The sequence below is a fragment of the Polaromonas sp. genome (assembly GCF_039932935.1).
Lineage (GTDB): Bacteria > Pseudomonadota > Gammaproteobacteria > Burkholderiales > Burkholderiaceae_C > Polaromonas.
In genome coordinates this window covers 1-57,498 of sequence record NZ_JBDTPB010000143.1, presented here as the reverse complement: position 1 = coordinate 57,498, position 57,498 = coordinate 1, and the positions used below count along the sequence as shown (strand labels likewise).

Annotated in this window: 49 protein-coding genes and 1 tRNA gene (1 of these 50 only partly in view); 25 read left to right on the top strand and 25 right to left on the bottom strand. The window is 60.7% G+C overall.

What is annotated here, in order from left to right; translation table 11 throughout:
* From ABI546_RS21560 to pip, 3 genes are all read right to left on the bottom strand, one after another.
* A protein-coding gene (locus ABI546_RS21560) for an SPOR domain-containing protein (protein WP_348050090.1) crosses the window boundary here: on the bottom strand, positions 1 to 76 show its 5' end (the start). 737 nt of this gene lie to the left of the window's left edge; only the first 76 of its 813 coding nucleotides appear in the window; it begins with the start codon at positions 74 to 76; its stop codon lies beyond the left edge, outside the window.
* 91 nt (positions 77 to 167) lie between these two features.
* Entirely contained in the window at positions 168 to 1,484 is a 1,317-nt protein-coding gene (gene folC, locus ABI546_RS21555; protein WP_348050088.1) for a bifunctional tetrahydrofolate synthase/dihydrofolate synthase, read from the bottom strand.
* Positions 1,485 to 1,620: 136 nt separating this feature from the next.
* Positions 1,621 to 2,553, bottom strand: coding sequence for a prolyl aminopeptidase (gene pip, locus ABI546_RS21550; RefSeq protein WP_348050104.1), 933 nt, complete (start codon positions 2,551 to 2,553; stop codon positions 1,621 to 1,623).
* A gap of 244 nt (positions 2,554 to 2,797) precedes the next feature.
* On the opposite strand from pip, the gene ABI546_RS21545 reads away from it, so the two are divergent.
* Positions 2,798 to 3,142 (top strand): arsenate reductase, encoded by a 345-nt coding sequence (locus ABI546_RS21545; protein WP_348050086.1) that lies wholly within the window; start codon positions 2,798 to 2,800, stop codon positions 3,140 to 3,142.
* Positions 3,143 to 3,328: 186 nt separating this feature from the next.
* Complete coding sequence (locus ABI546_RS21540) at positions 3,329 to 4,039, top strand: hypothetical protein (protein ID WP_348050084.1); 711 nt, start codon at positions 3,329 to 3,331, stop codon at positions 4,037 to 4,039.
* A gap of 90 nt (positions 4,040 to 4,129) precedes the next feature.
* Here ABI546_RS21540 and ABI546_RS21535 read toward each other — a convergent pair whose 3' ends face one another.
* Together ABI546_RS21535 and ABI546_RS21530 are read right to left on the bottom strand one after the other, a co-directional pair.
* On the bottom strand, positions 4,130 to 4,909 hold the full coding sequence (locus ABI546_RS21535; protein WP_348050082.1) for an anti-sigma factor: 780 nt from the start codon (positions 4,907 to 4,909) through the stop codon (positions 4,130 to 4,132).
* A 189-nt stretch (positions 4,910 to 5,098) separates the two neighbouring features.
* Entirely contained in the window at positions 5,099 to 5,674 is a 576-nt protein-coding gene (locus tag ABI546_RS21530) for a sigma-70 family RNA polymerase sigma factor (protein WP_348050080.1), read from the bottom strand.
* Positions 5,675 to 5,890: 216 nt separating this feature from the next.
* On the opposite strand from ABI546_RS21530, the gene ABI546_RS21525 reads away from it, so the two are divergent.
* Positions 5,891 to 6,217, top strand: a complete 327-nt coding sequence (locus ABI546_RS21525; protein WP_348050078.1) for a pyrimidine/purine nucleoside phosphorylase — start codon at positions 5,891 to 5,893, stop codon at positions 6,215 to 6,217.
* Positions 6,218 to 6,307: 90 nt separating this feature from the next.
* Positions 6,308 to 7,639: an argininosuccinate synthase gene (argG, locus tag ABI546_RS21520; protein ID WP_348050076.1), complete on the top strand. Its 1,332-nt coding sequence runs from the start codon at positions 6,308 to 6,310 to the stop codon at positions 7,637 to 7,639.
* A gap of 84 nt (positions 7,640 to 7,723) precedes the next feature.
* Here argG and ABI546_RS21515 read toward each other — a convergent pair whose 3' ends face one another.
* The 6 genes from ABI546_RS21515 to murB all read right to left on the bottom strand — a co-directional run bounded on the left by ABI546_RS21515 (position 7,724) and on the right by murB (position 17,103).
* Positions 7,724 to 8,920 carry a restriction endonuclease subunit S gene (locus ABI546_RS21515; protein WP_348050074.1) on the bottom strand — a complete coding sequence of 399 codons (1,197 nt, stop codon included), beginning with the start codon at positions 8,918 to 8,920 and terminating at the stop codon, positions 7,724 to 7,726.
* Positions 8,913 to 10,547 carry a class I SAM-dependent DNA methyltransferase gene (locus ABI546_RS21510; protein ID WP_348050072.1) on the bottom strand — a complete coding sequence of 545 codons (1,635 nt, stop codon included), beginning with the start codon at positions 10,545 to 10,547 and terminating at the stop codon, positions 8,913 to 8,915. Before ABI546_RS21510 ends, ABI546_RS21515 begins: the two co-directional genes overlap by 8 nt.
* On the bottom strand, positions 10,541 to 13,666 hold the full coding sequence (locus tag ABI546_RS21505) for a type I restriction endonuclease (protein ID WP_348050070.1): 3,126 nt from the start codon (positions 13,664 to 13,666) through the stop codon (positions 10,541 to 10,543). The genes ABI546_RS21510 and ABI546_RS21505 overlap by 7 nt, the downstream gene beginning before the upstream one ends.
* A 27-nt stretch (positions 13,667 to 13,693) precedes the next feature.
* The gene (locus ABI546_RS21500; RefSeq protein ID WP_348050068.1) at positions 13,694 to 14,839 is read right to left on the bottom strand and encodes a Fic family protein; all 1,146 of its coding nucleotides are present in this window, start codon (positions 14,837 to 14,839) and stop codon (positions 13,694 to 13,696) included.
* Positions 14,840 to 15,171: 332 nt separating this feature from the next.
* Entirely contained in the window at positions 15,172 to 15,948 is a 777-nt protein-coding gene (locus ABI546_RS21495; protein ID WP_348050066.1) for a hypothetical protein, read from the bottom strand.
* Between the two features lie 90 nt (positions 15,949 to 16,038).
* Positions 16,039 to 17,103 carry a UDP-N-acetylmuramate dehydrogenase gene (gene murB, locus ABI546_RS21490; protein WP_348050064.1) on the bottom strand — a complete coding sequence of 355 codons (1,065 nt, stop codon included), beginning with the start codon at positions 17,101 to 17,103 and terminating at the stop codon, positions 16,039 to 16,041.
* Between the two features lie 45 nt (positions 17,104 to 17,148).
* Between murB and ABI546_RS21485 the strand changes: the two genes are divergently transcribed.
* Both ABI546_RS21485 and ABI546_RS21480 read left to right on the top strand, forming a co-directional pair.
* Positions 17,149 to 17,634 (top strand): YajQ family cyclic di-GMP-binding protein, encoded by a 486-nt coding sequence (locus ABI546_RS21485; RefSeq protein ID WP_348050062.1) that lies wholly within the window; start codon positions 17,149 to 17,151, stop codon positions 17,632 to 17,634.
* 193 nt (positions 17,635 to 17,827) lie between these two features.
* Positions 17,828 to 18,490, top strand: coding sequence for a retropepsin-like aspartic protease (locus tag ABI546_RS21480; protein WP_348050102.1), 663 nt, complete (start codon positions 17,828 to 17,830; stop codon positions 18,488 to 18,490).
* A 7-nt stretch (positions 18,491 to 18,497) separates the two neighbouring features.
* On the opposite strand, the gene plsY is transcribed toward ABI546_RS21480, so the two are convergent.
* The 3 genes from plsY to ABI546_RS21465 form a co-directional block, all read right to left on the bottom strand.
* Positions 18,498 to 19,136: a glycerol-3-phosphate 1-O-acyltransferase PlsY gene (gene plsY, locus ABI546_RS21475; protein ID WP_348050060.1), complete on the bottom strand. Its 639-nt coding sequence runs from the start codon at positions 19,134 to 19,136 to the stop codon at positions 18,498 to 18,500.
* Between the two features lie 35 nt (positions 19,137 to 19,171).
* The gene (locus ABI546_RS21470) at positions 19,172 to 19,684 is read right to left on the bottom strand and encodes an aminoacyl-tRNA deacylase (protein ID WP_348050058.1); all 513 of its coding nucleotides are present in this window, start codon (positions 19,682 to 19,684) and stop codon (positions 19,172 to 19,174) included.
* 103 nt (positions 19,685 to 19,787) lie between these two features.
* Complete coding sequence (locus ABI546_RS21465) at positions 19,788 to 20,849, bottom strand: aldo/keto reductase (RefSeq protein WP_348050056.1); 1,062 nt, start codon at positions 20,847 to 20,849, stop codon at positions 19,788 to 19,790.
* Positions 20,850 to 21,111: 262 nt separating this feature from the next.
* Here ABI546_RS21465 and ABI546_RS21460 point away from each other — a divergent pair, with 262 nt between their 5' ends.
* Positions 21,112 to 21,777, top strand: coding sequence for an OmpA family protein (locus ABI546_RS21460; RefSeq protein WP_348050054.1), 666 nt, complete (start codon positions 21,112 to 21,114; stop codon positions 21,775 to 21,777).
* 146 nt (positions 21,778 to 21,923) lie between these two features.
* Here the strand turns inward: ABI546_RS21460 and ABI546_RS21455 are convergent, their stop codons facing one another.
* The gene (locus ABI546_RS21455; protein ID WP_348050100.1) at positions 21,924 to 23,738 is read right to left on the bottom strand and encodes an AMP-binding protein; all 1,815 of its coding nucleotides are present in this window, start codon (positions 23,736 to 23,738) and stop codon (positions 21,924 to 21,926) included.
* A 9-nt stretch (positions 23,739 to 23,747) separates the two neighbouring features.
* On the opposite strand from ABI546_RS21455, the gene ABI546_RS21450 reads away from it, so the two are divergent.
* The 8 genes from ABI546_RS21450 to ABI546_RS21415 all read left to right on the top strand — a co-directional run bounded on the left by ABI546_RS21450 (position 23,748) and on the right by ABI546_RS21415 (position 34,250).
* A complete protein-coding gene (locus ABI546_RS21450) occupies positions 23,748 to 24,773 on the top strand; it encodes an alpha/beta hydrolase (RefSeq protein ID WP_348050052.1) in 1,026 nt (341 codons plus the stop codon).
* A gap of 74 nt (positions 24,774 to 24,847) precedes the next feature.
* A protein-coding gene (prfB, locus tag ABI546_RS21445) for a peptide chain release factor 2 (RefSeq protein WP_348050050.1) occupies positions 24,848 to 25,952 on the top strand; the annotation gives its coding sequence in 2 pieces (ribosomal slippage) (positions 24,848 to 24,928 and positions 24,930 to 25,952; 1,104 coding nt in all).
* Between the two features lie 65 nt (positions 25,953 to 26,017).
* A complete protein-coding gene (pepN, locus tag ABI546_RS21440) occupies positions 26,018 to 28,765 on the top strand; it encodes an aminopeptidase N (protein WP_348050048.1) in 2,748 nt (915 codons plus the stop codon).
* Positions 28,734 to 29,618 carry a tetratricopeptide repeat protein gene (locus ABI546_RS21435; protein ID WP_348050046.1) on the top strand — a complete coding sequence of 295 codons (885 nt, stop codon included), beginning with the start codon at positions 28,734 to 28,736 and terminating at the stop codon, positions 29,616 to 29,618. Before pepN ends, ABI546_RS21435 begins: the two co-directional genes overlap by 32 nt.
* Positions 29,619 to 29,651: 33 nt before the next feature.
* Positions 29,652 to 30,659 (top strand): class 1 fructose-bisphosphatase, encoded by a 1,008-nt coding sequence (locus ABI546_RS21430; protein WP_348050044.1) that lies wholly within the window; start codon positions 29,652 to 29,654, stop codon positions 30,657 to 30,659.
* Between the two features lie 23 nt (positions 30,660 to 30,682).
* Positions 30,683 to 30,758, top strand: a tRNA-Thr gene (locus tag ABI546_RS21425).
* Between the two features lie 311 nt (positions 30,759 to 31,069).
* Complete coding sequence (locus ABI546_RS21420; protein ID WP_348050042.1) at positions 31,070 to 33,160, top strand: tetratricopeptide repeat protein; 2,091 nt, start codon at positions 31,070 to 31,072, stop codon at positions 33,158 to 33,160.
* Positions 33,161 to 33,353: 193 nt separating this feature from the next.
* Positions 33,354 to 34,250: a transporter substrate-binding domain-containing protein gene (locus tag ABI546_RS21415; RefSeq protein WP_348050040.1), complete on the top strand. Its 897-nt coding sequence runs from the start codon at positions 33,354 to 33,356 to the stop codon at positions 34,248 to 34,250.
* A 47-nt stretch (positions 34,251 to 34,297) separates the two neighbouring features.
* Here ABI546_RS21415 and ABI546_RS21410 read toward each other — a convergent pair whose 3' ends face one another.
* On the bottom strand, positions 34,298 to 35,137 hold the full coding sequence (locus ABI546_RS21410; protein WP_348050038.1) for a DUF2726 domain-containing protein: 840 nt from the start codon (positions 35,135 to 35,137) through the stop codon (positions 34,298 to 34,300).
* A gap of 174 nt (positions 35,138 to 35,311) precedes the next feature.
* Complete coding sequence (locus ABI546_RS21405; protein ID WP_348050036.1) at positions 35,312 to 36,649, bottom strand: hemolysin family protein; 1,338 nt, start codon at positions 36,647 to 36,649, stop codon at positions 35,312 to 35,314.
* Between the two features lie 23 nt (positions 36,650 to 36,672).
* Here ABI546_RS21405 and ABI546_RS21400 point away from each other — a divergent pair, with 23 nt between their 5' ends.
* The gene (locus ABI546_RS21400) at positions 36,673 to 37,530 is read left to right on the top strand and encodes a symmetrical bis(5'-nucleosyl)-tetraphosphatase (RefSeq protein ID WP_348050034.1); all 858 of its coding nucleotides are present in this window, start codon (positions 36,673 to 36,675) and stop codon (positions 37,528 to 37,530) included.
* A gap of 47 nt (positions 37,531 to 37,577) precedes the next feature.
* Here ABI546_RS21400 and ABI546_RS21395 read toward each other — a convergent pair whose 3' ends face one another.
* The 3 genes from ABI546_RS21395 to ABI546_RS21385 form a co-directional block, all read right to left on the bottom strand.
* Entirely contained in the window at positions 37,578 to 38,486 is a 909-nt protein-coding gene (locus tag ABI546_RS21395; RefSeq protein WP_348050099.1) for a YihY/virulence factor BrkB family protein, read from the bottom strand.
* 200 nt (positions 38,487 to 38,686) lie between these two features.
* Positions 38,687 to 40,132, bottom strand: a complete 1,446-nt coding sequence (locus tag ABI546_RS21390; RefSeq protein WP_348050032.1) for a DEAD/DEAH box helicase — start codon at positions 40,130 to 40,132, stop codon at positions 38,687 to 38,689.
* Positions 40,133 to 40,527: 395 nt separating this feature from the next.
* A complete protein-coding gene (locus ABI546_RS21385; protein ID WP_348050030.1) occupies positions 40,528 to 41,403 on the bottom strand; it encodes a neutral zinc metallopeptidase in 876 nt (291 codons plus the stop codon).
* Positions 41,404 to 41,595: 192 nt separating this feature from the next.
* On the opposite strand from ABI546_RS21385, the gene ABI546_RS21380 reads away from it, so the two are divergent.
* A complete protein-coding gene (locus ABI546_RS21380) occupies positions 41,596 to 42,366 on the top strand; it encodes a DUF4136 domain-containing protein (protein WP_348050028.1) in 771 nt (256 codons plus the stop codon).
* Between the two features lie 36 nt (positions 42,367 to 42,402).
* Here the strand turns inward: ABI546_RS21380 and ABI546_RS21375 are convergent, their stop codons facing one another.
* On the bottom strand, positions 42,403 to 43,254 hold the full coding sequence (locus ABI546_RS21375) for a hydratase (protein WP_348050026.1): 852 nt from the start codon (positions 43,252 to 43,254) through the stop codon (positions 42,403 to 42,405).
* Between the two features lie 46 nt (positions 43,255 to 43,300).
* Between ABI546_RS21375 and pcp the strand changes: the two genes are divergently transcribed.
* Entirely contained in the window at positions 43,301 to 43,981 is a 681-nt protein-coding gene (gene pcp, locus ABI546_RS21370) for a pyroglutamyl-peptidase I (protein WP_348050024.1), read from the top strand.
* On the opposite strand, the gene ABI546_RS21365 is transcribed toward pcp, so the two are convergent.
* Positions 43,978 to 44,277 (bottom strand): hypothetical protein, encoded by a 300-nt coding sequence (locus tag ABI546_RS21365; RefSeq protein WP_348050022.1) that lies wholly within the window; start codon positions 44,275 to 44,277, stop codon positions 43,978 to 43,980. The two genes, pcp and ABI546_RS21365, sit on opposite strands and share 4 nt — an antisense overlap.
* A gap of 297 nt (positions 44,278 to 44,574) precedes the next feature.
* Between ABI546_RS21365 and ABI546_RS21360 the strand changes: the two genes are divergently transcribed.
* The 3 genes from ABI546_RS21360 to ABI546_RS21350 all read left to right on the top strand — a co-directional run bounded on the left by ABI546_RS21360 (position 44,575) and on the right by ABI546_RS21350 (position 46,412).
* Positions 44,575 to 44,802 carry a hypothetical protein gene (locus ABI546_RS21360; protein WP_348050020.1) on the top strand — a complete coding sequence of 76 codons (228 nt, stop codon included), beginning with the start codon at positions 44,575 to 44,577 and terminating at the stop codon, positions 44,800 to 44,802.
* Positions 44,803 to 45,004: 202 nt separating this feature from the next.
* Positions 45,005 to 45,952 carry a delta(1)-pyrroline-2-carboxylate reductase family protein gene (locus tag ABI546_RS21355; protein ID WP_348050018.1) on the top strand — a complete coding sequence of 316 codons (948 nt, stop codon included), beginning with the start codon at positions 45,005 to 45,007 and terminating at the stop codon, positions 45,950 to 45,952.
* Positions 45,953 to 45,959: 7 nt separating this feature from the next.
* Positions 45,960 to 46,412 (top strand): alpha/beta hydrolase-fold protein, encoded by a 453-nt coding sequence (locus ABI546_RS21350; protein ID WP_348050016.1) that lies wholly within the window; start codon positions 45,960 to 45,962, stop codon positions 46,410 to 46,412.
* Between the two features lie 72 nt (positions 46,413 to 46,484).
* Here the strand turns inward: ABI546_RS21350 and dcd are convergent, their stop codons facing one another.
* Positions 46,485 to 47,060, bottom strand: coding sequence for a dCTP deaminase (dcd, locus tag ABI546_RS21345; protein ID WP_348050014.1), 576 nt, complete (start codon positions 47,058 to 47,060; stop codon positions 46,485 to 46,487).
* A 235-nt stretch (positions 47,061 to 47,295) separates the two neighbouring features.
* Between dcd and ABI546_RS21340 the strand changes: the two genes are divergently transcribed.
* Positions 47,296 to 49,515, top strand: coding sequence for a PAS domain-containing protein (locus ABI546_RS21340; protein ID WP_348050012.1), 2,220 nt, complete (start codon positions 47,296 to 47,298; stop codon positions 49,513 to 49,515).
* 200 nt (positions 49,516 to 49,715) lie between these two features.
* Here the strand turns inward: ABI546_RS21340 and ABI546_RS21335 are convergent, their stop codons facing one another.
* Both ABI546_RS21335 and ABI546_RS21330 read right to left on the bottom strand, forming a co-directional pair.
* Positions 49,716 to 50,609 carry a response regulator transcription factor gene (locus tag ABI546_RS21335; protein WP_348050010.1) on the bottom strand — a complete coding sequence of 298 codons (894 nt, stop codon included), beginning with the start codon at positions 50,607 to 50,609 and terminating at the stop codon, positions 49,716 to 49,718.
* Positions 50,602 to 53,979: an ATP-binding protein gene (locus ABI546_RS21330; RefSeq protein WP_348050008.1), complete on the bottom strand. Its 3,378-nt coding sequence runs from the start codon at positions 53,977 to 53,979 to the stop codon at positions 50,602 to 50,604. Before ABI546_RS21330 ends, ABI546_RS21335 begins: the two co-directional genes overlap by 8 nt.
* 224 nt (positions 53,980 to 54,203) lie before the next feature.
* Between ABI546_RS21330 and urtA the strand changes: the two genes are divergently transcribed.
* The 3 genes from urtA to urtC all read left to right on the top strand — a co-directional run.
* Positions 54,204 to 55,466, top strand: coding sequence for an urea ABC transporter substrate-binding protein (gene urtA / locus ABI546_RS21325; RefSeq protein WP_348050006.1), 1,263 nt, complete (start codon positions 54,204 to 54,206; stop codon positions 55,464 to 55,466).
* A gap of 134 nt (positions 55,467 to 55,600) precedes the next feature.
* Complete coding sequence (urtB, locus tag ABI546_RS21320; protein ID WP_348050004.1) at positions 55,601 to 56,515, top strand: urea ABC transporter permease subunit UrtB; 915 nt, start codon at positions 55,601 to 55,603, stop codon at positions 56,513 to 56,515.
* Between the two features lie 46 nt (positions 56,516 to 56,561).
* Positions 56,562 to 57,498, top strand: a 937-nt coding sequence (urtC, locus tag ABI546_RS21315; protein ID WP_348050002.1) for an urea ABC transporter permease subunit UrtC, incomplete at its 3' end; no start/stop codon positions are given.

Below are 57,498 nucleotides of genomic sequence, written 5' to 3'. Positions count from 1 at the left end.
CGCTTTCCGGTTGAGCGGCTGGCCCGGCAGTGGAGGCAGCGTTGGAGCCGCCCCGGCGGAAGTTAAAAAACGGCATGGTGTGGCTTGGATCCGATAAGGGGTGACGTTAACGGTGAACGTGGGCTGCCGGCCCCTCTGAATACTTCAACGGACCGGTTTGTCGTGCTTCAGGTAGCCAGGTGCGGGGCCGAAAGACGCGGTACGCCGTCCTTCAAAATGCCGCCCACCGTGTAGAACGAGCCGAACACGACAATTCTATCAGTGGGGGTTGCGGCCTTGACCGCTGCCTGCAGCGCCTCTTCGGGGGATTTGTAAGTGTCGGACGTTGCGTCGGACCGGGTGTTCGTGGCTTTCCAGCGGGCCTGCAAATCTTCAGCGGATGCCGCCCTCGACGTCGGCAAATCAGTGAAATACCATTTGTCGATGAGCGGCGCCACGCGCGCCAACATGGGCGCGAGGTCCTTGTCGGCCATGGCGCCGAACACCGCGTGAGTGCACGGATAAAACGCCATCGCATCGAGATTTGCGGCCAGCGCGGCCACAGAATGGGGGTTGTGCGCCACATCCAGCACCAGCGTGGGCTGGCCTGGCACGATCTGGAAGCGCCCGGGCAGCTCGACCATCGACAGCCCGTTGCGCACCGCCTGCGCTGTGATGGGCAGGCGGTCGCGCAACGCCGTGAGCGCCGCCAGCACGCCCGACGCATTGACCAGCTGGTTGGCGCCGCGCAGCGCCGGGTAGGCCAGCCCCGCATAGCGCCGCCCGCGCCCGGCCCAACCCCACTGCTGCTTGTCGCCCGAGAAATTGAAGTCCGTGCCAAAACGCCACAAGTCAGCACCCACTGCGGCGGCGTGATCAACAATGCTTTGCGGCGGCACCGGGTCGCTCACGATGACCGGCTTGCCCGGCCGCATGATGTGCGCTTTTTCCAGGCCGATCTTCTCGCGGGTATCACCCAGGTATTCCATGTGGTCCAGATCGATGCTGGTGATCACCGCACAGTCGGCGTCCAGCATGTTGACCGCGTCCAGCCGGCCGCCGAGGCCGACCTCAAGGATGACGACATCGAGTTTGGCATCGGCCAGCAGCTGCAGGATGGCCAGGGTGGTGAATTCGAAGTAGGTCAGCGAAACCGCATCGCCGCCCTGCGTGCGCGCAGCCTGTACACGCTCGAACTGGGCCACCAGGTCGGCGGCTTTGACGATGTCGCCGCGAACCCGGCAGCGCTCTTCAAAATGCACCAGATGCGGCGAGGTGAAGACACCGGTGCGGTAGCCGGCTTGCAGCAAGATGGCTTCGAGCATGGCGCAAGTCGAGCCCTTGCCGTTGGTGCCAGCCACCGTGATGATGGGGCAGTCAAAGGCCAGGCCCATGCGTTTGGCCACGACACTGATGCGGGTCAGGCCCATGTCGATGCCGACGGGATGCAACTGCTCGCAATAAGCCAGCCAGTCGTCGAGGGTGTTGAATTGCGGTTGTTCCATACAGACCGCCATTGTCGCAAAGCTGGAATAACCCCCGTTGGCGCTCATTGCATGTAGCGCCCTCCCCCCTTGCAGGGGGCGGCGCCTGCGGCCGGCAAAGCCGGACCGCGGCCCCTGCTGATAAAGAAATGGGATGTCAGGCCGCGAAGCGGTCTGTGGCTGCGATCAGCTGGCGCAGGATGCCGGGCTCATTGAAGGCATGGCCAGCGTTGTCGACCATGTGGAATTCGGCTTCCGGCCAGGCGCGGTGCAGGTCCCAGGCGGTTTTGGCCGGTGTGGCCACGTCGTAGCGGCCCTGCACGATCACGCCGGGAATCCCGGCGAGCTTGTGGGCGTCGCGAATCAGCTGGCCCTCTTCGAGCCAGCCGGCGTGCACGAAATAATGGTTTTCGATGCGGGCGAACGCCAGGGCGAAGGCGTCGTCGCCGTGCTGGGCGGTAAAGGACGGATCGGGCAGCAAGGTAATGGTCTGGCCTTCCCACAGGCTCCAGGCGCGGGCAGCAGCGAGTTGCGCACTGCGGTCAGTGCCGACCAGGCGTTTGCGGTACGCGGCAATCAGGTCGCCGCGCTCTGCCTGGGGAATGGGTTTGACGAACTCTTCCCACAAATCAGGAAACAACCATGACGCTCCCTCCTGGTAGTACCAGAGCAGCTCGGCACGGCGCAGCGCAAAAATGCCGCGGACGATCAGCGCCGAGACCCGCGCCGGGTGGGCCTGCGCATAAGCCAGCGCCAGCGCGCTGCCCCACGAGCCGCCAAACACCAGCCAGCGCTCCACCCCCAACTGCTCGCGCAAACGTTCGATGTCGGCGACAAGATGCCAGGTCGTGTTGTTGTCCAGCGAAGCACTGGGGCGAGACCGGCCACAGCCGCGCTGGTCAAACAGCAGCACGCAATAGCGCTCCGGGTCGAACAGCCGGCGATGCTCGGGCGAGCAGCCTGCCCCCGGGCCGCCATGCAGGAAAACCGCTGGCTTCCCCTTGGGATTGCCGCACAGCTCCCAGTACACCGAGTGGCCGTCTCCGGTGTCAAGCACGCCCTTGCGAAAGGGCTCCAGAGGCGGGTACAGCACAGCGGGGGCGGTGAGCGAGGCAGAAGCAGCAGTCATGGGGTCAGGCATCCATGCAAAATGTTTGAGGGCTTTTTTGAGGGGGCCCGGGTCGGCGTTGCTTCATTATTCCAGCCTTGCCAAGGCCCTGCTCCAGCCCCGAGCCTTTGCCTGCCATTGTCATATGCTATTAATTTAATAGCTGCTCGCGCTCGTCCTGCTTGGGTGAAACGCCTTTTTTGCTTAAATCTGCCAAAATCACCCCATGACCATTCTTTACGGCATTCCCAATTGCGACACCGTCAAAAAGGCCCGCGCCTGGCTTGGCGAGCACGGCGTGGCCTTTGACTTCCACGACTTCAAGAAACAGGGCGTTCCGCCCGAGCAGCTTGCGCGCTGGACGCAGGCTGCCGGCTGGGAGAAAGTGCTCAATCGCCAGGGCACGACCTGGCGCAAGCTGGATCCCGCCGTGCAGGCCGGGGTACACGACAGTGCCAGTGCACAGGCGCTGATGCTGGCCAACCCCAGCGTGATCAAACGCCCGGTAGTGGACTGGGGCACGGACATCACCGTCGGGTTTGACGCCCAGGGCTGGGCGACAAGGGTTTAGGGCGCTCCTCAGGCCAGGTTTTGCCGCCCGTTTTGTGGTGTGAAACAGCTTTACCGTCGATTTACCGAACTCTGCGCCCCAAAATGACTCTGACTTACTAAAATTACGGTAGCCGCCAGAGGTCGCCCCATTGCGGGGTTTCCACCGGCAGCGCAACTTCAGCCACTTGCTGAAAGGGTTTGAATCATGAAAAAAGCACTTGTCCTCTCCACACTTGCCGCTGCCGCCGGTTTTGCGGCCGTGCCCGCCTCCGCCATGGACATCCTGGCGCGGGTGATCTCCAGCACACCGGTGGTCCAGCAAGTCGCCGTACCGCGCCAGGTCTGCAGCAACCAGCCGGTGATCACCCAGACACCGAGCTCGGGCGCAGGTGCGCTGATGGGCGCCATCGCCGGCGGTGCAGCCGGCAACGCCATCGGCAATGGCGGCGGCCGTGCGGTAGCCACCATGATCGGCCTTGTGGGCGGCGCCATTGTGGGCGACCGCATCGAAGGCGGCAACCAGCAGGTGCAGAACATGCAGCAGTGCACCACGCAGACCTATTACGAAAACCGCCCCAGCCACTACAACGTGGTCTACGAATACCAGGGCACGCAATACAACACGCAAATGGCCAACGACCCGGGCCAGTATGTTCGCCTGCAGGTCACACCGGTCGGCGCCATGGCACCGGCTCCGCAGACATTCCAGTCTGCACCGCAGCAGCAGCAACCCCAGGCCTACATGCAGCCGGCGCCCGCACAGCCCGTCTATGTCGAACAACCCGTGACGTACGTGCAGCCTGCGGTGTACCCGGCTTACTATCCACGGCCCTATTACCAGCCTTACTACGCCCCTATCGGCCTGTCACTGAACTTCGGCTATAGCCGGGGCTACGGCCACCATCACTGGCGCTAAAACCAGCTGGTCGGTTGAATTAAAAAAAGGGCGTTATCAACGCCCTTTTTTGTTGCCCGCCCACGCCAAGACGGGCGCCACGATGGGTTCTTACTTCGGTGTCTCGATGAGCGCGCCCTTGAACAGCACCGGCCCGGTGGGGCCGCTGCCAGGCGGCACGCCGCCCCGCGGTTCGAGGGTGATCGCCAGCGTCGGAACCTGGCGCATGTCAGTGCCCGCAGCAGTGAGACGAACCACGGGATCCGCATTGAGCACACCAAGCGACTTGGGCGCCACACCGGGCGGCAGGGCCCAAAGCTCCAGGGACTTGTCGGCCTGCTCCCTGAACGCCCCGACCCGCTTCAGTACCAGCGTTTTATTTTTGGGGTCAAACGTCACCAAAAGAGATGCCGCCGCCTTGTCGTCCGTCAGCACCGACACGTACTGGATCTCGGGTGTTGCCGCCAGTTGAGCCGACAACTCGCCCACCTGCCCGTTCAGCCGCGAGTTCACATTGACCCCGACGACAACGGCCACCACCGCAGCCAAGGCACCGGCCGCGCTGGCGCCGCGCCACAGTCCCAGGCTGGCCCACCAGCCGCCAGCCGAAGCGTTGGCCGGCCGGGTGCGCGCAGCCTGCATGGCCCGTGCCTCTTTATCGGCCCTCACAAGGTTTTCAATGCGCGTCCAGACCACCGGGCTGGGCGCCGCCTGCGGCTGCAGCTCGGCCACGGAGGCCAGCCGGCTCTGCCAGACCAGCGCCGCGGCGCGCAAGGTGGCGTTGTCGCGCGCCAGTGTTTCAAAGCGGCGGCGGGCACCGCCGCGCAGGGTGCCCAGCGCATAGCTGGCCGCCAGCTGCTCCATCAAGCCGGGATTTTTATGAATATTCATGAGGACGTTTCAGAGAATCCGACAAGCAAAGAGCGACAGGCCACACGGCCCCAATTCCCCGTTCGTGCAAGTTCCGGCCGCGGAACCGGCCTTGGCCTGTCCTGAGCTCGACGAAGGGCCGGGCCGCAGGCGGGGCGGCCCCCCTGGGGGGCAGCGCATTACACGAAGTGAAAAGCGTGGGGGCCATATTCACGCGAACCTCGCCATGCAGCCGCGCAGCTGTTCAAGCCCGCGGCGAATCCAGGTTTTGACGGTGCCCAAAGGCAGCTTCAGCTGCTCGGCCAGCTCGCCATGGCTCAGGTCCCGCAAATAGGCCAGGCTCACCACCTCGCGCTGCTTGTGCTCAAGCTGCCCCAGGCACTGGTGCAGGGCCCAGGCCTGCTCACTGGCTTGTGTGGTGTCCATCGGGTTGGGCGAATTTCCGGCCACGGTGTCGGAAATCACGTCGTCCAGTTCCTGCATGAGGTCGGCCCGGTCCGAGGCGCGGCGCCGCAAAAAATCGAGGCCGCGGCTACGCACCACCAGGCCCATCCAGGCCATGGGCGGTGAAAGGGTCGCCTTGTAGTCTCCGGCAATGCGCCAGATGTTCAAAAAGGCCTCCTGCAGCACGTCTTCGGCCCAGGCGCGGTTGGTCACCACACGCACCGCCACACCGTAAAGCTTCGATGAGGTGAGGTCGTACAGCTCACGCAGGGCTGACTCGTCGGCCCGGGCCACGCGGTCAATCAACGCAATCAACTGGGCATCCGGGCTTTCTGGTTTCATGAACAACATTGTGGGGTATTCGCAGGCAGGAAGGTATTGGGACAAATTTGAGGGTATTGATCGGGATACGCAGCCGATGGCCCAACGGATTCAGCGTGGGCCGGTGCCGTGCGCCGGGTGACCTAAAATCAACACTTTTGGCGCCAAGCTGCGATGCAGGGCGCCTCCCGCAGGCCCTCGCCGCCTTCTTCTTTCCATTTTTTTCAGCACCTTCCCATGCCCACCGAAAAAATCGACAACATCAGCGTTACTACCCAGGCCAACGTCTACTTTGACGGCAAGTGCGTCAGCCACGGCATCACGCTGGCCGACGGCACCAAAAAGTCCGTGGGCGTGATCCTGCCGGCAACCCTCACCTTCAACACCGGCGCGCCAGAAATCATGGAATGCGTAGCCGGCGCCTGCGAATACAAGCTGGCTGGGAGCGACGGCTGGGTCAAGTCGTCGGCAGGCGAAAAATTCAGCGTGCCGGGCAACGCCAAGTTCGAGATCCGCGTGGCCGCCGGCGAAACGGCTTACCACTACATCTGCCACTTCGGCTAAAAATTGTCCAAGCCCACCAGAAGTTGCTCCTTTTTTCATAGCTGCTTGCGCACGTTCTGCGCGGCTTACAGCGATATTCAGGCCTAAAACATGTCCAACACCATCCTGCAAAACATCCCCGTCAACCAAAAGGTCGGCATCGCCTTCTCCGGCGGTCTGGACACCAGCGCCGCCCTGCTGTGGATGCAAAAAAAGGGCGCCCTGCCCTATGCCTACACCGCCAACCTCGGCCAGCCCGACGAGGCCGACTACGACGAAATCCCGCGCAAGGCCATGGAATACGGCGCCATCAAGGCCCGCCTGGTTGACTGCCGCCCCCAGCTGGCCGCTGAAGGCCTGGCCGCGCTGCAGGCCGGCGCCTTCCACATCACCACGGCAGGCTCCACCTACTTCAACACCACGCCGCTGGGCCGTGCCGTCACCGGCACCATGCTGGTCAGCGCGATGCAGCAAGACGATGTGAACATCTGGGGCGACGGCTCCACCTTCAAGGGCAATGACATCGAGCGCTTTTACCGCTACGGCCTCTTGGTCAACCCCGCGCTGAAGATCTACAAGCCCTGGTTGGACCAGCAGTTCATCGACGAACTGGGCGGCCGATCAGAGATGAGCGCCTTCATGACCGCCAACGGCTTTGGCTACAAGATGAGCGCCGAGAAGGCCTACAGCACCGACAGCAACATGCTGGGCGCCACGCACGAAGCCAAAGACCTGGAGATGCTCAACAGCGGCATCAAGATCGTCAACCCCATCATGGGCGTGCCCTTCTGGAAAGACGACTGCGTCGTCAAGGCCGAAGAAGTCAGCGTGACCTTTGAAGAAGGCCGCCCCGTGGCCCTGAACGGCGTGCAGTACCCCGACCTGGTCAGCCTGATCCTGAAGGCCAACGAAATCGGCGGCCGCCACGGCCTGGGCATGAGCGACCAGATCGAAAACCGCATCATCGAAGCCAAGAGCCGCGGCATCTATGAAGCCCCCGGCCTGGCCCTGCTGTTCATCGCCTACGAGCGCCTGGTCACCGGCATCCACAACGAAGACACCATCGAGCAATACCGCGACAACGGCCGCAAGCTGGGCCGCCTGCTGTACCAGGGCCGCTGGTTCGACAGCCAGGCCATCATGCTGCGCGAAACCGCCCAACGCTGGGTCGCCAAGGCCATCACCGGCACCGTGACCATGGAACTGCGCCGCGGCAATGACTACAGCCTGCTGAACACCGAGTCACCCAACCTGACCTACGCGCCTGAGCGCCTGAGCATGGAGAAGGTGGAAGACGCGCCGTTCTCGCCGCTGGATCGGATTGGCCAACTGACAATGCGCAATCTGGACATTACGGATACGCGGGCCAAGTTGCAGGTCTATTCCAATGCGGGGTTGCTGGAGTTGGGCAAGGGGGATGATTTCTTGAAGCTGGGTAAGTAAGCCGGTTCAAGCCCCATAGAAAAAAGCCCGTCAGGTGGACGCCTGACGGGCTTTGTTGCTTCAGTTTGTCCATGATTGCGACCTCTAGGTCAACTTCGCCTGACCAGTCATCAACAGAGGAAGCAGCCAATCGCGGAGCTGAATGAGCTGCTTGTTTTCCTTTATGACAATTTCTCGCTGTTTCAATAGTGGGATGCAGTGCGCCTCGTATTCACTCAAAATATTTCTGGACGGCAACACCGTTTTGAACCAATTCACACCATTCAAATCCAAGTGAAGCACCAGTGTTCCAGACGCGAAATACTTAACGTAGTTGTGATAGGCCTTAGAGTTAAATAGTTGTTCCAAATAAAAGCATCCAAATACGCTTGATGACACAGCGGCAACATCGCAAGAAATTAAAGGGGCTTCATTGAATACATCTGCAATCACAAAGGCCTTGCCAATAATGTCAGCGTTTCTGGTCACGTCGGTAATGGCGACAACCAAGTCTCCAACGTTCAATAAGTTTTCATTGCGGAATTTTCCATTGAAATACTTGGTTCCTTCAACTTTAAATTCCCCCGTTAAAGAAAAGGAATTTAAATTAATCAATGGTCTACCTGTCTCTTGAATGTCTGAGGACATGTAAGAGATGCCGCGTTTGAACCCTATATATTCCCCCAGCTCGCACTCATTCCACCCCTTCGGAATTTCCCGTTTCAACGTAGCGTTGTAAACCATCTTGCCGCCGGAGGACTTGTAGGGTTTTCCGGAAGCGTCGGGGAAATCGAACTGCACAAACCAGTAGTCATACAGTGTCTTGGCTATCCCCTCCAGCTCAGCATTAATGCGTTGGTTGCAGTCAATTTTGGCGTCGAGAGCTGAGAGAACAGTAGCAATTTTTTTTTGCTGATCTTTGTCAGTGATGACTGGTACAGCCATCTCATGCAGCTCATTGCGATTAACCCCAGGCACCGCACTTTTATCGGACGTGCGAATTCGGCCTAGACAGCTAAGCAAATAGTAGATGTACTTTGGGTCATTGCCCTTAAACGTCGTGACATAAAGTGCGGTGTTGTGTGGCCAGTATTTTCCATCGACGTAATACATTTCACCGAGCGTTCCATACCTGCCAGTTACAACGCCCGCGCCGTCTACCATGTATTCGTCGTGATAACCAGTTATCCCAGCTGAACTGATCACCGGATAGGGGCCCGAACGGCGCTGGCTTGCGGGAAGATCGTAACCCCGTTTGAAATTTATCAAGTCACCAAGTCGTTTCAGCTTGAGCTTACCCATGCTGCAGTCCAGTCAACTGTTTTTTGATCTTCCTCTCCAATCCTGAAGACTCCTTGAACAGTGCATCCAGTACCGTCGCAAAGCCGTGCAGCTTGGCGGCGAACTGCGCGGGAGTCATGTCGCTGTGTTCAATTTTTACGTCGAAGTACTGCCCAGCGCTCAGAGAGTAATTTTTAGCGGCGATCTGCTCATAACCAACCACGGCCGAGAAATCTTCTACAGTTTTTTTTGCGTTGAAGGTTGCAATGATGCGGTCTTCCTCAGCTTCCGAAAGCAAGGTCTTCTGGTTTTTTCCGTCTTTTATCTTGGTGCCTAGACTGGACGCATCAATAAGCACCACATCAGCCTTATTGCCAGCGTCGATAAACAGGATGGAAACGTTGGTGCCAGTGGTTGCGAAGATGTTGCTGGGCATCGATACCACGCCAGCGAGCATCTTTCTGTCTACCAAATGTTGGCGGATAGCTTTATCGATGGCGCTTTGCGCCGTGATGAAGCCAGTGGGCACCACGACTGCAGCTTTGCCGCCTGGCTTGAGCGAGTGAATTATGTGCTGCAAGAAAAGCAGGTAGATGGCCATCTTGTCGACGGCCTGCTTGGGAATATTGGGCACCCCAGCAAAGAAGCGAGCTTGGTGCTCTTTGGTATCTAGTTCATTCCTGAAGTCGGAGAAATCCATCTTGAACGGTGGATTGCTGACAATGTAATCAAACTTCTTAAGCGCCTTCCCGTCCCGGTGGTAAGGGTGCTGCATCGTGTTGCCCTGGATGACGTTCGGGATGGAATGCACCAGGTTGTTCAAAATCAGGTTTAACCGCAGAAGGCTGGATGACTTTTGCGAAATGTCCTGAGAGTAGATGCTACAGCGCTGCTCGCCAATGGCATGAGCAATATTCATGAGCAGTGTGCCGGAGCCTGCCGAGGGATCGTAACAGCTCACATTTTTGACTTTGCCACGCACTTTTTCTGGCACGAGGATGGCGGCCATGATTTTAGCGACAGCGTGTGGGGTGTAGTACTCGGCATATTTGCCGCCGCTGTCTTTGTTGTAATCCTTGATGAGGTACTCAAACAGAGCGGCGTAGAAGTCGTACTTTTCACTAAAGATGCGCTCAAAGCTAAAGTCGCCCAACTTGTTGATGATGGCTCGGCAAAAGGCATCGCGTTTCGATGGATCACTAATGAATTCGCTCACGCGATCAAACAAGGTGATCTTGGAACCGCCGTCAGTTTTCACGGCGAAAAGCTCATTGTTGGAGATAGAAATGTCGCGCAAGGTGTCATCAAACAGCTTGGCGAATTCCGGCGCGTTTTGACGGCCAAAAAGGTGAGCGATGAAATGCTCAGGCTTCAGACGCGCGGTATCGGGCCCCATCTCCATTTGCAGCATGTCCAGATCATTAGCGCTCAAAGCAGCAATGGCAGACTCCCAGCTTTTCGCCTTCGCCAGTTTGGGCCGGATTCTCTTCGCCTCGAACGCGAATTTATCGTTTAAAAACTTGTAGAGAAATACCTGTGTGATGATTTTGAATTCATTGCCATCATTACCCAAACCATATACGGCGCAAATGGCCTTGAGGCTGTCGATTAACTCGCGGGTACGTTGTTCAAATTGCTGGGTTACCAAGCTTGTGCTCCAAAGTGGCCACCGCCAGTGCGGGTGCCGGCGAAAAATTCATTTATATATTCAGACACCACTAGTTGATTGATGCTGCGTGTGGCGTAGGAGGTAAGTGGGAATTTTTGCCGGGTAGCAAACTCGCCAATCACGATGGGCTGCATCATCCGCTCAAAATAGCTCTCATTATTCAGTAGTTGATTGTTCTGCAGTACTTGTTCGTCAGCCTGCACCTTGACACCTGTCAGCGCCTCAAACAAGCGTCGCTCTATCTGGGTTAGGTTACCTTGCTCTTTCAGTCGTTTGTGAATGCGCGTGAATTTGGGATCGCCCCTGTATTTGGCGCGCAGTTGGCTATTTTGGCGGTTCAATTCTTTGACTTTGTCATGTATAGCATTGAGCGCGCCGATGTTGGCGGTCATGTCCTCTTGGCTTACTTCGTTGAGCTTTTTGTCTTTGAACAGCCGCTTCAGCTCTTCACGCAAGGTTACGAACTTGGGATCTTGCTGGTCAAAATTGTCGGCCAAGGCTTCGCGCGTTTGGCGTAAGGTGTTTTTGAGCTTGTCGGCCAAGACCAGTTCTTCTTCCCTGATTTTGGCGAACTTGAAAATCACATCTTCCAGCGCGGCATTGAGCAAGTTGCTGGTGTCCGTTTCAGATTCGATGGCTTCTTTGAGGTTGAGCAGATCGAGGTGATTACAGGTTTCGCGGTAAAGCTGGCCGAGCTTGTGAAAATCGAGCTGCTGCAATAGACCATATTCACCTTGCAGGCGAATCAGGTTGTAAAGGTTGCGGGCGTCAGCCAGCGCTTTTTTAAGCGCCAACACTGCTTTGCGGTCTTGGATTTGGCTAAGCTGTTTTGAAAACTCCTCAGCGTTTTGAATATCGAAGCTGAAGAGGATGTCTTTGATAGCTTCAATTTCTTGCCTTATCTCTTCGGCTGACTTGAACAGGTTGGAGTAGTGCTCGATCTCATCGCCCAACTCGGACTGCAGCTCGTCAAAGTAGTCTTTGTTGGTTTTGTCGAATTCCTTGCGGATGTCGGCAAAGTCCACCACATAGCCGTAGCGAAAGTCTTTGTATGTTCGGTTTACCCGCGTGAGCGCTTGCAACAGGTTGTGGGCCTTGATGACGCGCCCAAGGTAGAGCTTTTTCAAGCGTTTGGCATCAAAGCCGGTGAGCAGCATGTTGTAGACAAACAGCAGGTCTATCTTGCCTGCCTTAAAGGCTTCCACCCAATCTTTGCGCTCGTCTTTGCTACCCACATCGTGCAAGATCAGCTCTGCACTTTTAACGCGGTTGGTAAGCTGCAAGCGTTCTGCATAGCTGCCCGTTGCGGCGGTGGAAAATATGGCTTGTCCCGAGTCTTGAGCAACTACCGCAGACGATGAGGGCTGGGCATACACCGCGGAGAAGATGCGGAACATTTCGCGGGCCTGATCCGCGCTATCACATATCACCAGGCCGCCAATGGTGGCGTCGCCCAAGGCACTGCGACTTTTTTCAAAGTCACGCACGATGTAGTCGAGCATGGGCTCAACAAATGTCGGGTGGGAGTAGATCAGTTTGCGATCTACATCCCCCTGCTTTAGCCGTACCGTGGCGAGTGCCTCTTGCAACGAGAGCTTGTAATTGGTGGCGATTTCCTCGCGGATGAGCCGAAGGGTGTAGCCGTCGGCAATGGAGGCGTTGTAGTAGTACTTGTGAAAGTAGTCACCAAACAGGGCGCGGGAGTTGTAATCGTCGCCAAGCAGTGGCGTTCCGGTGAGACCGATTTTGATGGCGTTGCGGTCTGATTGACTCAGGTTGGCCAGAAAGCTTCCCTGCGGGTTGTAGCTGCGGTGTACTTCGTCCAGAAAGTAAACGCGCTGGATGTTGAAGTCGTAATCCTCGGCGCGGACCACATCTGGGTCGTCCAAAAATTTCTGGATATTAACCACGGTAATTTCAGGCTTACCACTGTGGTTGTGCAACACCTGAGCGGTTTTTATGTCGCGCGCAAAGTCAGCGCGGCTATCGATGGTGTGGACCACCAGCCCCCGGCACGAGAACTCGTACTGCGCCTGCGTGGCCAGATCTATGCGGTCGACGATGAAGTAGAACTTCGGAATGACGCCCTTATGCTGGAAATAATCCGTGAGGAAACGAGTGTTGTAGTAGGCCAGTGCGGTTTTGCCGCTGCCCTGGGTGTGCCAGATGATGCCTTTCTTGACCCCTTCATTGAGTTTCTTCTCGATTGCCTTGGTGGCAAAAAGCTGGGGGTAGCGCATGACGTGCTTTTGCAAGCCGTCTGTTTCATTGACGTAGGCAAGCGCAAAACGCAGTAAGAAAGCCAGGCGCCCACGACTGAAAAGGGACGTGCAGATGCGATTGGTCGGCGTATCTGGCGACTTGTTGCTCAGAAACTCGGGGCTGTGCTTGATGACATTGAGGTTGTTGTCACGCAGCACGTCATTTTCGAGTGCGTCGTCTTCATCCGCCAAAAGCTGGGCGAGGTCCAGTGCTTCCTCTTCGCGGAAGTAGTTGAAGACGGGCGCGTCATAGGAAGGGCTTGCGTAGAACGCACCTTCAATGGGCTGTGGCGAACCGTCTTCATACTCCATGTTGTTGGAGAAGACCATCAACTGGGTGATGTTGATGAATCGCCGAAACTTTGGGTTACGGCTGCGCGTGATGATGCGGTTGCGCTCGGCCAACACGCCTTCACGGTTATTGGGTTTCTTCACCTCAATAAAGGCCAATGGCATGCCGTTGATCAGCAGAGTGATGTCGGGCCGAAACTCATCGTCGCCGTTTTTACAAGTCAACTCTGTGACGACATGGAAGCTGTTGTTGTCAAAGTTCTCAAAGTCGATCAGCCGAGCACCTGAACGCTCGGTGATTCGGTCATAGAAGGCTTTGCCGAGATCTTCGTTATCCAAGAGAAGCTTGACGTCGGCCTGCAGGCGGGAGATGTCATCTGCACCTAATTCCGGGTTGATGCGGGCGATGGCCGTGCGAAATTGCTCCAGAAAGATATTGGTTTCTTCATCCCAAGTTGAGTCTCTCAGGGAAAGGTAGCCGTAACCAAGCCGCACCAGATGCAGGATGCAGGGAATTTTGACTCTTGAGTCTTCGCTAAAAACCATCGATATCCTCCCGTCGCATCAAAATTTTTATTCACTCAGTAGCGCAATGTACGCGGCGTAACTGTAGCTGCGGTTTTTCTTCTGCCCGGTCAGCTCGATGACGATGCCCAGATCTTCCAGCACCTTGACCGCTGCGGTGGCGGTGGGGAAGCTGGTGGCCAGCTTCTGGCGCACCTGGTCGATGGTGAAGCGCGGCATCATGGGCAGCATTTCAAACAGGCGGTAGCTGCTGGGCCCGGCTTTGGGTGCGGCCAGCAAAGTGCGGCGGTCGCTTGCCAGCAAGGTGGCAATGGCAACGATGTTGCGTTCGGCATCCTGCGCGGCCACAGCCACGCCCTCGAGGAAAAACGCGATCCAGCCTTCCCAGTCGCCCTCAAGGCGCACGTTCGACAGGCGGCGGTAGTACTCCGCCTGGTGTTGCTTCAGGTAGCCGCTGAGGTACATCAGCGGTTCGGGTAACAGGCGCCAATGCTCCAGTAGCGCGGCAATCAACAGGCGCCCGATACGGCCATTGCCATCGAGAAAAGGGTGACTCGTCTCAAACTGCTGGTGGACCAGTGCCGTTTTCACCAGCGGCGGCAAGGACTGCGCTGTGTCGTGGATGAACCGCTCCAGGTCGGCCAGCAAGGCAGGCACCCGCTCAGGCGGTGGCGGCACAAACACCGCATTGCCCGGCCGCGTGCCGCCAATCCAGTTTTGCGAGCGGCGCAGTTCGCCCGGTTGCTTGCCGTTGCCACGGACGCCGTCCATCAGCAGCCGGTGGGCATCGCACAGCAAGCGCACGCTCAGGGGCAGGCCAGCCGGGTCACGCAGTTGCGACTGCACCAGACGGAAAGCGCGCAAGTAATTGGTGACCTCTTCTACATCGTCGGTGTTGCTGACCGCAAAACCCGCTTCTTCGTCAAACAGGTCGTCCAGCGTGGCCTGAGTGCCTTCGATCTGCGAAGTCAGCAGTGCCTCTTTGCGGATGGCGCTGTAGAGCAGCCAGTCCACCGACGGCACCAGCCCGGCAACGCCCGACAACCGGGCCAGCGCCAGTTCGGCCGCACGGTTGGCCGCCTCAAAGGACTCGGGCGCCAGCGCCGGCTTGGCGGGCGGCAGTGCGTGCGGCACAAACGCCTGTACAGACTGGCCTAAGGTGGTGGAGGTGGCGTAGGTTCCGGTGCTGCGCATAGTGCAAAAGAGGTCTTTAATTTGATGAGATCATATTAAATCAATCTTTAATATTAAGCGCAAGTATGAAAGCCGGCTTGAACAGAGCGCAAATGTCCCGAAAAAATTCAGCTTCCCCACCCCACGCGCGACGCCGGCCCAGCCGCTTTGGCTTGATCGGGCATAAAAACGGCCAAAAAAGCCGTTCCGGAGGCTCCGAAAACCATACTTCAGGTATAAAAGTGCCGGGAGCCCGCGTTTGACGTGCGCAAGCAGCTATTAAAAAGATAGCGCAAGCTACCCCCAGGTGGCTGTTTTACTTCTGGACGGCGCCCATACGTGGTGGCAGCCAGCTAATCGCCCCCGCCGCCGCAACCCGAGCCGCAACTGGAGCCGCACCCGCTGCTGCCATCCGAACCTCCGCTGCTGGAGCCGTCGCTGTTCGAGGACGAAGAGTCGCTGCCGCCAAACCCGTCGGCATCGCCGCTGTAACCGCCGTCGGAAAAGCTTTCGCCGCAATAGGTGTGCGCCTGCCCATCGTCACGGCGCACGCCTTTGCAATCGGCCAGGTACACAAACCCGCCTGCAATCGCAAACTTGGCATCCAGCGCGAACAGCAGCGGCAACCGGCTGGGCTTTTTGGGGTTGATCGACTCGTCGCGGCAGGCCCAGAACCAGGCACGGCGCAGGCCGTCATTGGTCGACTTGTTGCGGCCCAGCACCTCGGCCGGCACATGGTCGATAAATCGGCCGATCACCAGGTCGCACCATTGGCGGTAGGCCGAGGTGTGCAGGATGAATTCATGCCACATGCTGTCGACGACCTGCGAGGGCATGGCGACGAAGCGTTTGTTGCTGCGCTGGCAGGCAATGAAGAACTGCCGCAACCCGCGCTCGACCAGCTCGGCATCCCTGAGGCTCAGTTGCGGATAGCTGGCCAGTAATTTCTGCCGCAGGAACTGCGGCAGCGGTGCTTCACGCACCAGACGGCTGCGCTCCCAGCCAGCCCATTTGGAGACAAGGAACATCAGGAAGGCCGCGAAAAAAATCACCGCCAGCGCCCCCTCCGGCCGGCGCCAGCCTGCCAATATCGAACCCAGTACCAGGCAGACCCAGGTGAGTGCCAACACGACGGCGCCTGAACGTGAATGCTGCAACGCCAGCCGGCGCCAGAATGAAACCCGAGGCCCTGTATAAACCTTGCCCAGCCGCGCCATGACTTAAACCACCACCGGTTCTGGCTCCAGCAATATGCCGAAGCGCTCATACACGCTGGTCTGGATGGCTTTGGCCAGGGTCATCACTTCCCCGCCCGTGACCGGGTCGTCCGTGCCGCCGCGGTTCACCAGCACCAGCGCCTGTTTTTCATACACGCCGGCATTGCCGATGGTCTTGCCTTTCCAGCCGCAGGCATCAATCAGCCAGCCGGCCGCCAGTTTGACCGTACCGTCGGCCAGGTGGTAATGAACGATTTTGGGCTCCCGTTGAATGATGTCGGCGCATTGCTCAGGCGAGACGGTCGGGTTTTTAAAAAAACTGCCGGCGTTGCCAATCACCTGCGGATCGGGCAGCTTGGCTTTGCGGATCTCGCAGATCCAGTCGTACATTTGCTGCGCATCGGGTAGCTGGACGCCCGACTGCGCGATTTTCTTATCAATGTCGGCGTAACCCAGCACCGGCTTCCAGGCCTTGGGAAGGGCAAAGCGCACCCGCGTGATCAAGGCCTTGCCTTCCAGGCCAAAACCGTGGGCAGCCGGGCTGGCCGCCGTGCTGCTGTGTTTGAACACCGAATCCCGGTAGCCAAACGCACATTGCGCGGCATTCAGGGTAAATGGCAAGCCTGTCGTGAGGTCGATGGCGTCCAGCGATTCGAAGCGATCCTGCAGCTCCACCCCATAAGCGCCGATGTTCTGCACGGGCGACGCACCGACCGTACCGGGGATTAATGCCAGGTTTTCCAGCCCCGGGAAGCCGTTCTGCAAGGTCCAGGTGACAAACTCGTGCCAGTTCTCCCCGGCGCCCGCCTCAATAACCCAGGCTTTGGCGTCTTCCCGGACCAGCCGTTTGCCCATGATTTCGACCTTGAGCACCAACGGTTTGACGTCGCCGGTCAGCACGATATTGCTTCCGCCGCCCAGCACAAACTTGGCGGCGGCTTTCAGGGCGGGATCCTGCAACGTGGCGGCAATATCCGCCTCGTTTGCAACACGGATCAGGGCAAGCGCCTTGGCGACGATGCCAAAGCTGTTGGAATGCTGGAGCGGAACGTTTTTCTCGACTAACATCCGAGTGATTGTCTCACCCCATCCTCCGTAAAAAAGACTTGCACCATGCCCTCTTTCGACACCGTTCTTGAAGCCGATCTGGTCAAGGTCAAAAACGCCGTGGAAAACACCTCCAAGGAAGTCGGCAACCGCTTTGACTTCAAGGGCACCTCGGCCTCCATCGAGCTGAAGGACAAGGACATCATCCTCGTCGGCGACGGCGACTTCCAGATCGATCAGATCAATGACATCCTGCGCTCCAAGCTCGCCAAGGCAGGCGTTGATGTGCGCTTTCTGGACACCGGCAAGATCGAGAAAATCGGCGGCGACAAGGTCAAGCAGACCAACAAGGTCCGCAATGGCATCGACACCGAAACCGCCAAGAAGATCCAGGCCGCCATCAAGGCCAGCAAACTCAAGGTGCAGGCTGCCATCCAGGAAGAAAAAGTCCGCGTCACGGGCGCCAAGCGCGACGACCTGCAGGCCGCCATGGCGCTGATCCTCTCGGAGATGAAGGACTTTCCGCTGAGTTTTGACAACCGCCGGGATTAAAAATATGACCCCCACGCTTGCCACTCCATGTGCTTCGCTGCCCCCCGAGGGGGCTGTTTCGGCTTGGGGCGGCCCGGCGCCGAAACGTATGACCCCCACGCTTGCCATTGCATGTGCCTTCGGCGGTTCGCTGCCCCTTTCCAGCGGAAATGGGGCTGTTTCGGCTTGGGGCGGCCCGGCACCGAAACGCGCCATGGCGCTTGCCGGGTACGCTGTACTGCTCGTGGCGGCACTGCTTCACGGCAGGGCGCAAGCCCAGTCCGAAGTGCAGTCGGTCGCACTGGCGGGCATGATGGGCACCAAGGCGTTGCTGGTGGTTAACGGCAGTGCACCGAAAAGCGTGGCGCCGGGTGAAACGCATCAGGGCGTGAAGATTATTTCCACTACCAGCGACCAGGCGGTGATCGAGCAAGCCGGCAAGCGCCACACCTTGCGGGTGGGCGACGCACCGGTGAACTCCGGCGGCAGCACCGCTTCAGCCGGCAGGGGCACGCGAATCACCATCACCGAAAGCGGCGGCGGCCATTTCATGACGGCCGGCCAGATCAATGGGAAAGCCGTGCAATTCATGGTCGACACGGGTGCAACCAGCATTGCCATGAGCGTTGCCGACGCCGACCGGGCCGGCCTTGATTACAAAAACGGCCAGCCTGTGCGCATGTCCACGGCCAATGGCACCACCACGGGTTACCGCGTCAAGCTCAACTCCGTGCGGGTAGGCGACGTTGAAGTATTTGACGTGGATGCCGTCGTCATTCCGCAGCCCATGCCTTTTCTGCTTCTCGGCAACAGCTTCCTGTCGCGCTTTCAGATGAAGCGCGACAACAACCTGATGACGCTGGACAAGCGCTACTAGGCTGGGCCTACTTGGGAGCAGTTTTCGAGCCGCCCAGCCGGGACTCGGTGCCCTTGATCAGCTTGTTGATGTTTTCGCGGTGCCGATAAATCAACAGCGCACTGATGACGACCATGGCGGCCAGCAGGCTCTTGTCGACATACCAGGCGGCGCGGTCGCCAAACAGGTAATACAGCGGCGCAAAAACCGCAGCCACCAGCGACGCGAGTGAGGAATAGCGCGAGAAAAAGGCCACGATCACCCAGGTCGCCAGCGTGGCCAGGCCCAGCACCCAGCTGACGCCCAGCAACACCCCTGCCGCTGTGGCTACACCTTTGCCGCCCTTGAACTGGAAAAACACCGGATAGAGGTGACCCAGAAAGGCCGCCAACCCAACGGCTGCCATGGTGCCCTCGCCCAGACCGTAGTCGCCGCCAAACCATTTGACGAGCACCACCGGCAGCCACCCCTTGAGGCCGTCCAGCAGTAACGTGATTGCCGCCGCGGCCTTGCTGCCGGAACGCAGCACGTTGGTGGCGCCGGGGTTCTTGCTGCCGTAGCTGCGAGGATCACTCAGCCCCATCACGCGGCTGACGATGACGGCAAACGACAGCGAGCCGAGCAGGTAGGCCAGCAGCGTCGCGCCGATTGAATACGCGTAGTCCAAATTTCTCTCCCTTGTTATGTGGTGGCCAGCGGCATTCAGCCGTGGCCCGTTGCGTTGTCCATGTTCAGTGCACAGTTCACTGATTTTGCACCCAGCAAGGTGACACAAACCTGCGGGTCAATACCAATCAGATAGCCTCGGCGGCCGCCGTTGATGGCAATGTGAGGCAGGGCCAGCACGCTTTCCTCGATGTACACGGGCATTGCCTTGCGCGTGCCGAAAGGCGATGTGCCGCCGACGAGATACCCGCTGTGGCGGTTGGCGACCTCGGGTTTGCACGGCTCAACCGACTTGGCGCCGATCTGCCGCGCCAGGTTTTTTGTCGACACCTTGCGGTTGCCGTGCATCAGCACCAACAAAGGTTTGGCATCCTGGTCCTGCATGACCAGCGTCTTGATAACGGTGAAGGGGTCAAAGCCCAGCACCTCGGCGCTGTGCTGGGCGCCGCCATGCTCGAGGTACTCGTAGGGGTGTTCGGTGAACGCGACTTTGCTGGCCCTCAGCAAGGCGGTGGCCGGTGTTTCGCTGACGTGGTCTTTCTTGCTCATCGCTGTACTTCCGTCCAAGTGCCGGCGCGGAACCGGCTTTGCCGGGCCGCAGCGGGCGCCCCCTGGGGGGCAGCGCCGCAGGCGCTTCGGGGGAGAGCCATTTCTAGAGCGCGGGGTCCCGCAGCTCCCAGCGGATTTTGTCGATCTCGGCCAGCACTTCAGCAGAGAGCTTGGTGCCCCAGGCGTCCAGATCTTCATCCAGCTGCGCGACCGAGGTCACACCGATGATGGTGCTCGCGACCTGCCACTTGGTGTAGCAGAACGCCAGTGCCAGCTGCGTGGGCGTCAGTTTGTGGTCACGTGCCAGCGCGTTGTAGCGCCGCGCGGCGGCCAGCGCCTCGGGCCGGCCCCAGCGCTGCTTGCGTACGGACTCAAATTTGCTGATGCGTGCGTCTTTGGGCGCAGCCGGGCCTTCGGTGCCCGACTCGTCGTACTTGCCCGTCAGCAAGCCGAAACCCAGAGGTGAATAAGCCAGCAGTGACACGCCCAGGCGGTGCATGGTTTCGTCCAGGCCGTTTTCCACTGTGCGGTTAATCAGGCAATACGGGTTCTGTACGGTGGCCACGCGCGGCAGCTTGTGCTGTTCAGCCAGGCGCACGAACTCGTGCACACCATAGGGGGTTTCATTGGAGAGCCCGATGAAACGCACCTTGCCGGCTTTCACGAGTTTGCCGAGCGCTTCGAGTTGCTCGTGGATCGATGTGACCGAGCGCTCCTGTGCGGGGGTGTAATACAGCGCGCCGAAAGCCGGCACATGGCGCTCAGGCCAATGGATCTGGTAGAGGTCGATGACATCGGTTTTCAGCCGCTTCAGGCTGGCATCGCATGAGGCCAGGATGTCGGCGGCCGTCATGCCGCCGCCTTCGCGCACCCATGGCATGCCGCGCGAAGGGCCGGCAACCTTGGTGGCAAGCACCAGCTTGTTGCGGGCCGAAGGATTTTTCGCAAACCAGTTGCCCATGATGGTCTCGGTCGAGCCGCAGGTCTCTGCACGGGCCGGCACGGAATACATCTCAGCCGTGTCCAGGAAGTTGACACCGCGCTCGAGGGAACGGTCGAGGATGGCGTGCGACGTCGCTTCGTCCACCTGCTCACCAAATGTCATGGTGCCCAGGCAAATGGGCGTTACCTGAAGGTCGCTGGAGCCGAGTTGAACTTTATTCATGGAGAAATCACGTTGGGTTTAAGAGGCACCGTGCGGCCAAGAGCGCTGCGCGGAATTCACGGAACGGCTAGTTTAAGGGCTTCGAAAGCGGCCTGCAGAGTGTCCAACTCGCGCCCTTGTCTTACAACTGCTCACCTTTTGCCTGCCTAGTATTCACACACCCGCGTTTTAAGCGCAGCTGATTTGAATTGAGACCGACAAACGTTCTTCGTCATTCCCATATCTAAATCAATATCTACATTCACTTTCCGAGGAGCATTTCATGAACAAACTGACCATCACATCCATTACTTGTGCAGCGCTGGCTGCATTGACCATTTCTGGCTGCGCCAACATGAGCGAAACGCAGCAAGGCACCGCCAAGGGTGCCGGCATTGGCGCCGTAGCAGGTGCCGTTTTGGGCGCGGCCACGGGCGGCTCCAAGGGCGCAGCCACAGGTGCCGTATTGGGCGGTGCGGTAGGTGCCGGCGGCGGCTACATCTGGTCCAAGAAAATGCAGGACCAGAAAGCAGCCATGGAACAAGCAACGGTCGGCACCGGTGTGGCCGTCAGCCAAACCACCGACAACCGCCTGAAGCTCGACATCCCCAGTGACGTTTCTTTTGATGTGGGCCGTTCCGCCATCAAGTCCAACTTCGCGCCCATCCTGAATCAGTTCGCCACCAGCCTGAACCAGAACCCGGTGACGACGGTGACCATCATCGGCCACACAGACAACACCGGCTCCGATGCCATCAACAACCCGCTGTCCATCGACCGTGCCGACTCGGCCCGCGACTACCTGGTCAGCCGCGGCGTGGCACGTACGCGCATCGTGACGGACGGCCGCGGTTCGCGCGAGCCTGTTGCCGACAACAACACACAGGCCGGCCGCGACAAGAATCGCCGCGTCGAAATCTACGTGGCTGAGCAGGTTGCTGGTAGGTAACTGGCACACCCCTATTGACGCTCACTGCGTGTAGCGTCCTTTCCCCTTGCAGGGGACAGGCGCCTTGGGACTGGCAAAGCCAGCTCCCGGCCCCTGCTGGCCCATGAAAAAGCACCTTCGGGTGCTTTTTCATGGGTGCTTGATTGTCAGCCTGCAGATTTCTTGAAGCGCTCTTCTTCTTGCAGCCGAAGCACACGCCGTTGCACCTTGCCAGTGGTCGTCATCGGCAGCGCGTCGATGAATTCGATCTCTTTGGGGTACTCGTACGGCGCCAGCATGGTTTTGACGTGGGCTTGCAGCGTGGCGGTGAGTCCATCATCAAAACGGGCTGTACCGCCCGGATGACGGGCGCGAGAAGCTATCAAATCAGGAGCAAGCACCACGTAGGCTTTGACCACCGCGCCGCGCTCGCGGTCTGGTTTTGGTACTACGGCAGCGTTGGCGACCGCTGCGTGCTTGACGAGGCAGTTTTCGATTTCGCCGGGGCCGATGCGGTAGCCGGCCGCCTTGAACACATCGTCGGCGCGGCCTTCGTACCAGAGGTAACCTTCGGCGTCCCGGCGCGCCAGGTCGCCGGTACGGCACCAGTTGCCGGTGAACTTGCCGCGGGTAGCCGACTCTTTTTTCCAGTAGCCCAGAAAGAAGATCGGGTCGGGGTCGCCATTGATGTCGTAGCGGTTGACCGACACATCGCCCGGCACCCCCACCGCGCATTCGTTGCCTTCGTCATCAATCACCGCCACGCGATGGCCCGGATAGCCTTTGCCCATGCTGCCCGGCCTGGCCGGCCAGAAGCGACTGCAGTTGCCGACCACATAATTGATCTCGGTCTGGCCGAACATCTCGTTGACGGTTACGCCGAGCTGCTTCTGGCAGTAGTCAAATACTGCGTCACCCACCGCCTCGCCAGCGCTCATCATGGCTTCGAGCTTGAGCCTGAAATGCTGCTTCGGTTTGGGGTAGGCCTTCATCATGGCTTTGAGCGCCGTCGGAAACAAAAATGTGTGCGTCACGCCCTGCTCTGCCATCAGCGTGAACGCGAGCTCCGGGCTGAAGCGACCGTTGAAGGCGACGATGGGCCGGCCAAAATACAGGCTCGGCAACAAGGCATCCATCAGGCCGCCTGTCCACGCCCAGTCCGCCGGCGACCAGAACACCGCGTCGGATTTTTTGTTCGCCTTGCCGTCAAAGCCGAACCAGTTCTGGCTGCAAATAAAGCCCGGCAGGTTGCCGACCAGCGCGCGATGCGGCAGCAGTGCGCCTTTGGGGGGGCCCGTAGTGCCACTGGTGTAGATCAGGATGGCGCCCTCTTCGGCTTTGGTTTGGACGGCAGTGAACGCACCGCGTTGCGCCGCAAGCGCGCATTCACGCTCGTAGTCCAGGTCGCCCTTGCCCCGGGCGGCGCCAGCGGCAAGCACCGTGCGCAGCGCCGGGCACCGGCCGCGCACCGTGTTCAGGCTGTCAATGGAGCTTTCGTCGCAAATGGCGAGCACCGCATCGCTGTCTTGCAGGCGGTATTCCAGCGCCTCGGGGCCGAACAGCATGGACAGCGGCATGGCCACGGCGCCCATCTGGAACACCGCCATATAGGCCACCGCCGTTTCAAACCGCTGCGGCATCACGATGGCGACGCGGTCACCGCGCTGTACGCCCTGCTGCGCCAGCACATGGCTCAGCGCATCGGCCTCTTTCTGCAGCTGTGAATAGGTATAAAAAATGGTTGCAGCGCCCGGCTGATGAGCGCGAACAGCTATTCTTTTTATAGCGCCCGGCGCAGCGCCTTCTGCCCTGGCCCAGCGGCTGCAGCACACCTCGGCAATGTTGAAATGCGTGTTGAGTTGCCAGCGAAAGCAGGCATGAAGCGCCGCATACAGGTCAACCGGCCCGCCTTCCGAGGGTTTCCCGCTGCCGTCGGGTTTGTCGCTGCTTTGACTGCGCTTCAATGCATGTCTCCTTATCATTGGCATCCAATGTACAAAGAAAAACGATCATCGCGCAGCGAGTTTGTCCCTATACGCGGGCTCAGCTACCACGTGCGCATCTGGCAAACACCCAAGACCGACGCCACGGCCGCCAGCGCCGGACCGCCCCAAGCAAGGCCAGCCCCTCCTTTCGGGCAAAGGGGCAGCGAATCACCGGAGGTACACGCAGTGGAGAGCGTGGGGGTGCCACTTGTCCTGGTTCACGGCTGGATGGACGTCGCGGCCTCCTACCAGTTCATGGTCGACGCGCTGTCGGACGCCTTCGTCAGTGGACGGACCATCATCGCGCCGGACTGGCGCGGTTTCGGGGAAACGGGCTCGGGTCCGGCGGGCAGCCCTGCTGACAACTACTGGTTCGCCGATTACCTGGCTGACCTTGATTTTTTGCTCGACCACTACGCGGGCGAAAAACCCGTTGACCTGGTCGGCCACAGCATGGGCGGCAACGTGGCCATGCTGTACGCCGGCGTGCGGCCTGAACGCATTCGCCAGCTGGTCAACCTGGAGGGCTTCGGCCTGCCGCCCACCCGGCCTGAGCAGGCGCCTGCGCGCTACGCCCAATGGATGAACGAGCTCAAAAGCCTGCACCGGGGCGAGCTCGCGCTCAAAGCGTATGCCGATGTGTCCGGCGTAGCCCGCCGCCTGATGAGAACCAACCCGCGCCTGTCAGCCGACAAGGCCGACTGGCTGGCCAGCCATTGGGCCAGGCCGAATGCCGAGGGAAGATGGGAGATTTTGGGCGAGGCTGCCCACAAAATCACCAGCGCGCAGCTTTACCGGGTTGACGAAGCCCTGGAAATTTACCGTTGCATCAGCGCCCCGGTGCTGGCTGTTGAGGCGTCCGACGATTCCCTGTCGCAGTGGTGGAAGGGAAAATACTCGCTGGCCGAGTACCACGAACGGTTGCAGCAGGTGCGCGAGGCCCGTGTCGCTGTCATACAGGATGCCGGTCATATGCTGCACCACGACCAGCCCGAACAGCTGGCAACACTGATTGAGGGCTTTCTCGGCTGAAAGCCCCTGCGTCATGAGAAAATGACGGGTTACGCCGCCTGTTGCGGCCACCATCATTTCAGGACAGCACCATCATGGACGCAGAACGCATCAACCTCATCAGCAACCAGCTCGTGGACCTCAGCAACCGGGTCAACGAGCTTCGGGGGTATCTTTGACTACCCTGCCAAAGAACGAAAACTGAACGAAGTCAACGCCGCACTGGAAGACCCGAAAGTCTGGGACAACCCCAAGCGCGCGCAAGAGCTCGGCAAGGAAAAGAAATCGCTGGAAGACGTCGTCCATGTGATTGACCGCCTGAGCTCCGAGCTGGCCGACAACACCGAACTCTTCGAGATGTCCAAGGCCGAAGGCGACGAAGCCGGCATGCAGACCATTGAAGGCGAAGCTGCCAAGGTGGCCGGTGAAGTCGAGAAGATGGAATTCCGCCGGATGTTCAACAACCCGGCCGATCCGCTGCCCTGCTTCCTGGACATCCAGGCCGGCGCCGGCGGCACCGAAGCCTGCGACTGGGCCAGCATGCTGCTGCGCCAGTACCTCAAGTACGCCGAGCGCAAGGGTTTCAAGACCACGGTCGAAGATGAATCCCCGGGAGACACCGCCGGTATCAAGGGGGCGACCATCAAGATCGAGGGCGAATACGCCTTTGGCCTGCTGCGTACCGAAACCGGCGTGCACCGCCTGGTGCGCAAATCGCCGTTTGACTCATCGGGCGGGCGCCACACCTCGTTCGCCTCGGTGTTTGTCTATCCCGAGATCGACGACTCCATCGAGATCGAGATCAACCCGTCGGACGTGCGCACGGACACCTTCCGCGCCAGCGGCGCCGGCGGCCAGCACATCAACAAGACCGACTCGGCCGTGCGCCTGACGCACATCCCGACCGGCATCGTGGTGCAGTGCCAGGACGGCCGCAGCCAGCACAGCAACCGCGACGTGGCGTGGAAACGCCTGCGCTCGCGCCTGTATGACTTCGAGCTGAGGAAGCAACAGGAAGCCCAGCAAAAACTGGAAGACACCAAGACCGACGTGGGCTGGGGCCACCAGATCCGCAGCTACGTGCTGGACAACAGCCGCATCAAGGACTTGCGCACCAATGTCGAAGTCTCCGCCACCCAGAAAGTGCTGGATGGAGACCTTGACGTGTTCATTGAGGCCTCGCTCAAGCAAGGCGTGTAACGGAAGGCTTTCCGCTGCACCCGCAAAAGTTTTAACCATGTTCAGACGTTTTTCAGGAATTACCCATGCTGCAAATGCTTGATGGAGCTAGCCCCGGCACCGCGGTGGTCATCAACCGCGCCGACTACGTCGCGCCCGCTTACTGGATAGACACGGTCGAGCTGTGCTTTGACCTGGACCCGCAAAAAACGCGCGTGCTCAACAAGATGAGCCTGCGCCGCAACCCGGACGTGCCGGCCCAACCCCTGAAGCTGGACGGCGAAGAGCTCAACCTCTCGCGCGTGCTGGTCAACGGCCAGGGCACCTCGTTCAAGATGGAAGGCAACCAGCTGGTGCTGGAGAACCTGCCCGAAGGCACCGCGCCTTTCGAGCTCGAAATTTTCACCACCACCTGCCCCGCCAAGAACACCAAGCTGATGGGCCTGTACGTCAGCAACGACTCCTTCTTCACGCAGTGCGAGGCCGAAGGCTTCCGGCGCATCACCTACTTCCTGGACCGCCCGGATGTGATGGCCAGCTACACCGTCACGCTGCGCGCCGACAAGGCACAGTACCCCGTGCTGCTGTCCAATGGCAACCTGGTGAGCCAGGGCCCGCTGGAGCCCGGACCCAACGGCGCACGCCACTTCGCCAAGTGGGTAGACCCGCACAAAAAGCCGAGCTACCTGTTTGCTCTGGTGGCCGGCCAGCTGGTCAGCCGCGAACAGCGCATTACGTCGCGTGCCGGCAAACAGCACACGCTGCAGGTTTATGTGCGCCCCGGTGACCTGGACAAAACCGAACACGCGATGACCTCGCTGATGCATTCGGTCGCCTGGGACGAAGCCCGCTTCGGCCTGCCGCTAGACCTGGAGCGTTTCATGATCGTCGCCACCAGCGACTTCAACATGGGCGCGATGGAAAACAAGGGCCTGAACATCTTCAACACCAAGTACGTGCTGGCCAACCAGGCCACCGCGACTGACGTTGATTTTTCGAACATCGAAAGCGTGGTCGGCCACGAGTACTTCCACAACTGGACGGGCAACCGCGTCACTTGCCGCGACTGGTTCCAGCTGAGCCTCAAGGAAGGCCTCACCGTGTTCCGCGACCAGGAGTTTTCACAGGACCTGTGTGGCGAGGCATCGGCCCGCGCCGTCAAGCGCATTGAAGACGTGCGCGTGCTGCGCACCGCCCAGTTTCCTGAGGACGCCGGCCCCATGGCCCACCCGGTGCGACCGGACAGCTATGTCGAGATCAGCAACTTCTACACCGTCACCATTTACGAAAAAGGCGCTGAAGTGGTCCGCATGATGCAGACCCTCTGCAGCAATGCAGAGTCCGATCCTTTGGGCCGCGATGGCTTTGCCCGCGGCATGACGCTCTACTTTGAGCGGCACGACGGCCACGCCGTCACCTGCGACGATTTCGCACAAGCGATTGCCGACGCCAATCCGATGTCGGACCTGGCGCGCTTGCTGCCGCAGTTCAAGCGCTGGTATAGCCAGGCCGGCACGCCGCGCGTGCGCGCACACGGCGCATATGACGCCGCTGCGCGCACGTACACACTCGCGCTGTCGCAAAGCTGCATGCCGACGGCAGGGCAAGCTGTCAAGGAGCCGTTTGTCATTCCAGTCGGCCTGGGCCTGCTGGGCGCGGACGGACAGGACTTGCCGCTGCAGCTGGCTGGTGAAAGCCAGGCGCCGGCCCGCACCCGCACCGTAGTGCTGACGCAACCCACCGAAACGCTGACCTTCGTCAACATCGATGCCGAGCCCGTCCCCTCCATCCTGCGCGGCTTCACTGCCCCTGTGGTGCTGGAGTTTGATTACACCGACGCCCAGCTGCTGCACCTGCTGGCGCATGACAGCGACCCCTTCAATCGCTGGGAAGCCGGCCAACGCCTGGCGGTCAATCGCGCTATCAAATCCATAGCTGCTGGCGCAGGCCCCGTAACGTCTGCAGTGCTGGATGATGCTTATCTGGACGCGATGCGCCAGGTGCTGCACCACCCTTCGCTCGATTCGGCATTCAAGGAGCTGGTGCTGACGCTGCCATCCGAAACCTACCTGGCCGAGCAGCTTGATGTGGTGGACCCGCAGCGCATCCACGCGGTGCGCGAAGCCATGCGCCTGCAACTGGCCACGGTGCTCGCAGCCGACTGGGAGGCCATCTATGAGGCCAATCACGACACCGGTGCCTACACGCCTGACCCCGTCTCCAGCGGCCGCCGCGCGCTTGCGGGCATGGCGCTGACCCACCTGTGCCTGGCCGCGCAAAGCACCGGTGATGCGGCCTGGCCCGGCAAGACGCTGCAGCGCTTCAAGGATGCCGGCAACATGACCGATCGCTTCAACGCGCTGGCTGCCCTGGTCTCCAGCGGCCATGCGCTGGCTGCGGAGGCACTGGCGCTGTTCCATGCCATGTTCAAGAACGAAGCGCTGGTCATCGACAAATGGTTCGGCCTGCAGGTCGGTGCGCCTGACCGCGGCGGCAACATCCTGCCCGCGGTGAAGCAACTCATGAAACACGCCGACTTCAGCTTGCGCAACCCCAACCGCGCCCGCAGCGTGGTCAGCACTTTTTGCCAAGGCAACCCGGCGGCTTTCCACCGCGCCGATGCCGCCGGCTACGTGTTCTGGAGCGACCGCGTGATGGAACTCGACGCCATCAACCCGCAAGTGGCAGCCCGCCTGGCACGCGCCCTGGACCGCTGGAGCAAGCTGGCCGAGCCCTACCGCAGCGCCGCGCGCGAGGCCATTGCCCGCATTGCTGCCAAGACCGACCTGAGCAAGGACACGCATGAAGTGGTCTCTCGCGCGCTGGCTGACTGACCGGACGGCGGCGCCCAAGGCCGCCACACCCGCCGAACAGTTCGCCCAGCGCTTCAACCCGCTGCGCGAAACCGTGTACGACGCGGACGCCATGTTCAGCGGCTCGACCATGTCCGAAGACCTGGCAGCACTGCGGCCGCTGGCTGAAGGCTTTGGCGCCGAGTCCACGGAGCTGGCCGAACTGTTGTGGCTTCAGTTCGTCGTCTACGGCAAGCGCCAGATGGACGACGAAGGCCTTCCCTTGGGGCTGCGTGCCCTGGCCATTCGCACAGCACCTGGAAAGCTTGGCCCTTCAGATCGCTACGAACAACATTACGCTATCGGCAAATCGGCTCTGCGGGCCGAAGACTACGACAGCGCCATCGAACACCTGCGTCAGGCCGCCCAATGGGCAGACCACGAAGGCGCCACGCTGAGCATCGACCAGAAACTGGGCATCCGCGAAGAGATCGGCTATGCCTTGCACGAAGCAGGGCGCTTTGCCGAGGCACTGGCGCAAAACCAGCAATTGTTGGCGGATGCGCTCGCAGCTTTCAGCTCCGAAACGGACGCGCGCCTTTCGGGCCTTATCAACAACCTCGCGCAGAACGCCTACGAACTGGACGATCACGCCCAGGCACAACGCTACCTGCAGCAGCGCCTGGCACTGGGGCAGGCCCTGAAAGACGACGGCATCGTGCTCGACACCCTGTTTCAGCAGGGCGTGCTGGCGCACGAGAGCGGCAATGGCGCCCTTGCCCACACCCTGTTCCAGCAACGCGTGGCTATCGCCCAGGCCAGCGGCGACGAAGACCTGATCGAAGAAGCAGAGGCCACCCTGGCCGAGCTGGCCGAACGCGAACAGCCGCAGTAATTCTTAAAATCACCCGCCAAAGGACACACACCTATGAGCTCCCGCATATCTCTTACCCGCTACCTGGTCGAAAAGCAGCGCATGGACGGGCACATCCCCTCCCAGCTGCGCCTGCTGCTTGAAGTGGTGGCCCGCGCCTGCAAAAGCATCAGCCAGGCCGTCAACAAGGGCGCGCTCGGCGGCGTTCTGGGCACAGCCGGCAGCGAGAACGTGCAGGGCGAAGTACAAAAAAAGCTCGACATCATCGCCAACGAGGTGCTGATCGAGGCCAACGAATGGGGCGGCCACCTGGCGGCCATGGCGTCGGAAGAAATGGACAGCATCTATGTGGTGCCCAACCGCTACCCCCAGGGCGAATACCTGCTGCTGTTTGACCCACTCGACGGCTCCAGCAACATCGACATCAACGGCAGCATCGGCACCATCTTCAGCGTACTGAAAAAGCCGGAAGCACAGACCGGCGTCGAAGAAAAAGATTTCCTGCAACCCGGCAACAAGCAGGTCGCGGCGGGGTATTGCATCTATGGCGCGCAGACCACGCTCGTTTTGACGGTGGGAGACGGCGTCGCCATGTTCACGCTGGACCGCGAGCAGGGTTCCTTCTTCCTGATCGAGGAAGACGTGAGGATTCCGGCCGACACCAAAGAGTTCGCCATCAACATGAGCAACATGCGCCACTGGGACGCCCCGGTCAAGCGCTACATCGACGAATGCCTGCAGGGCCAGGAAGGCCCACTGGGCAAGGACTTCAACACCCGCTGGATCGCCTCCATGGTGGGCGATGTGCACCGCATCCTTTGCCGCGGCGGCATTTTTCTGTATCCCTGGGACAAACGCGAGCCAGAAAAGGCCGGCAAGCTGCGCCTGATGTACGAAGCCAACCCCATGAGCTGGCTCGTCGAGCAAGCCGGCGGCGCATCCACCAACGGCAAGCAACGCATCCTGGACATCGTCCCCGGCAAGCTGCACGAGCGCGTCAGCGTGATCCTCGGCTCCAAAAACGAGGTCGAAAGGGCGACCTCCTATCACTCCGGGCTATAATCACGGGCTGTATTTCAAAATAAGCCGGTGTAGCTCAGTCGGTAGAGCAGCTCATTCGTAATGAGAAGGTCGGGTGTTCGATTCATCTCTCCGGCACCAATTGAAGCCCCTGTTTCGCAAGGAACAGGGGCTTTTTCACGTGGTCGATCTGTAGCCGGCGAGCGCCTATTCGAACGCGCGCATCGGTGCGTCCACCGCCGAGTTTTACCCCAAGCTCTCCCTGAGCGGGCTCATCGGCAGCGCGGGACTTCGGTGTCCGGCGGCAACCTGTTCAGCAAGGGCACCACGGCCCAGCGGCGGTTAAGTCGCACTGAGCTTGAGGAGCGCTGCCGCACCTAAATCGCACCTCCGCCATTTCTGGCACGCGCCGGGCGTGAGAAGATAGAAATCCCTAAGGGATTCAAAGTCAAATGCTGGAACAGCTTCTTTCTCACTACGTCAACAATGCCAGCGCCGCTAATGCTCGCGGGGAATACGTCGCCGCTGCCGAATGGTGCCAACGGAGCTTGCAGCTCGCCGCTGACTTGCCGGAGGCCTGGTATCACTTGGGAACGGCCTTCGGTGGAATGGGGAAAACAGCCGAAGCCGTCGATGCGCTTGAAAAGGCCAGGGTTCGAACCCTAAATTCGGCGGATGCACAAAACAGCATCGGTCTTCAGCTGACCGAACTTGGTGCATACGGTGAGGCAGAAAAATGCCTGGTGCAGGCTTTGGTCTTGGCTCCCGACTACGCCTTTGCACACTCCAACATGGGCAAACTCCGGACAAGACAAAAACGCCGGGAAGACGCAGAGGCTTGCTTCACCACGGCAATTGCACTGAACCCGGATCTGGCGCCCGCCTATACCAATCTGGGCGGGGTATTGAGTGAACGAAAAAATTATGCGGCCGCAGAGATTGCCTGCCGAAAAGCAACCGCTCTTGCGCCCGAATTGCCCGAAGCGTGGATGAATTTGGGAGTTGCGTTGAATGGGCTGCGACAGTTTGAGGACGCAGAGTCCTCTTACAACAAAGCAATTGATCTCGCACCCAATCTATCGGATGCCTGGCTCAATTTGGGAATCACCCTGGATGAGATTAAGCGCTACAAGAACGCAGCCGATTGCTATCAACGATGTATCGAACTCGACCCCAGTGCGGACTTTGTCATGGGCTCTTTGTTGCACACCAAAATGAAGATTTGTGACTGGCGTTCACTGGCAGGCGATTTGGAAGGCGTTTTCCAGGGAATCGAAGACGGCAAAAAAGTGGCGATACCGTTCGGAACTTTGGGATTCACTGCGGATTTAGCCCTGCAGCGCAAGGCTGCGGCTATTTGGGCCAAGGACAAAAGCCCCGACTCAGCGGTTGTCAGCCCCATCCCCAAGCGCCCGCCGCACAAAAAAATCAGGATCGGATATTTTTCTGCCGACTATCACGATCACGCAACCATGCATTTAATGGCGGAGTTGTTTGAGAGTCATGATCGAGAGCGGTTTGAGCTGTATGCCTTCTCATTTGGCCCCGATAAAAACGACATGATGAGGAAGAGAGTTTCGGCAGCGTTCAACCGATTTTTTGATGTGCGGCTTCAGTCTGACGAAGCTGTTGTCCAGCTTGCAAGAGATCTCGAGATAGATATTGCGATTGACCTCAGCGGTTTCACACTCGGAAGCCGGCCAGGCATCTTCAGCCTGAGAGCTGCGCCTGTCCAGGTCAATTATCTGGCTTATCCGGGAACGATGAGCGCCGATTTCATGGACTACCTGATCGCGGACAAAACCGTCATTCCAGAACACAGCCAATCGCAATACAGCGAAAAGATTGTCTATTTACCCAACAGCTATCAGGCAAACGATCGAAAGCGTCCTGTGGCAGACAGGACTTTCAACCGCAAAGAGCTGGGTTTGCCGGACGCCGGCTTCGTCTTTTGCTGCTTCAACAACAGCTTCAAGATCACACCCCCTACTTTTGATTGCTGGATGCGCATATTGAAAGCGGTGGAAGGCAGCGTGCTTTGGCTGCTCGAAGACAATCCCACCGCAAGCAGCAACTTGATCCGGGAGGCACTGCAAAGAGGTATCGCACCGGAGCGGCTGATATTCGCAAAACGGCTGCCATCCGCCGAACACCTTGCGCGGCACCGTTCGGCTGACCTGTTTCTGGACACGTTACCCTACAACGCCCATACAACGGCCAGTGATGCGCTGTGGGCCGGATTACCGGTGCTGACGTGCATGGGTGAATCTTTCGCGAGCCGTGTCGCCGCAAGCTTGTTGTATGGAATAGGCCTCAGCGAGCTGATCGCTCCAGACATGGCCGCCTATGAGGCTTGTGCAATAGCGTTGGCAACAAGCCCGCAACGGTTGGCACAGATCAAGGAAAAGCTGGCGCATAACAAATTGACAACGCCGCTGTTCGACACGCCGTTGTTCGTGAGGCATATCGAGGCGGCCTATGCAGTGATGTACGAGCGGTATCAGAGCGATCTCCCGCCTGACTCTATCAATATCAAGCCGTAGTCTCTCGCTTCCAAGGCTTGGCGCAAAGCCAACAGTCGCAACTGTCATGCTTACGCGTCCTTAATCATTTTGACCTGAGGCATGCCTGGCAATGAGTACCTTGGTCTACATAGGGAAGTCGCCGCTCTCTTCGCAGTTTGCTTATTTGAGTCATTTACCCAAGAATCAGAATCCAACAACGAGGGGATTCCTGATGGATACATCGATGCTTCGACGTTTCTGGATGCCGCTGCCTGCCATTGCAGCCCTGTTGATCCTGCCGCAGTGGGCACATGCCCAGGCCACCCTGGAAAAGATCAAAAGCCGTGGACAGATCAATGTGGGCTACCGCTCACTTGCGGCACCTTTCTCTTTTCACCAGGCTCCCGGCGCGCCAGCCGGCTACAGCATTGAAATCTGCAAACCCGTCATCGAGCGGCTGCGTACCGCAATTGGCAACAAGAACCTGCCCGTCAAATATATTGAAACCGAAGTGGACGCGCGCCTGCGCCTGATCTCCGAGGGCAGCGTGGACTTGCTATGTGAGAACGTGACCGACACACCAGAGCGCCGTACTCGCATGGCATTTTCCACCCCGGTCTTTATCGATGCCATTCAGGTGGCAGTCCGCAGCAAAGACAAGATCAGCAAACTCGAGCAGCTCCACGGGAAAAGTATTGTCAGCATTGGCGGCAGCACTGCAGGACCGGCGCTGGATCAGTATGCGAAGCCACATGCCGTGAAGTGGAAAATCGCCAAGGCCGTGAATCCGGATGCGGCACTTGGACAGCTGCAGCTCGGCTGGGTCGCCGGCTACGCCCGTGACGGCGCACTGCTGGCTGCACAACTGGCCGCACTTCCCAATGCCTCGGACTACCAGATTCTGCCGGAGCGCCTGTCGGTAGAAACCATCGCGATCGGTTACCGCAAGGGCGATGAAGCCATGGGCACGCTTGTCAATGCGGCTATCAAGGAGTCCATGAAAAGTGGCGCAACACAAGGCTCTTACGAGCAATGGTTTTTGAAGCCGCAAAAAGCCGGTGGGAAGCCTCTGATGGCCGCCATGCCCGCCGAAATGAAAACGCTCTTCGACACCGCAAAAGCCGACTGACCGGCATCACCTCCAGAGCACCATCCGCTGGCTGCCACCCACTCGGTCTAGGCGTGGGTGCTGCCGCCTTGCGGCTGAAGTTCCTCGGGCATGATGAAGGAGTCTTCCCACTGCACCACGAAATTGTGGTCCGCATCGTCGTGAACGATGCCCGAGCCGGTACTGAGCGGGTCGAAATTGGTGAACCGTATTTTTCGGTTTCGCTCCAGCTTGGCCCGCAGGCTGTTGCGGGCTGCAGCGATGTCCGTGACGTCGATTTTTGGCGCCTCTTCCAGCAAGGTCCCATTTGCCGAACGCATGGTATCGGGCACGGTGGCCAGGTCGTCGGATTCCCGCTCCACAGGCAATGCCAGCGGCGGTTGGCCCAGCACGGCGTGCTCGTCGTCGGACAAGTCGATTTCACCCAGAAATGCCGCGCGCACATCTGCAAGAGACGGCAGGTTGCCGGCGCGTACGACAGCGTAGGCAATGCCGCACTCCTCAAACAGCTTGCGCTTGAGGTCCCGGTTGCTGGCTTTGAGTCCACGCTCACCGGGAACATCCAGGCAGCCAATGACGGTGCCATCCGCAGCGCACACGGTGAAAGTGCAATACAGCGTTTTCAACAATTCAAAAGAGCGTTGCCCTTCAGCCTCTGACCGTGGCGACACGAAGCGGATCACAGGAACTTTGACCAGCACATGGTGGTCAAAGAAAGCCCGTTGCAGCCAATGCCAGACGTCTTGCTCTGCTTCGACCAACAGCGACCTGGACTGAAGATGCCACTGCGCGGGCATACGCCTTTTCTCACGCGCAGCCCGAGCCAGCCAGCCACGGTGGCAGGCCGCTCCCAGGACCATCGCGAACAGTGCTGTCACCGTGAGCGCCAGCACAAAAACATCAACCATGAGGTGCCTTCACTTTTTTTGAGTTTAAACACAGCAAGGTCAAGTTACAACTATTTACCTCTATAGGTGTTGTGAAGGCGTCTCATGTTCGAGACTAAAGTACTGATTTACCTAAGGAAAGCGAGCAATGATGGAAATTTCCGTCAAACCGCCACTTCCGATATGTAACAAAATTTACATTTCAAGCGCTTCCGGAAGAGGGCTCGCCAGAACTTTGTCTATCCGCTTGCCATCCAGGTCAAGGACTTCAAAACGCCATCCGGCGCACTCCACGCGCTCTGCTGTTTTCAGCAAGCGGCCCGACACGCTTTGAAGCAGGCCCGCCACCGTGTTGTAGCGGCCCCTGCCTTCTTCGGGGAGTTCCTTGATGTCCAGCCGCGCCTTGAGCTCGGAAACCGGCATCACGCCGTCGATGAGCCAGCTGCCGTCCTCCCTTTCGGTGGCCCATGCATCGATTTGGGCGCCGGGCTGCAGCTCGCCGGTAATGGCTTCGAGCATGTCCATCGGCGTCATCAGGCCCTGCACAACGCCGTATTCATCCACCACAAACACAATGCGGGTGGAGCGAGCCCGGAACTGCTCCAGCAACTCCATGCCCGTGAGCGTTTCAGGAACAAACACCGCTGGCACCGCATACGCGCCGATGCGGTCGGTGACCGAAGGCACCGCAGCGGCACCTAGCGAGGGCGGTGAGGGCTGGATCTGCCCGCGCAAGGCCAGCAGTTTGGCGACATTGACCACGCCTACGACGTCGTCCAGGCTGCCGCGGCACACGGGGTACCAGGAATGCCCGGTGGCGCCTGCCTTGTCGATGGCCTGGGCGATGGTGTCGGAGGCATCCAGCCATTCGATGTCGGAGCGCGGAAGCATCAGTGAAGTGAGCAGGCGGTCGTCAAGCAAAAAAACGTTCTGCACCATCTGATGCTCGTGTTCTTCGATCAGGCCGGCGTCTACGCCCTCTTCCAGACTGGCAGCGATTTCCTCTTCAGTCACCGCCCGGCCCGCGCTGTTGTCAATGCGAAGCAGTTTGAGCACGGCCAGCGTGCTGATGGACAGCAGCTTGACAAAGGGCTTGGCCCCGGTCGCCACCCACATCATCGGGCGCGAAACCAGGCGTGCCACTGTTTCAGGGTAGAGCTGGCCAATGCGTTTGGGCACCAGCTCGCCAAACACGATGGTGATAAACGTGATGACCGTCACCACCAACGCGGTGGCGGTGATCTCGGAGGCGCGCGGCGGCGCGCCAAAGCTTTGTATCCAGGCGGCCAGGCCGCTGCTGAAAGCTGCCTCGCCGATGATGCCGTTAAGCATACCGATGGAGGTGATACCGACCTGCACCGAGGAGAGAAACTGCGTGGGGTTGTCGAGCAGACCCAGCGCCGCTTGCGCGCCCTTGTCGCCGGACTCGCCCATGGCAGTCAGCCGCGCCTTGCGGCTGGAGGCCAGCGCCATTTCCGACATGGCAAACACGCCATTAAGCAATGTCAAAAAAGCAATCAGCAAGAAGTCCATAAGGCCTGGCGCAAAATAAACACATGTCACTTTACTTGATCGGCGACCTGCAGGGTTGCCACGCACCTTTTCAGCGGCTGCTGGACAAGATCGATTTCTCACCCAGCCGGGACACCGTCTACATCCTCGGCGATCTCGTCAATCGCGGACCCGGCTCGCTGGAAGTGCTGCGTAGCCTGTCAGCGCTGGGTGATGCCGCGCAATGCCTGCTGGGCAATCACGACCTGCATTTGCTGGCGCTGTGGCAAGGTGTGCGAAAACCCGGCCGCAGCGACACGGTGCAGGACGTCCTCGATGCCAAAGACAGCCACACGCTGCTGGACTGGCTACGGCACCGCGCCATGGCCATTCACCGCCATGGCTGGCTCATGGTGCATGCCGGCGTCTTGCCGCAATGGTCTGTGGCACGCACCCTGGCCTTGGCAGGCGAGGTGGAACAAGCGCTGCGCGGCCCCGATCTGAAGGGCTTTTTAAGTGACATGTATGGCAACACTCCGGCGCAATGGCACGACCGTCTGCACGGCGCCGACCGCTTGCGCGTGATCGTGAACGCGCTCACGCGTCTGCGGTTTTGCACACCCGAGGGCGTGATGGAGTTCAGCAGTACGGAAGGCGCGGGCAGCGCGCCGCCAGGACACATGCCATGGTTTGACGTGCCCCGCCGCGGCACTGCGGCGACGCCGATCGCATTCGGCCATTGGTCCACGCTGGCCAGCAGCGACAACGCTGCGCCTCATTTGCGCCACAACGCCTTGCCGCTGGACACAGGGTGCGTATGGGGTGGTTGCCTGACGGCCGCCAGGCTGGGCGCCAAGGCCGGGGAGTTTGAACTCATTGCCGTGCAGTGCGAACAAGCCAGAAAGCCCGGAAAAACCCCTTGATCCGCCGATCCCTTGGCTAACCGTCAAGCGCTCACGCGTTGACAGAGCTAGAAGGCGGCCGGCCGGGTACTTGAGATCGATGCCTGTTGTGCAGCGTCGTCCGCCCAGGCGCGGGCCATGCTGGCCGACAACAACAACACGGCTGATGAAAAGTAAATCCACATCAGGATGACCACGAGCGAGCCCGCTGCGCCGTAAGCCGAAACCACCGCAGCCGTCGACAGATAAAAAGCCATCAGGTGCTTGCCCACCGCAAACAGGACAGCGCCGACGGCAGAGCCCCACACCAAATACCGCATGCCGGGCTTGGGGCCCACACTCATTTTCATGAGCGACACAAACAGGGCCACGCAGAACCCGAAAGAAATCACTTCATTGAGAATCCAGGCGATCTTTTCAACCGGTAAATAGCCGCCCGCCCAGCCCGACAGCAGACTGAGAAAAGTCGAGATCGCCAGCGACACCAGCAACAAAAAACCGAAGGCAAGTATGTACGCCACCCCGCGCAGGCGCAAGGAAGCGCCGTGCCACCAGCGCTGCTGCGGCGCTTCGCCGCTGCCTTGCCGCCACAGCCGCTCGAAGGCGTCCTGCAACTCGGCAAACACCCCCGTCGCGCCGGACAGCAGCAGAGCGAAAGCAAAAAGAGAAGCGGTAATGCCTTCAGAAGGCGCCTGGGCGCTGGACAGCGCCTGCTGCACAACCTGAGCGCCCTGCGCACCAATGACGCTGCGGATCTGATCGACCAGGCTGACCTCAATGTAGCGCCGGTCCAGCCACCAGCCGAGCACCGCCACGAGCAACACCAGCAGAGGTGCCAGGCTGAGAATGCCGTAGAACGACATGGCTGCGCTCATGCGCATGCCGCCCGCTTCAATCCAGTGGTCAACAGCCTGCCACAAAGGCCGGTAAAACGGCCTGAAAAGCTGCTGAAGAAAAGCCAGCGCAGAGGCCGGCATGGCCTGACTGCATGGGGTAGGTGTCTCCATCATCGCCAAAGCATAAAGCCCTGTGGCCACAACCCCGCCGGACGGTCGCTTCAGCGACCGTAGGCGTGAACCGACGAATGCAAAGAAGAACCGAAGAAGGAACCGAAAACGAAGGCAGCTACGCGAGGGCCTGTTCCTGGCTCCGCCACCGCGCGTCGCGTCCGTCCCGCCTAGCCTGCCGTCTTGAACAGCGCGGCGATTTTTTTCTTGGGCTTGATGTTGGCCGACACACTGCTGCGTGCGGGAGCGGCCTTGGCGGCAGCTTCCCAAGCAGGCTGGGCATCGGGCGCAGCGGTTGACTCGTAGGGTTGGTCAAAAAACGGATCACGCGGTGCCGCCGGCTGGCGATGCGGCGTGTATTCGCGGCGCTCCCTCGGCTGGCGAGCTTCACGCGCAGGGCCGCCCTCTTCACTTTCGCGGTACATGCGGCGGCCATCGTTGATGCGGCCTTGCTCGCTGATACGCGGCTGGTCTTCCTCGAATTCGATGGGTTCGAGTTCGATTTTGGTCTTGATCAGCTTTTCAATGTCGGCGACCAGGCGCTGGTCGCTGCCGGCCACAAAACTCACGGCCAGGCCTGATGCGCCAGCGCGGCCGGTACGACCGATGCGGTGCACGTAGTCTTCGGCGTTGAAAGGCACATCGAAGTTGAACACCGCCGGCACGTCCTTGATGTCCAGGCCGCGGGCCGCCACGTCGGTACAGACCAGCAGGTCGACTTCGCCCTTCTTGAAGGCCTCAAGTGCTTTCAGGCGCTCGTCCTGGCTCTTGTCGCCGTGCAGTGCAGTGGTTTTGAGCCCTTCGCGCTCCAGCGACCGCGCCAGCCGGGCGCAACCCAGCTTGCTGTTGACGAACACAAAGGCCTGCTTCATGCCGCGCTGCTTCAGGATTTGGTGCAGGGCGCGGCGCTTGTCGTCGGCGCCCACGCTGTAGAAATGCTGTTCCACCGTGGATGCCGTGGCGTTGGAGCGTGCCACTTCGATGGTGACCGGGTCCTGCAGGTAGCTGGACGCCAGGCGTTTGATTTCGGGCGAGAAAGTGGCCGAGAACAGCAAGGTGATGCGCTGCTTGGGCAGGTAGCTCAGGATGCGCTGCAGGTCGGGCAGGAAGCCGATGTCCAGCATGCGGTCGGCCTCGTCGAGCACCACGTACTCGACCTGGTTGAGCACCGCGTTTTTGGCCTCGATATGGTCCAGGAGGCGACCTGGCGTGGCCACCAGCACTTCGACGCCTTTTTTGAGTTCGGCGGTCTGCGGCTTCATGTCCATGCCGCCGAAAACGACAGCGCTGTTCAGGTTGGTGTACTTGGCATACAGCTTGACCTGCTCGGCGACCTGCACGGCGAGTTCCCGCGTGGGCAGCAGCACCAGCGCACGCACAGGGTGGCGGGCCGGCGAGGTCGAGGCGTTCTCGTGCTTCATCATGCGCTGCAGCAGCGGCAGCGCAAAAGCAGCGGTCTTGCCGGTACCGGTTTGTGCGGCGCCCATGACGTCTTTGCCTTGCAGGACGACCGGGATGGCCTGTTCCTGGATCGGTGTCATGGTTTCGTAGCCCATTTCGGCGACGGCGCGGGCCAGCGGTTCTGCCAGCGAAAGATTGGAAAAAGAGGATGTCATAAAGGAAACTTGGCGGTCACTCTGCGGGTTGTCTTGCGAAGGGCGCGCGGACCGAAAGTTGCGGGCCGGCGCGCTGGCAGCCAACAGCACCGCTGCGCCATTGGCAAGAAAGGGAGTGCGGCGGGCTGCCCGGCATGGCACGGTCACGACCGCGATGGGGCTTGTGCAGCGCTTCCTCAGCCCTCTATTGTCGCACTTTGGGCTCCAATGGCCGCTTTTGCCGGCCCATCACACCTTCAGGGCTATTTGTCCGGCCTTGCGCCCATCGGTTCGCCCACCTTCTTGCTATCTATTTTATAGCTGCTCGCGCTCGTCTGTAAAGGGCTGGGAGCCTATTCTGTTCATAATTTATGCCTGCCGGCAGCCTCGGGGCCTTCTGCACCCCCGGCGCCGCGCTACAGGCTGCGGGCGCTGAAGGTGTCGCAGGCCTTCACGCTGCCGGTTTTGAGGCCGGTGTCGAACCAGCGCTGGCGCTGGGCGCTGGTGCCGTGCGTAAAGCTTTCTGGCACCACCGCGCCACCGCTGGACCGTTGCAGCGCATCGTCGCCGATTTTGGCGGCGGCGTTCATGGCCTCCTCGACGTCACCCTGCTCCAGAATCTGGCGCGCACTTTGCGCGTTGTGGGCCCAGACCCCCGCAAAACAGTCGGCCTGCAGCTCCAGCTTCACGCTGAGCACGTTGTATTCGGCCTTGCTGACGCGGCCACGCATCTGGTCCATCTTGCCGCTGATGCCCAGCAGGTTCTGCACGTGGTGGCCCACCTCATGGGCAATCACATAAGCCTGCGCAAAGTCACCGGGCGCACCCAGGCGGCTGCGCAGGGTTTCGTAAAACCCGAGGTCGATGTAGACCTTCTGGTCGCCGGGGCAGTAAAACGGCCCCATGGCGGCCTGGCCCTGGCCGCAGGCGGTTTGCGTGGCGCCGCGAAACAGTACCAGACGCGGCTTTTGGTAGGTGGCGCCGCCTTTGGTGAACACATCGGTCCAGACATCTTCGGTGTCGGCCAATACGGTCGACACGAATTTGGCCATGCGGTCGTCGGCCGGAGGCTTGGGGGCCGGCCCCTGCTGCACCTGGGCCGGGGGAGAGCCCCCGCTGAGCAGGCTCAGGATGGTCATCGGGTTGATGCCGAAGATCCAGCCGCCCACCAGCGCCACCACGATGGTGCCTATGCCGATGCTGCGCCCGCCCAAACCAAAGCCGCCCCCGCCCCCACCGCCATCCCGGCGGTCTTCCACATTGTCGGATTCACGGTTGCCTTCCCATTTCATGCTGTTCCCCTGTCGCTTGTCAGTGTCAATGCCGCGGCGGCAGCGCCGTCGCCGGCCCGGTTTTCGGGCCTGCTCCAGCATGACGGCAAGCCGCCTGCCCGCCTGTCAGCGCATGCGCCGACTTTACTAGAGCGGCCTCGCGGCATGGAACAAAATGGAGGCTGGTGGTATCCACGTTTCATGATGGCCTCGATGACAACTTCTTTGACTGGTTTTTTTTACGGACTTTGGAGCCTGCGCAGCAGCCGGCCAGGCCCAGGCGGTGCGGTGCCGGCGTCCAGCCCGCCGCGCAGGCGGCTGGCGCCATCCATTTTTTCGGGCCTTTGGGTTCTGTCGGTGGCGGCGCTGCTCAGTGGCTGTGCCAGCCCTATCACCACACGAGTCACCAGCTTCAACCAGTGGCCGGCCGACACCGCGGGCGCCACGTTCAGCTACATCACACCCGTAGACGCCACGCGCGAACTGGAGCAGGCCACTTACGAGGGCTACGTACAGGCCGAGCTGGAAAAGCGCGGGATGCGGCGCGCGCCGGGCGGCCAGACGGGGCGCCTGCAAGTCGACGTAGCCGCCAGCCGGCAGAGCGAAGACAAAACCTGGCTGCAACCGGTTTATCAAGACCACCTTGTGTTTCTTCCGCCTTACCGCGATGCGGCCGGCCGCATCTTTCCGGGCGTCTGGGCGCCCGACCCGTTCGGCCCGCGTTATGTAGGCGACCGCCCGGTGCAGGTCACGGTCTTTACCCATTCCCTGCGCCTGCGGGTGCTGGACACCCTGGGCACCCCGGCCGGCAAGCCGCCCCGCACGGTGTTTGAGTCGCGGGCTGTGTATGAAGGCGGCAGTGGCGACCTGCCGCTGCTGATGCCCTACCTGGTGCGGTCAGTGTTTGACGAATTCCCTGGCCAGAACGGCCAGGTGCGCACCGTGAAGTTCGACGGCAAGACGGGCGAGCTGCTCAAAAAGTAGCAACGCCAGTCACAACGTTGTCAACGGACTGCCGACCTATTCAAAGCGCACCGTCAACCCCTTGAGCCCACCGGCCACCGGCCCGGTTGCTTCAATCGCAGAGTGCCAGGTCTGCCCCGCTTCCACCGGCCAGGCGTCGGTCAGCGTTCCTGTGGTGATGAGATCGCCCGCCTGCAAGGCCGGCGCACCCGGCGTGGCGCGCAACTCGTTCACAAAATGCAGCAGCGCCTGCACCGGCCCGTCCAGCACATTGGCGCCCGTGCCTTCGTCTTTCAGCACGCCGTCGCCATACAGCTTGATCCGCAAACCGGCCAGCGATGCCACCACCGCCTCAGGCGCCGCGCCGGCCTCCAGCCGGACAGGATGCCCCACCAGCAGCAGGCCGTGCAGACCCCCATCAGCCACCGCCTGCGCAGCCGTGAACTTCCAGGCCGGAAAATGCGTGTGCACGATTTCATAGCCATGCGCCACCCAGTCCACAGCGGCCACCAGCTGCGCCAGCGAGCATCCAGGGGGCGGCGCCTCGCGCAGGCAAAACACCACTTCGGGTTCGATACGCGGTTCGCACAATCCTTGAAGCGAAAGCACCGCTTCATTCGGTGTTGACTCGTCGACCACAGTGAGCGTGCTATGCCACACCGTGCCCCATATCGGGCCATAGACCTCGTAACGCGGCCAGATGGTGCGATTGGTAAAGCCCACCTTGTAGCCCACCGGGCGTTCTCCACCCGCGCTGCGCGCGGCGCGCACGGCCAGTGCAGTGGCGTAGGCAAGGGGCACCTCAGCCGGCACCTCACTCGACCATGACAAGGGCTGCACCTGCAAGCGGGCACGGGTCACATCGGCCACAAGGTCCTGGATATCCGGGTGGGAAGCTGGGGTGTTCATAAGCTTATGGTAGCCAACAACCGCAGCCGTCCTTCACAATGACGGCATGCCTGCAGCTCCCTCAACCACCGTCCAGCCCTGCGTATTGCTCACCGGTTTTGACCCTTTTGGCGATACCGGGCACAGCGACCAGCCCATCAACCCGAGCTGGCAGGCGGTGAAGGCGCTCAAGGGCAAGCGCATCGCTGGCCACACCCTGGTGGCGGCGCAGCTGCCCACCGTCTTCCAGGCGTCCATTGATGAACTCCACCGGCTGCTGGCCCAACACAAGCCGACGCTTGTCATCTGCGTCGGCCAGGCCGGCGGGCGCGGCGCGATCTCGCTGGAGCGCGTGGCCATCAACATCAACGACGCGCGCATTCCCGACAACATCGGCAGCCAGCCGGTCGACACGCCCGTGGTGCCCGGCGGCCCCGCCGCATACTTCAGCAACCTGCCCATCAAGGCCATGCTGCAGGCGATGCAAGACGCCGGCGTGGCCGCCGAGGTGTCGCAAACGGCCGGCACCTTTGTCTGCAACCACGTGTTTTATGCGCTAATGCACGCGCTGGCCACACGGCGCGGCTTCAAGCGCACGCGCGGCGGCTTTATTCATGTGCCTTATTTACCTGAGCAAGGCGCGCCCAGCCTGCCGCTGGAAGAGATCGTGCGCGGGTTGCGGCTGGCGGTGGCTACGGCGCTGGCCACCTCGCAAGACATTGCCAAAGGTGCAGGAGCCGTCAGTTAACCTTCGTTTCCGTGCGTTGAAGTTGTTGATTTCACTGATGGGGCGTGCGCCTTGTCTTCTGCGGGAGCTCCAGCGGCGGCGGCCGGCTCACTCTGCAACAGCCGCCACGCAAACCACATGCCCAACACGGCGTTGCCGATCGCAAAGCAGGTCACCATCACTGTGGCCGCCGCATTCAACGGCCGGTTGTGCACCACCCAGGCCAGCAGCGGAGACAGCCCGTTCAGCACGAGCATCAGCCAGAACAAGGGATTGCGCGGCTGGTAAAGCCGCGCGAGGTGGGAGAGGTTCATCATGGCCATGCTAACCGCAGCGGCGCTATCCGCCGCCAATTAGCTGGTGCCTGTGGCCGACGCGCTTGTAAGGCTGGCCCGACTCGAAGTGTCTTGTCAGCGAACGAATGACGCAGACATAAAGCCTTGGGCAGGTTGCCCAGTCATCATGCTGCCGGCTCTCGCGCTGGTTCCAACGTTGGCCACCATGCCTGCGGACCCCCCAGACTCATTCGACGAAGACGCGCCCGCCAGAACCTGGGTTTTGGACTCCCCAGACCCGTCACCTGCTGCAGGTGGCAAGGAAGAACCTGCCACCACATGGGCCTGCTGAATACAGTTTTGACGCGCGGGGCCTGCTGCGTTTTCAATGCATTGCGCAATCGCCTGCATTTCAGTCTGGCGCTGGAAGTCACGGATTTTGGCTTTGGTCACCTGCTCGTCCGCCACAAACCCGATAGCCGCCAACTGGCAAACAAGGACCAAACCCGCAGCCACCCAAAGCAGCGTTTTGTAAGGCATTTCGTCGAATTTTTGCAAGCAGTTTGAAAACATGGCGGCCTCCCGTTGAACCTGTTTTCATACTAGGCTGGCGTTTTCCAAAGCCATTCGGCGCTTTACCCGGAAATATGTAGGATAAAAACCTTTCACTCTTTTACGTAACAGAATCGCATCGAGGTGACCACAAGCTAACTTCTCGCCTTCCACCGCTCTTCCCCTCTCCTATATTTACCGCTCGCCCCCTCGCTAAATGACGCCCATCGTGCTTGACCCCGCCCAAACCGCCGCCCGGCTGCCCTACCCGCTGCTGGTCAGTGAGCTGGCACAACTGCTCCAGGACAGCTCGGTGCAGGTACCGCTGCGCGTAGTCCAACGGCTGCCTGGCGGAGGCAGCCTGTTTGTTATGCCGGCGCTGGATGCCCGCACGGCGATCACCAAGCTCATCACCTTCACCCCCGGCAACGCGGCCGTGGGCCTGCCCACCATCCAGGGCGACGTGGTGGTGTTTGACGTGGCCACCGGACGGCGCCGGCTCGTGCTCGACGGCCCCACCGTCACCGCCAGGCGCACCGCCGCCGTCTCACTGCTGGCCGCGCAGCGGCTGGCGCCCAACACCCGTGGGCCGATGCTGATCGTCGGCGCCGGCGTGCAGGGCCTGGCCCACCTCGAAGCGTTTGCAGAAGGCCTGGGCGTGCGGGAATTTCAGGTCACCTCGCGCAGCGCGGCCAGCGCACAAGCGCTGGTGCAACACGCGCAGTCCCTGGGCCTGAGCGCCCGCGTGGTGGGCGATGCCAACGCCGCGCTGGCCGACTGCCCGCTGGCCGTCACCTGCACACCCGCCAGCGGCGTGGTGCTCAGCGCCCCGCCGCGCGACGACGGCTTCATCAGCGTGGTGGGTGCCTTCACCCCCGCCATGGTCGAGCTAAGCGCCGAGCTGTGCCAACACTTCGCCGCCAAAGGATCGGTGTTTGTCGACACAGCCGACGCGGCGCACGAAGCCGGCGACCTGCTGCAGGCCGGGTTGGACGTAAGCCGCTTTCCCACTTTGGCCGACGTGGTGCTCCAGGACATGAAAAAACCCACCGGACCGGTGCTGTTTAAAAGCTGCGGCTGGGCGGGTTGGGATCTGGCTGCTTCCAGGGCAGCGCTGCGTACGGATCACGATCGACAGCAACTTCACCACCATCACCGCCCGTGAAGGCCGCATGATCGCCGGACTGTCCGCCGGCGGCTTTGGCACGGTGAACGCCGTTTTCAAATACCCTGAGTTGTGTATTTCCGCCGCCGCATTAAGCCCGGCCATCTATTCGCCAACGCCGCCTGCCCATTCTTCGGCCATGCAGGTGGCGCCGTTTCAGGCGGGCGGAAAATTTGACCAGGCTTCCTGGGACCGCCTGAACTACACCGCCAGCTGGGAAGGCTACAAAAGCAAAAAGGTGGTGGTGCCGATGTGCATCAACAGCGGCGACCACGACACGTTTTCCATCGCCTACCACTCGGCCGGCCTGTTCCAGAAGTTGTTTGAGTACCAGCCAAAGCTGGTGGAATACCGCGTCGTTGACGGCGACCATGAATGGCTGGTCTGGCGTGACACCATTGGCGATGCCATCAAATACATGAGCGGCTTTGCCAGCCGCCCCCAGGTCGCCAAGCCCTGACGCCGCGGAGGGCAGAAACGACAACGGACGCCCCTTGCAGGCGCCCGTTCGAACCCAGCGCGTGGATACCCGTTACGCCTTCGGCAGCGTCACCCCAACCTGGCCCTGGTATTTACCACCCCGGTCCTTGTAGCTGACTTCGCAGACGTCGTCCTTGTCGCTTTCAAAGAACAGCACCTGGGCGCAGCCCTCCCCCGCATAAATCTTGGCGGGCAGCGGCGTGGTGTTGGAGAACTCCAGCGTGACATAGCCTTCCCATTCGGGTTCGAACGGCGTGACGTTGACGATGATGCCGCAGCGCGCGTAAGTGCTCTTTCCCAGGCAGATGGTCAGCACGTTGCGCGGAATACGAAAGTACTCCATGGTGCGGGCCAGTGCGAAGCTGTTGGGCGGGATGATGCAGCTGTCGCCGTGAAAGTCGACAAAGCTTTTTTCGTCGAAGTTCTTCGGGTCCACCACGGTGCTGTGGATGTTGGTAAAAACCTTGAACTCGGGGGCACAGCGGATGTCGTAACCGTAACTGCTGGTGCCGTAGCTGATGATCTTCTGGCCTGCGGCTGTGGCGCGTATCTGCCCCGGCTCGAAGGGCTCGATCATGCCGGTGGTTTCTGCCATGTGGCGTATCCATTTGTCGCTCTTGATGCTCATGGGGGTCGGGCTCCTGTTGTGGCTGTGATTGTAAGTTGGGCTTGCAACGCCACCCCATTGGGCAGGCCATGCGAAAGCCTGGCCGGTCCCGGACGAATCTGCTCTAATGATTTTTGGAGACACACCCGGCACATTCGCCACAAGGCGCCTGTTTAGCGTCACGTTGCCCCTGCGAGAGGCGCAACGCAAGCTGAAGTGTCCCGTCCAGTCTGTGAATGTCGTTTCAAGGGACCCCATGAAAACACGATCTACCCAAAACAAGGACCGTATTCTTGTCGTGGACGACAACCCCGACATTCATGACGCGTTTCGCAGCGCATTGATCGAAGATGTGAATGCACAAGGAAAATTCGAGCTGGATGGCGCCCGAGACGGGCCCCACGGACTGGCCCTGGTGCAACAGTCGCTTCTGGCGGCGCGCCCCTACGCCCTGGCATTCATAGGCGTTTCGCACGCGGCGGGTCCGAAAGCGCTAGAAATAGCGCCTCAAATCTGGGCACTTGATCCGGGAATCCAGATCGTGCTTTGCGCGGAGCGATTGGCGCTTTCTTCCGCCGCGGTACTCGCAACGATGGGCGCGATGAACAGCAAGTGGTTACTCCTTAAAACGCCCTTCGAGTCTGTAGAAGTCATTCAGCTGGCGTGCTCCCTGGCAGAGAAATGGCATTTGCAGCAACTCGCCGGGTCGCATCAAAGCGTTAAGCCCGAAGCAGACGCAACAAAGACGGGGAACCCGGCGGATGCGTTCCAGATCAACGAGGAGGATTTGTTAAACACGCTGTTGGACAACGCCCCTGATCACATTTACTTCAAAGACGCACAGTCTCGTTTTCTCAAATGCAGCAAAGCACAGGCGCTGCAATTTGGGGCCGCGTCACCGGCGGAACTGGTGGGCAAGACAGATCTTGATTTTTTCTCCGAAGAGCATGCCCGCCCCGCCTACGAAGATGAGCAGGAAATCCTGCGAACAGGGCAGCCGATCATTGGCAAAGTGGAGAAGGAAATCTGGAAAGACGGGCGAGGTGAGTCCTGGGCGTTAAGCACCAAGATGCCGCTACGCAACAATGCCGGAGACATCATCGGCACCTTCGGCATCTCGAAGAACATTACTGCCCTGAAGCAGACCGAAGCAGCGCTGGCGTATCACGATGATCTGCTGACTACGCTCATGGAGAACTCACCAGACTCCATCTTTTTCAAGGACCTGGAATCACGGCTGGTCAAGGTCAGCCGTTCGGAGGTCCACAACCTCCTGCGACTATCGATCAGCCACTACCGCGCGGCCCATCCGGGCATGGACGACGAGGCACTTCCACCGCATTTGGCCAGTGTGGAGGAGTTTGAGAAGTATGTGATCGGTAAAACCGACGCAGACATCTACGGCCAGGACAGGGCGAGCGAATTCAGCCACGATGAAGAAGAGATCATCCGGACGGGGAAACCCATCGCCGAGAAGGCCGAAAAAACTGTTCATCCTGATGGGCGTGTCGTCTGGTACTTCACCAACAAAGGCCCCTGGAGAGACAGGAATGGCAAACTGATCGGGACCTTCGGAACCTCGAAAAACATGTCCGAACTCAAGGAAGCGGAACGCAAAATTGAAGAGGTCCAGGCACAGCTGCTCACCACGGCGCGCCTGGCCGGCATGGCAGAGATCGCGACCAACGTGTTGCACAACGTGGGCAATGTTCTCAATAGCGTCAATGTGTCGGCCGAAATGATTGGCTCGCAGTTGCGGACGTCCAAGCTCAAGGGGCTCGCCCGCTCTGTGGGTTTGATGGATGCACGCACCGCGGACCTGGGCGAATTCCTGACGCAGGACAGCAAGGGCAAGCTGTTACCCGGCTACCTGCGCGAGTTGTCCCGAACCCTGGAGATCGAGCACGAAGCCATGGCGAAAGAACTCGGTGCACTGAGCAGCAGTGTGAACCATATCAAACAGGTCATTGCCACCCAGCAGTCATACGCAGGTACCGCGCGCTTTGTCGAATCCACCAAGGTGAGTGAGTTGCTGGACGATGCGCTGCGCATGAATGCGGATGCACTGACACGGCACAAGGTGGATGTCGAAAAAAAGTATGCCGCCTTGCCCACCCTTTTGCTGGACAAGCAACGCATATTGCAGGTGCTGGTGAACTTGATCAGCAACGCCAAACAGGCGCTGGACACGATTGCGGACAGACGCCCCTTCATCACGCTCGATGCGGTTTTGATGGATGGGCCTGTGCTGCGCATCACGGTGACAGACAACGGGGAAGGCATTGCACCGGAGAACCTGACGCGCGTTTTCTCTCATGGCTTTACCACCCGAAAAAACGGGCATGGCTTTGGCCTGCACAGCTGTGTTCTGGCCGCACAGGAAATGGGGGGCAACTTGCACGTTCACAGCGACGGCCCCGGGCAAGGCGCATCGTTCATCCTGGAGATTCCGGTCACGATCGCGCAGGCCCACTGAACGCGGATGGCATCCCGCCGTACGGAACCCGGGGCGTTCAATGGCTTGAGAAATGACAGTTTTCTCAACCAGCCCGGGAGCCTCTGATTGCTATTGATTTAATAGCTGCTTGCGCTCGTCCCTAAAGGGTTGCAAGGCAATTTGATGAATGAAAATCATGGGGAAAACCCATTTTTCACGTCAAACAGGGCCTGGCTGCTTCAAAACAGGTGCCCGGTTGCCAGTGCGGCCGCGGCTGCCCGGGTCTCGACGCCGAGCTTTTCAAAGATGTGTTCCAGGTGCTTGTTCACCGTGCGGTGGCTCATGCCCAGGATGTCACCGATGTCGCGGTTGGTCTTGCCCTTGGCCAACCATGAGAGTACCTCGGTTTCGCGCGGCGTCAGCGCGGCATTGGCCAGGCGCGAGGGCGAGGCGGCATTGACGCTGCGCTGCTCCAGCAGCAGCATGGTTTCACCCATGCCGACCCGGCCCATATTGCGCACCGACAGTGGCACACCTGCCAGCGTCAGCAGCACTTCGCCGGTGTCGCTCTCAAGCGCGGCATACACCGGCTCGGGCAGGCGCCCGGGCCGCGCCCCGCATTCATCGCCTTGCAGCCACAGGGCCGCCTGCGGTGAACGCCAGGCGATGCGCCCGCGCGCATCGACCAGCACCACACCGAAGCCGGCCACGTCCACGGCCTCGCGCGCCAGCCGCGTCATGCGCGCGTTGCGCGTGTGGGTGTGCAGGCGCGCCACCACCTCCTGCGCACGCAGCGGCTTGACGACGTAGTCCACGCCGCCGCAGGCAAACCCTTCGAGCACGTGCGGCGTCTCCGACAGGCCGGTCATGAAGATCACGGGAATGTGCGCCATGACGGGATTGGCCTTGATCTGCCGGCAGGTGTCAAACCCCGAAAGGCCGGGCATGACGGCGTCCAGCAGGATGGCGTCGGGTGCGACCAGCTCCAGGCGCTGCAGCGCCGAGTCGCCGTCGCGCGCCACCAGCACGGTGTAGCCCTCGCCTTCCAGCGTGTCGCACAGCATGCCCAGGCTGCTGGGGGCGTCGTCCACCACCAGCACGACCGGGCGCTGTTCCTCAGTGGCCTCAAGCATCAACGCCCTCCGTCAAATGGTCCAGCAGCAATTCGAGCTCGCAGCGGCTCACGAAGCCGCGCAAGCGGGCACAGCTGGCGGCCAGCGCCGGGTCTTCGGCCGCGACGCGATCCAGCAGGCGGTGCAGACCGTGCACGTGGCCCAGCTTGACCAGCCGTATCAGCCCGGCTCGGGCTTCTTCGGGCAGGGCCGGCAAACTCTCCCCGGTCAGGCCGGCCGCCAGCGGCACCGGCGAGACGACGGAGGTCACCCACTCCAGCCCCAGGTGGCGCTGCAAGGCGTCCATCAACTCCGACTCGAGCACCGGCTTGCCGACAAAAGCCTGGCAGCCCGCCGCCTTGAGGCGCGAGGCCTGGTTCTCAAACACATTGGCCGACACGATGATGATGGGCACGCTGTCATAACCCCGGTGGCGTATCTGCTGCGCGGTTTCCCAGCCGTCCAGGTCGTCCATGCTGATGTCGAGCAGGATGGCGTCGGGCACGCCGTCCTTCAGGCTGTCTATGCACTCCAGGCCGCTGGCCGCCTCCTTGATGTCAAAGCCCAGCGGCGTCAGCATGCCCGCCAGCATCTGGCGCTGCACCGGCTGGTCGTCGACCACCAGCAGCGTGCGGCGCTTGCCGAAGAAGCCGGCGATCTGGTGCGGCGGGTCGGCCAGCGGCCCGGGGTCGTCGATCTCGCGCAGGTAGAGCCGCACGCTGAAGGTGCTGCCCTTGTCGGGCTCGCTTTGCAAAGTCAGGTCGCCGCCCATCAGCGCGGTCAGCAGGCCGGTGATGGTCAGGCCCAGGCCGGTGCCCGGCTCGCCGCGGCGGCGGCCCGCTGCCCCGCGCTCAAAGGGCAAAAAGATGCGCTGCTGGTCTTGCGGGGCAATGCCGATGCCGGTGTCCACCACGTCAAAGCGGATCACCTCGCGGCGGCAATCGACATGCAGCTTCACGCTGCCCGTATCGGTAAACATCACCGCGTTGCTCAGCAGGTTGATGATGATCTGGCGCAGCCGCTTGGCGTCGGCCTGCACCCAGGCCGGCATGCGGCCGCTGTGGGTGTAGATGAAGTCCACGCCCCTGGCCTGGGCCTGCGGCCGCACCATGCTGACCAGGCCTTCGAGGAAGTCGGGCAACGGCACGGGAATCGGCTCCAGCCGCAGCCGCCCGGCTTCAATGCGCGCCAGGTCCAGCAGGCCGTCAACGAGTTGCAGCAAATGCTCGCCGCTGCGCTGTATGGTTTGCACGGCGTCGCGCGGCGTGCGCGCCAGCGCTTCGCTCTTGAGCAGGATCTGCGAATAGCCCAGGATGCTGTTGAGCGGCGTGCGCAGCTCGTGCGTCATGCCGGCCACATAACGGGTCTTGGCCTGGTTGGCCGATTCGGCCACTTCCTTGGCCGTCTGCAGCGCTGCGTCGGTGCGCTGGTGCGCCTCGATTTCACGCGACAGCAACTGGTTTTGCCGGTTCGATTCATCCTGCGCCATGCGCCGGCTTTCGCTGCCCAGCACCACCCACCAGCTGCACACCGCGACGATCAGCAGTAGCATGGCGAACACCTTGACGAAAGCCGAGCGCAGCAGGCCCGAAAGAGCACCCGAAGCCGGCAAGGTGGTCTCCTGCATGTAAACCATGCCCATCACCGTGGCCAGCAGCGCGCACAGCGACAGCATCACCACCATGTAGTGGCCGACGCGGAAGTTGACGCGGCTCGACAGCGCACTGGGCAGCAGCGTGCTCAAAAACTCCTCGGCCTGCTCGGCGGCGCGCGAGCGTGTCTTGCAGCGGTCGTGGCAGCGCGACTCCAGCGTGCAGCACAGCGAGCAGATGGGTGCGCCGTAGGCCGGGCAGCTGGCCATGTCTTCGGCCTCGAAGGCGTTCTCGCAGACGTGGCATCGCACCTTCTGGCCCGGCATGCCCATGGCCTGCGGCTTGCGCGCGACGTAGTAGCGCCCCTTGGTCAGCCAGGCCAGCAGCGGCGACAGCAGCAGCGCCATGCCCAGCGCGATAAAGGGCGAAAACGCCTCGGCCCGCGGCCCCATGGCGCCGGTATAAGCCACCACCGACACCACCGTCGCGAGCAGCATGGAGCCCAGGCCCACCGGGTTGATGTCGTACAGGTGTGCGCGCTTGAATTCAATGCCCGGCGGGCTCAGTCCCAGCGGCTTGTTGATCACCAGGTCGGCCACCAGCGCACCCACCCAGGCAATCGCGACGTTGCTGTACAGCCCCAGCACTTTTTCCAGCGCCGAAAAAACATCGAGCGTCATCAAGAGCAGCGCGATCGCAACATTGAACACCAGCCAAACCACACGGCCCGGGTGGCTGTGCGTGAGGCGCGCGAAGAAGTTGGACCACGCGAGCGAACCGGCATAGGCATTGGTCAGGTTGATCTTGAGCTGCGACACCACCACGAAGACCACGGTCGCGGCCAGGATCCAGGCCGGGTCGCTGAACACGTAGGCAAAGCCCGCCAGGTACATCTGCGTGGGCTCCACCGCTTTCGAGGCCGGCAACTCATGCTGCAGCACCAGGAAGGCCAGGAAGGCGCCGCCCAGCATTTTCAGCATGCCCAGCACGATCCAGCCCGGCCCGGCCATCAGCACCGCGGCCCACCAGCGACGGCGATTCGCATGCGTCTTTTCAGGCAGGAAGCGCAAAAAGTCGACCTGCTCGCCGATCTGCACCACAAGCGAGAACGCCACGGTGGCCGCCGCACCAAACATGAGCGGGTCGAACTCGCTGCTGCCCGAGGTGCGGCCGGTCAGGCCGGTGAAGTCCGAAAACGCCTGCGGGTTCTTCCAGAGCACCGCAAGGTAGGGCAGCAACAGCAGCACGCCCCATAGTGGCTGCGTCCACATCTGCAGCCGCGAGATCAGCGTGATGCCGCGAACCACCATGGGCACGATGACCAGTGCGCTGATCACGTAACACCAGGCGATGGGAATGTCGAGGTACATCTGCAGCGCCAGCGCCATGATGGCCGCCTCCAGCGCGAAGAAGATGAAGGTGAAGCTCGCGTAGATCAGCGAGGTGATGGTCGAGCCCAGGTAACCGAAGCCCGCGCCTCGCGTCAGCAAATCCATGTCCACGCCGTAGCGCGCCGCGTAGTAGCTGATGGGCAGGCCGGTGAAGAACGTGATGAGCCCCACCACCAGGATGGCCCAGAGCGCATTGGTGAAGCCGTAGTTGAGCGCGATGGCGCCGCCTATCGCCTCCAGCGCCAGGAAAGACATGGCGCCGAAAGCCGTGTTGCCGACCCGCCACTCCGACCATTTGCGAAAACCGCGCGGCGTGTAGCGCAGCGCGTAGTCCTCGATGGATTCGTCGGCCACCCACGCGTTGTACTCGCGTCGAATACGAAAAATCTTCTGCGTGGCGATGGTCAAGGCGGTCTCCGTCAAACGGCCGTAGGGCTGCGGCAACTCACCCCATACGTCCCGCAAGAAGTGTGCCCGCATCTGGTGCACAGGGTGCTACGTTGATTGACGTATAGGGCTACGCGGCCCTTGTGAACATGATTCACCTGACCCCGACGCAAGCCTTTCTCTTTTTATGGCGTCAGTTTTTTTCCTTTCGACTTTCACCTTTTCATCAACCGCAGGAGCCCAGCATGTCCAACGACGATCGCGATCCATCTTCCTTCATCAACCGCCGCCGCCTCATGCAAGGCGTTGCCGCGGCCCTGCCACTGGCCGGCCTGCCCGGCTGGGCGCAAGCGCAGCAATTTCCCACGGCAAAGGTGAACACCACCAAGCTGGCTGTTACCGACACCGAAGTGACCGTGGGCCAGCTGCACTCGGCCACCGGCACGATGGCGATTTCCGAAACAGGTTCCATCCAGGCCGAGCAGCTGGCCATCGACCAGATCAACGCCATGGGCGGCGTACTGGGCCGCAAGATCAAGGTCATCAAGGAAGACGGCGCCTCCGACTGGCCGACCTTCGCTGAAAAATCCAAGAAGCTGCTGGTCAACGACAAGGTCGCCGCCGTGTTCGGCTGCTGGACCTCGGCTTCGCGCAAAGCCGTGCTGCCGATCTTCGAAAAAGAAAACGGCATGCTGTACTACCCGACCTTTTACGAAGGCCTGGAGCAGAGCAAGAACGTGATCTACACCGGCCAGGAAGCCACGCAGCAAATCCTGTACGGCCTGGACTGGGCCTCAAAAGAAAAGAAAGCCAAGACCTTCTTCCTGGTCGGCTCCGACTACATCTGGCCGCGCACCTCGATGAAGATCGGCCGCAAGCACATTGAAGGCCACCTGTCCGGCAGCAAGGTCGTCGGTGAAGAGTACTACCCGCTGGGCCACACCAACTTCAACTCGCTGATCAACAAGATCAAGGTCGCCAAGCCCGACTGCATCTTCATCGCGGTGGTCGGCGGCTCCAACGTGGCCTTCTACAAGCAGCTCAAAGCTGCCGGCGTCACCGCCGCCAAGCAGTTCCTGCTGACCATCTCGGTGACGGAAGACGAAGTGCTGGGCATTGGCGGTGAAAACATGAACGGCTTCTATGCCTCCATGAAGTACTTCCAGTCGCTGGACAACCCCAACAACAAGGCCTTTGTGACGGCCTTCAAGGCCAAGTACGGCAAGGACGCGGTGATCGGCGACGTGACGCAGGCCGGCTACCTCGGCCCCTGGTTGTGGAAGGCCACCGTTGAAAAAGCCGGCAGCTTCGACGTCGACAAGATCGCCGCGGCCTCCGCCGGCATCGAGCTCAAAACCGCGCCCGAAGGCTACGTCAAGCTGCATGAAAACCATCACCTGTGGAGCAAGGCCCGCATCGGCCAGGCGCAGGCCGACGGCCAGTTCAAGGTGGTGGCCGAATCGGCGGCCCTGATCGAACCCAACCCATTCCCCAAGGGCTACCAGTAAGCGTCAGTGCTGGCTCCTACCGGTTCACTCAGCTTTATCGCTGGGTGAGCCGGCAGGGGCTTCTTCTTTTCTTCTGCGCAGCCTTGTTTTTTTGAATTCCGACGTTTGACCACCCGCCGCACCGGAGCCCCATCATGACTCTTTCCGAAATGCTCAACATCGGCCTGATGCAAGGCTTTGCCGGCCTCAGCCTGTTTTCCGTGCTGCTGCTGATGGGCCTGGGCCTGGCCATCATCTTCGGCCAGATGGGCGTCATCAACATGGCGCATGGCGAGTTCATGACCATTGGCGCCTACACCATCTACCTGTTTTCACACCTGTCCGAAACCTACGCACCCGGTTTTGTGCAGGCCTACTTTCCCTTCGCCATCGTCGCGGCTTTCATCTTCGCGTTTGCTGTCGGCTGGCTGGCCGAATGGGCGTTCATACGCCATCTCTATAAGCGCCCGTTGGACACCCTGCTGGCCACCTGGGGCCTGTCGCTGGGTATGCAGCAGATCTTTCGCACCACCTTCGGCGCCAAGGAAGTCAGCCCTACCCTGCCCGACTGGCTGATGGGTTCCTGGGCCCCTTCTGAAGGCCTGGACATTCCCATCAACGGCATGTTTGTGATGGCACTGACTTTGGTCGTGACCTGCGGCGTGCTGATCGCGCTGCACAAGTCGCGCTGGGGCCTGCGCGTACGTGCCACGGTCGCCAACCGCGTGATGGCCAATGCCACCGGCATCAACACCAAAAAGACCGACCGGCTGACGTTTGCCATCGGCTGCGGCATCGCCGGTGTGGCCGGCGCGGCCTTCACCACCATTGGCTCGACAGGCCCGACCAGCGGCTCGCTCTACATCGTCGATGCCTTCCTGGTCGTCACCTTCGGCGGCGCGGCCAGCCTGCTAGGCACCGTGGTCTCGGCCTTCGGCATTGCGCAGACGCAGTCCATCGCCGAGTTCTTCATGACCGGCTCCATGGCCAAGGTGCTGACGCTGATGACCATCGTGACCATTCTGATGTTGCGTCCGCAAGGCCTGTTCGCCTCCAAAGTGCGGCGCTGAGCTTTCACTTTATTCCTACAGCAATCCCAGATAACCGGAGTTTTTCATGAACAGCCTCAAGCAATGGATAGAGCGCAACGGCCTGGGCAACGTCGCCCTGCTGGCCCTGGTGCTGCTGGTGGCCTTTCCCCTGGCGCTGGATTTGTTTCGCCTCAACCTGGTGGGCAAATACCTGAGCTATTCCTTCGTCGCGCTGGGCCTCGTCATGCTGTGGGGCTACGGCGGCGTGCTGAGCCTGGGCCAGGGCGTGTTCTTCGGCCTGGGCGGCTACGGCATGGCGATGTTCCTGAAGCTCGAAGCCAGCGACCCCATCACCACCAAGATCCAGTCCACGCCCGGCATTCCCGACTTCATGGACTGGAACCAGATCACCGCGCTGCCGATCTGGTGGAAGCCCTTCCAGTCGTTTCCGCTCACCTTGCTGCTGATTCTGGTGGTGCCCACGCTGCTGGCCTTCATCATCGGTTATGCCATGTTCAAGCGGCGCGTGGGCGGCGTGTACTTCGCCATCATCACGCAGGCCGTGGCGCTGATCCTCACGGTGCTCATCATCGGCCAGCAGGGCTACACCGGCGGCGTCAACGGCATGACCGACCTGAAGACCATCCTGGGCTGGGACACCCGCACCGACAGCGCCAAGTACATCCTCTACTTCGTCACCGTCGGCCTGCTGCTGGGCTCTATCGTGCTATGCACCTGGATCCAGAAAAGCAAGCTGGGCACGCTGCTGCTGGCCATGCGCGACAAGGAAGACCGCGTGCGCTTTTCTGGCTACGACGTGGCCATGTTCCGCGTCTTCGCCTTCTGCTTCGCGGCCATGCTCTCGGCGGTAGGCGGTGCCATGTTCACGCTGCAGGTCGGTTTCATGTCGCCCTCGCTGGTCGGCATCGTGCCATCGATTGAGATGGTCATTTTCGCAGCCGTGGGAGGGCGCATGTCGCTGGTGGGCGCGGTCTACGGCGCGCTGCTGGTGAACTTCGGCA

Bases quoted from the DNA above. Each gene is read 5' to 3' on its own strand.
- ABI546_RS21360 (WP_348050020.1), top strand. From the start codon at position 44,575: ATGGGCCTGCTGAATACAGTTTTGACGCGCGGGGCCTGCTGCGTTTTC.
- ABI546_RS21355 (WP_348050018.1), top strand. From the start codon at position 45,005: ATGACGCCCATCGTGCTTGACCCCGCCCAAACCGCCGCCCGGCTGCCC.
- ABI546_RS21405 (WP_348050036.1), bottom strand. From the start codon at position 36,649: ATGGACTTCTTGCTGATTGCTTTTTTGACATTGCTTAATGGCGTGTTT.
- ABI546_RS21390 (WP_348050032.1), bottom strand. From the start codon at position 40,132: ATGACATCCTCTTTTTCCAATCTTTCGCTGGCAGAACCGCTGGCCCGC.
- ABI546_RS21505 (WP_348050070.1), bottom strand. From the start codon at position 13,666: ATGGTTTTTAGCGAAGACTCAAGAGTCAAAATTCCCTGCATCCTGCAT.
- ABI546_RS21470 (WP_348050058.1), bottom strand. From the start codon at position 19,684: ATGAGCAAGAAAGACCACGTCAGCGAAACACCGGCCACCGCCTTGCTG.
- dcd (WP_348050014.1), bottom strand. From the start codon at position 47,060: ATGAGCATCAAGAGCGACAAATGGATACGCCACATGGCAGAAACCACC.
- ABI546_RS21450 (WP_348050052.1), top strand. From the start codon at position 23,748: ATGTACAAAGAAAAACGATCATCGCGCAGCGAGTTTGTCCCTATACGC.
- ABI546_RS21430 (WP_348050044.1), top strand. From the start codon at position 29,652: ATGAGCTCCCGCATATCTCTTACCCGCTACCTGGTCGAAAAGCAGCGC.
- ABI546_RS21540 (WP_348050084.1), top strand. From the start codon at position 3,329: ATGAAAAAAGCACTTGTCCTCTCCACACTTGCCGCTGCCGCCGGTTTT.
- ABI546_RS21350 (WP_348050016.1), top strand. From the start codon at position 45,960: ATGATCGCCGGACTGTCCGCCGGCGGCTTTGGCACGGTGAACGCCGTT.
- ABI546_RS21435 (WP_348050046.1), top strand. From the start codon at position 28,734: ATGAAGTGGTCTCTCGCGCGCTGGCTGACTGACCGGACGGCGGCGCCC.
- ABI546_RS21380 (WP_348050028.1), top strand. From the start codon at position 41,596: ATGACAACTTCTTTGACTGGTTTTTTTTACGGACTTTGGAGCCTGCGC.
- ABI546_RS21545 (WP_348050086.1), top strand. From the start codon at position 2,798: ATGACCATTCTTTACGGCATTCCCAATTGCGACACCGTCAAAAAGGCC.
- ABI546_RS21340 (WP_348050012.1), top strand. From the start codon at position 47,296: ATGAAAACACGATCTACCCAAAACAAGGACCGTATTCTTGTCGTGGAC.
- ABI546_RS21525 (WP_348050078.1), top strand. From the start codon at position 5,891: ATGCCCACCGAAAAAATCGACAACATCAGCGTTACTACCCAGGCCAAC.
- ABI546_RS21465 (WP_348050056.1), bottom strand. From the start codon at position 20,849: ATGAATAAAGTTCAACTCGGCTCCAGCGACCTTCAGGTAACGCCCATT.
- ABI546_RS21395 (WP_348050099.1), bottom strand. From the start codon at position 38,486: ATGCCGGCCTCTGCGCTGGCTTTTCTTCAGCAGCTTTTCAGGCCGTTT.
- ABI546_RS21415 (WP_348050040.1), top strand. From the start codon at position 33,354: ATGGATACATCGATGCTTCGACGTTTCTGGATGCCGCTGCCTGCCATT.
- ABI546_RS21410 (WP_348050038.1), bottom strand. From the start codon at position 35,137: ATGGTTGATGTTTTTGTGCTGGCGCTCACGGTGACAGCACTGTTCGCG.
- ABI546_RS21385 (WP_348050030.1), bottom strand. From the start codon at position 41,403: ATGAAATGGGAAGGCAACCGTGAATCCGACAATGTGGAAGACCGCCGG.
- ABI546_RS21535 (WP_348050082.1), bottom strand. From the start codon at position 4,909: ATGAATATTCATAAAAATCCCGGCTTGATGGAGCAGCTGGCGGCCAGC.
- ABI546_RS21455 (WP_348050100.1), bottom strand. From the start codon at position 23,738: ATGATAAGGAGACATGCATTGAAGCGCAGTCAAAGCAGCGACAAACCC.
- ABI546_RS21500 (WP_348050068.1), bottom strand. From the start codon at position 14,839: ATGCGCAGCACCGGAACCTACGCCACCTCCACCACCTTAGGCCAGTCT.
- ABI546_RS21420 (WP_348050042.1), top strand. From the start codon at position 31,070: ATGCTGGAACAGCTTCTTTCTCACTACGTCAACAATGCCAGCGCCGCT.
- ABI546_RS21480 (WP_348050102.1), top strand. From the start codon at position 17,828: ATGGCGCTTGCCGGGTACGCTGTACTGCTCGTGGCGGCACTGCTTCAC.
- argG (WP_348050076.1), top strand. From the start codon at position 6,308: ATGTCCAACACCATCCTGCAAAACATCCCCGTCAACCAAAAGGTCGGC.
- pcp (WP_348050024.1), top strand. From the start codon at position 43,301: ATGCCTGCAGCTCCCTCAACCACCGTCCAGCCCTGCGTATTGCTCACC.
- urtA (WP_348050006.1), top strand. From the start codon at position 54,204: ATGTCCAACGACGATCGCGATCCATCTTCCTTCATCAACCGCCGCCGC.
- folC (WP_348050088.1), bottom strand. From the start codon at position 1,484: ATGGAACAACCGCAATTCAACACCCTCGACGACTGGCTGGCTTATTGC.
- urtB (WP_348050004.1), top strand. From the start codon at position 55,601: ATGACTCTTTCCGAAATGCTCAACATCGGCCTGATGCAAGGCTTTGCC.
- ABI546_RS21485 (WP_348050062.1), top strand. From the start codon at position 17,149: ATGCCCTCTTTCGACACCGTTCTTGAAGCCGATCTGGTCAAGGTCAAA.
- ABI546_RS21515 (WP_348050074.1), bottom strand. From the start codon at position 8,920: ATGGGTAAGCTCAAGCTGAAACGACTTGGTGACTTGATAAATTTCAAA.
- murB (WP_348050064.1), bottom strand. From the start codon at position 17,103: ATGTTAGTCGAGAAAAACGTTCCGCTCCAGCATTCCAACAGCTTTGGC.
- ABI546_RS21530 (WP_348050080.1), bottom strand. From the start codon at position 5,674: ATGAAACCAGAAAGCCCGGATGCCCAGTTGATTGCGTTGATTGACCGC.
- ABI546_RS21365 (WP_348050022.1), bottom strand. From the start codon at position 44,277: ATGATGAACCTCTCCCACCTCGCGCGGCTTTACCAGCCGCGCAATCCC.
- ABI546_RS21460 (WP_348050054.1), top strand. From the start codon at position 21,112: ATGAACAAACTGACCATCACATCCATTACTTGTGCAGCGCTGGCTGCA.
- ABI546_RS21400 (WP_348050034.1), top strand. From the start codon at position 36,673: ATGTCACTTTACTTGATCGGCGACCTGCAGGGTTGCCACGCACCTTTT.
- pepN (WP_348050048.1), top strand. From the start codon at position 26,018: ATGCTGCAAATGCTTGATGGAGCTAGCCCCGGCACCGCGGTGGTCATC.
- ABI546_RS21375 (WP_348050026.1), bottom strand. From the start codon at position 43,254: ATGAACACCCCAGCTTCCCACCCGGATATCCAGGACCTTGTGGCCGAT.
- ABI546_RS21335 (WP_348050010.1), bottom strand. From the start codon at position 50,609: ATGCTTGAGGCCACTGAGGAACAGCGCCCGGTCGTGCTGGTGGTGGAC.